Source organism: Chryseobacterium sp. R2ACT005 (assembly GCF_049949215.1).
GTDB lineage: Bacteria > Bacteroidota > Bacteroidia > Flavobacteriales > Weeksellaceae > Chryseobacterium.
In genome coordinates, this window is record NZ_CP188192.1 from 519,045 (window position 1) to 576,715 (window position 57,671).

The following is a 57,671-nucleotide window of genomic DNA, read 5'->3' on the forward strand; positions in this document are numbered from 1 at the left end:
TGATGACCGATATTACAAACCGGAATCATGGCACGGAAAGAAAGAGCTGGATGGCGGAACTTTATTCACGCAGTTTTCTCACTTTATAGATATCATGTATTGGTTATTCGGAGATATTACCAATATTCAGGCGAAATTTGCAGATTTTAATCATGAAACGCTTACTGATTTTGAAGATTCAGGTTTCGTCAGCTTTGATTTTGTAGACGGAGGAATGGGTTCCTTAAATTATTCTACTTCTGTTTGGAATCAAAACCTTGAAAGTTCAATGACAATCATTGCAGAACATGGAGCTGTGAAAATCGGTGGGCAGTATATGGACAAAGTAGAAGTCTGTAATATAAAAGACTATGTAATGCCGGAATTAGCTCCAACAAATCCTGGAAATGATTATGGTGCTTATAAAGGATCTGCTGCCAATCACCATTACATTATTGAAAATGTTGTTGATGTATTGAAAGGGAGAAATACTATTACTACGAATGCTCTGGAAGGGCTTAAAGTGGTGGATATTATTGAGAGAATATATGATAAAAAGTAGGAAATTCTCATTACTTTGGCATAATGATGAATTTCAGAATGAAAAAAGAAAGAACTATACTGTCAAATCCTTGAATTTTGTTCAACCCTGAATAATGAAAAACAGATATGAGAATTTTGATAACGGAAGCAAATTATAAAAACTCTATAGCGCTACAGCGGGAATTACATAGAGAAAATAGGCATCAAGTTTTTGCTATGGATAAAGAATCTGTTTTTTTTGCTAAAAGATTGGGTTATTGTAAAGATTATATTGTTGGGGATTTGGAAGAATCAGTCAAACAGATTAATCCCGAATTTATAATTCCTGTAGGGAGTGAAGCTGTAAAGATATGCTCTGAAAAATATAGAGAATTATGTTTAATACCTACAAAAGAGAGTCTTGAAATAGCATTAAATAAAGATAAAATGCTAATTTTGAACTCTCTTAGCGATGTAAATTACCCTGAATGTAAATTATTTTCAAATCTGGAGGAATTAAGGCTATACAGTAGAGATAAGAATTGTGTTGTTAAATCAAGCAATGAAAGCTTAGCCAAATTTGATCCGTTATATGTAAAATTAGGTTCTGAATCCGAATTTGAAAAAATAGAAAAATACTTGTCAAGGGGAGTAAAACTATTAATGCAGGAGCAGGTATCAGGAGTAGGCAGAGGCTTTTTTTGTATTGCTAAAGAAGGTAAAATCATTAGCTATTACATGCACCAGCGTATTAGAGAAATACCAATTACTGGGGGATCTAGTACAGCTGCCAAGTCTATTTTTTGTGAAAAAATGTTTAATATATCTAAACAAATTATAGAATATTTAAATTGGTCCGGTCCATTAATGATTGAGTATAAATATGATGAGACGAAACAGCAATATTATTTAATAGAGTTAAATCCCAAATTTTGGGGTTCATTAGATTTATCTTATGCAGTAGGACTCAATTTTGGCAAAACCTTGATTGAAGCTTATTCAAATAATGTGGAAGAACAAACTGAGAAAAAATATGAAGTTGAAAAAAAGTTCTTCTGGGTTTTAGACGGAGATCTTTTGGTTTTACTTAAAACAGGAAAACTGCATAAAATAAAAGAATATTTTTATAAGGACTCTTATACGAACTTGTTTGAAAACTTTTTCGTTGATTCAATCAAATTAATATGGACCATAAAGAAAATTTTCTCAAAGTAAATAAAATGAAAAAGGGAATTTTTCATTTTCACAGTACCTATTCCTATGATGGAATAAATACGATTGAAAAAATAGTGAAAACAATAAGAGATAAAAAACTTGATTTTGTTGTTTTAACTGATCATGAGACCATAAAAGGGAGTTTGGAACTTCAAAGAAAAATAAAAGAACAAAATCTGAATGTAGAGATTCCTACTGCTGCGGAATATAAAACTGATCGGGGAGACGTTATAGTATTAAATGTAAAGAATGAAATTACAGACATGACATGGCAGGAGTTTTATAAAAGTGCAAAAGAACAAAATGCCATCTTGATTTTACCTCATCCATATGACGGGCACACCCAAATAGAAGAACTGGCACAAGCTGTTGATGTGATAGAAGTATTTAACGCCAGATCATCAGTCATTAATAACTACAAGTCTTATCTGTTGTCTCTAAAATATAAAAAACCCGTAATCTGGAGCTCTGATTCTCATATTCCTCAAACTCTTTTAAATGTAGTGGTGGGATATGAAAAAAAAGATTTGAAATTTCATGAAGCATTAACGAATGGCGAAATTGCCCCCTTATTTCTTAAAAAAAGTTCAGTATCAGATATTTTTTTATCACAACTTAAAAAAGCGTATGTGAACAAAAATTTTAAATTGTTTATATATATTGTATATAAAACTCTTTTTAAGAGAACTAAAGAAGATTATTTAAATTTATGAAAAGAAAAATAATATCTTTTTTAGGTAGCAATATATTATCTCAATTAATATTACTGATTGCAGTTCCATTAACCGGAAGAATTTATTCTGATTACGAAATTGGAGTACTTTCCTTTATTTTGTCAATTTCAGCCCCATTAGCGTACTTTTATACTTTGTCCTACAACAAAGCAATTATGTTACCAGCAAAGAGCGAAGAATATAGCATGCTATATGCTGTTTCCATTTTTTTAAGTATAACCATCTCATTAATTTCCTTTTTCGTTATACTTATTTCAATGTTATTTTTTGATATAGATTCCTATTTTTTAATTGTACCGTTGGTTGCATTTAGTCAATCTTTATATAGTGCATCAAAAGATATTCTTATTAAAAAAGGCTTGTTGAATATTGTCAGTAAATCAATGATACTAAGCTCTATGTTTGCAGTTATCATCATACTTTCTGGTTATTATATAAAATTGTCATATTGGGTTTTGATATTATCTTATGTGATACCCAACTTTTTGGCTACTATATTTATATTGTTTTATCTCAAAATACAAAGAAGAAATTTTGTATACAGAGAGTTTTATAACATTATAATAAAATATAAGTCGTTTCCATTACATCAAATGCCAGCTTATTTTATCAATACTTTTAATGCAGAGTTACCTAGTTTCTTTATAAAGCATTATTTTGGAGAAGCTATTTTGGGAAATTATTTCATGGCTTCTAAAATTGTGAATAAACCATTAAGTTTAATATCTGAAAGTTTAAATGGATTAATATACAAAGACTTGTCAGAAACCAATAAAGCTAAGCTTAATAAGAAAATGAATACTTATGTTGGATTATTATTTTTAGTTTCCTTATTATTTGCTATAGTATATTTAATTTTTGGTGAATATTTTTTCTCTTTATTTTTTGATATTAATAAATGGAGAAAAGCATTTGATATGAGTAAAATAATAATTTTTACGACTGTTATTTCATCGTCTTTTTCTCATTATTCAAGTGGTGTATTGGTTAAAAGGAAGAATAAAATTTTCCTCGTTTGGGAGATAATTACAACTTTGGTTTTGTTTGTTTCATTTTTTTTAGGAAAGAGCTCTACAATAGATTTCTTTATATGGATTTATGTAGGAGTAATTTTATTTAGATATTTATTACTTTCTTTACTATTTAATAAATCTTGATTTTTTTGTTGTCATGAAAGTAATGTTAAATAAATTTCGAACAGAAAATGCAATATTATATACAATTAAGTTTTTACTGAAAATTGCATTTGGTTATGCGGTTTCTCCAACTTTAGAATCTTTATCTGAAGATTATGTAACTATCCAGGTTGAAGGAATAAAAATTAAATTTAAGCTATGTTCGCAGGAAAAGTTAGTTAATTTGATTGGCGGCAAAGCTCATATGGAGCAGATAGCTTCGTATGATAATCATTATAATATTCCGGTTATTTATGAAAATGTAAGTGAACTGTATGAATATAGTAATGAATATATTCAAATCAATTATGATATTATTACTTTATCTTTTGTTTTATTATCATGCTATGATGAATTGACCTCAGAAGCGCGAGATGAATTTGACAGATTCAGATACAAGGACAGCTTAGTCTATAAATATAATCTGATTAATATACCCGTTGTTGATGAATATGCATTTCTGATCAGGAAAATTCTTAAAAATGAAGTGCAAAATTTTACCCCGTTAGTAAGGTCAACAATACTTGTTCCTACTCATGATATAGATAACCTTTATAGATTTGACGGTTTTTTTACATCGATTAAGACTTTGGCTGGAGAAGCTATTAGAGAAAGAAGACCTTTACAATTATGCAGTTCAATACTGAACATGTTAAAAACTATTGTTTTTAAAAAAGAAGATCAGTACCTTAAAGGAATAGAGCAATTGTATAAAGATTCAAAAAAATACGGTTTAAAATCGGTTTTTTTCTTTATGACCGCGAAGCCGTCTCAATTTGATAAGGGTCAGGCTATAAACCAAAATGTCTTGAATTTGATGTCCAAAATTACAGATGCAGATATGCTGCTGGGTATTCATCCCGGCTTTAATACGTTCAGGGATATTGCTGTTATGAACGATGAAATAGAGAGGCTTAGAAATACATCAGAAAGAGATATTATATTGGCAAGGCAGCATTATCTTAGATTTGACCGTAGAATAACTTTTGAAAATCTTGAGAAATGTGGTATAAAGGTCGATTATACTATGGGATTTGCAGACCATGAAGGATTTAAATGTGGTACAGCACACCAATTTCACCCATACAATTTTGAAAAAGACCAACCTTACAACATTCTTGAGATCCCTCTAATTGCTATGGATGCTACGTTGACGCATTACCAAAAATATTCTATGGATAAAGCTTTTGAGGTATTGGAAAATCTTTTTAAAATAACAAAAAGAGTTGAAGGGGACTTCATCATACTTTGGCATAATGATAGAGTTTTCAGAGATCGAAAGTGGTATAAGATGGTGTATTTAAGATTTATTTCACAATATAATATGAAAAATAGAAACTTACAATAATAACAAAAAAAGATTTCATCCAACATAGCATGATTGATTGTAATAAATGAAAAACTGCCTTAATTTTGATAAAAACCAATTCTAATTGAGAAATATGTCTTTATTTACCGACAAATTTGTATTTTTTAAAGTATTTATTTATTTTATTTTTGTTTTCTCAGGATCTCTGAAGTGGTTACCCATTCCAATAGACTTGACGTTATTATCTCTTTTGGTTTGTACAGCATTAATACTTATTGAAATACGTGAAATTGTTCCGCTCAAAAAACAAGACCGTCCAATTATCACTTTAATTACTGTATTCAGCCTGATTTTTATTGTTTCAAATCTGTATTCAATATCTACTGAGTACGCTCAATCTAAAACCCTTGCTATTATTTTAAATATGTTTACGGTCGTTTATCCGATTGTTGTATTTAAAAAATCAATTTTTTCTGAATTGAAATTATTGATGTATCTTATTGGTGGATTAATGATTGTAGGATTGTTTTATCTGTATTTTAATAATATGTTTATCATATTCCATGATTCTGAATTATTAGTGGATAAAGTTCCTACATATTTAGTTATTGGAATTATGCTGTGTGCATGTTTTATTTTTTCTCTGGAAAGTAAATTAACATGGTATGTTGCAATTTACAGATTATCAATATTATTTTTACTGTTTCAACTTGGAGGAAGGGGACCTATCATTAATCTGGTACTATCCTTAATTGTTTTCTTTACTTTGAATCTTAAAAATTATAAAATAAATTATAAAACAGGGTTTGCAATAGGAGCATTATTTTTTACCATACTTATTTTTGGAGAGAATATTTATACTTTTGCATTTCAAAATGTAGACTTTGAACGATTTAACATATTTAAATCTTATAATGAAGATGCAAGTTTATCCATAAGGGGGAATTTTCTTGAGATTGGGTTGGAATCAATATTAGATCATCCTTTTTCTGGATTAGGAATTGGAAGTTCAGGAATTATACTGGAGGGTGTAGATGTGAGTAACTATCCACACAATTTGTTTGTTGAGGCAATGATGGAATTGGGAATACTAGGAGGGTTATTATACTTATCTGCATATATATTATTCTTTCTTAGAAATTATTCTATTTCCAAAAACAATAAGGATATGCTGATTTTATTTATTATTGTTTTGTTATTTTATCTGGAAGACAATAAAAGTAACTCTTTTGATTCCTGGAGATGCAGTATTATATGGATTATGTTTTTTATATCCGAGAAGAGATACAAAGTTGGAATAGCTAATTAAAAACTTAAAATACTTTAGATAATGTATAATATTAATTTTATAAAACATGATTATACTTATATAAGTTCCTATAAATATTATTTAATTAAAAAAAAAACAAATGTGTGGAATTTTTGGTGTCATATCGAACACCAGTATTAATAAACAGAAGTTTCAAACCCTGGTAAAACATTCCGAACAAAGAGGAGTAGATTCCAGTGGTTTGATTTATTATCAAAATAACCAATATAAAGTAAACAGAGCTGATTACAGCATTGAAAAATTACTGAATAAGGTAAAACCCTATAATAACAATATTGTTTTAGGACATAGCAGATTAATTACCAACGGACTGGGAGATAATCAACCCGTGATCAGAGGTAATATATGTGCGATACATAATGGTATTATAGTTAACGAAGACGAAGTCTGGAGTAAGTTATCAGTAAGCAGACAATTAAAAATTGATTCTGAAGCTATAGTTGCTATAGCAGAAGAATTTCTTAATAATAATGACAATAAAATAGAAGATCTCCCTAAAAAGATATTTTCTTTATGCCAGGGAGTTATTGCCTGTGCTCTTGCTCTGCCTGAAAAAGGAAAACTCCTTTTATTCTCTAATAATGGCAGTTTATACGTAGGATACAATGAGGATAAAACTTATTTTGCATCAGAAAGCTATGGACTTAAAATTATAGGATGCGAAAACATTACCCAGATAAAAGAAGAATCCTTGATTCTGGATATTCCTGTCTCAAAAGAAAACCTTACGGTTATAGATGAAAAAAGCAGAGTAGAAGACTTAATCCCTGAGTTTAAATTTAATACTATTGAAGAAAATCTACTTGAATATAAAAAACTTGACATCAAGAGATGCACCAAATGTATTCTTCCTGAGACCATGCCTTTTATAAAATTCGATGAAGCTGGGGTCTGTAATTATTGTAAAAGCTACAAACCAAGAAATAATCCTAAACCGAAAGAAGAATTGTTTAAGCTGGTTGAGCCCTACAGAAGAAAAGGAAAAGAACTGGATTGTATTGTTCCCTTTTCAGGAGGTAGAGACAGCTGTTATGGACTGCACCTTATTGTAAAAGAGCTGGAAATGAAACCTGTTACCTATACCTATGATTGGGGAATGGTAACGGATCTTGGCCGAAGAAATATCAGCCGTATGTGTGCAGATCTTGGCGTAGAAAACATTATTGTTGCTGCAGACATCTCACTCAAAAGAAAGAATATCAGAATGAATCTGGAAGCATGGCTGAAATCACCCCATTTAGGAATGATGGCAATGCTAACCGCTGGAGATAAACACTTTTTCAGACATGTAGAAGATATTAAAAAGCAAACAGGAATCAATCTTAATCTGTGGGGAGTAAATCCATTAGAAGTAACTCACTTTAAAACAGGATTTTTAGATATTGAACCTGATTTTGAAGAAAAAAGAGTATACAGTCATGGTGCTATGAAACAGCTGAGATACCATTCCAAAAGATTCAGAGCGATGATGGAGAGTCCTGGATATTTTAATAGTTCACTTTGGGATACGTTGTCTGGTGAATACTATCGCAGCTTCACAGAAAAACAGGATTACTATCACATTTTTGATTATTGGAGATGGGATGAGGAGCAGGTAGATAATACTCTTTTAAATGATTATAATTGGGAGAAAGCAATTGATACTACCACTACCTGGAGAATTGGTGATGGTACAGCAGCTTTTTATAATTATGTATATTATACTGTAGCTGGTTTTACAGAGCATGACACGTTCAGAAGTAATCAGATCAGAGAAGGACAAATAACAAGAGAAAGAGCCTTAGAACTCGTGGGAATAGAAAATACTCCCCGTTATCAGAATATCAGATGGTATCTGGATACTTTAGGACTCGATTTTGAAAGAGTAATTAAAATCGTGAATAGAATTCCGAAATTGTATACTGAAAAATAATTTAAATTTTTGTTCGTAAATGAAAAGCTCTACCCTGATTTTTAAAGTTACTTTATTACTTACCTATTTGTTTTATAGTAATTCTTTCTGTTTGGCGCGTACACCAGAAACACAAAATAAGATAATATTTACATCAGATGATCAAATATTTACGGACAAAAACTTGAGTGTAAAAGAAATTTCTAAGCTCTTGGATTTTTATACTGATGTGTTTAGTTCAGAAACTCAGCTGGCCAAGTGGTACAGCTCTGTTTATGATAGTTCTGCACTTTTGTATATTCCTATACAATATGCTTACGATACCCAAAATCAGGAGTTAATCAATAAGCTGCGAAAATTGTTTACTTATAATACTTTACTTATTGTAAAAAAGAATTCTCAGGCAGATGATTTGGCTAAAAGAACCTTTTACTTTACTGTTTCAGAATATTTAAGAAGAAATGGAATAAAAGACAATGCCGAAAACATCAAAATGTATAATTTCATAAAAAGTGAAGTATTATATTATTGGAATAAAAATCCTGCAAACATTTGGGATGCGGAATCAAAGAAATTTTATGGGGTCAAACAGAGGATAGATTATATCTTAAGTGGGAACTTTAATGGTAATTTAAGCTATTACAGAGCAATTACTGATTTTGAGCTCTACGTTATGGGAACAGGCGTAAGTCTTTTACTGATTGAAAAAGAGGCAAAGCAAACCATAACTCCTGATTTAGTTTCCATTAAAGATAGATTCTATCAGGTATTGAAGAAAGAAGTAAGTATTAAAGATAATAAAGCATGGTACTTACAGCCCAATATTTGGCGTGATCATCCGGATTTTCAGGATGTAGCCCTTGAGAAAAGCCAAAGTGTCAATTGGGATGCTTCTCATTTTTCAAGAATGTCTGCTTATTTACATCTGTTGAAACTTAATTTTCAAGATGATAAACCAAAATACAGCTATTTGGAAAAACTAACTACATTACTTTCAAATCAGTTGACCACTAATATTGCACTTTATGATTCCAAAAATAATGTTTACACTTTCAATAATTATATAGATGGCAATAACAGTAGTTTCCGAAGTGATATTAAAGATGGAAAAAAAGGAATACAGGCATCTCAAAATTTTGAACATATTTTTGTCGGATGGTGGAAAATGTTAAATACCAATGAAGTAAACATTATGTATGAAAGAATAGCAAAAAATGTCCCTTATTATTCCGAACAGAGCGCTTATATTACTCATGATAAGGGTTTCTTTCAGGAAATTGTAAATCTGAAATGATTTGTTGCAGCATTGTTGAATTTCAAGTTATGTATAAAGTCCTGTCGGATTCAGTCGGAGAACCAAAGAAATTAAGAAATAAAAACATAATCAATGTTTAACAGGAAAATTGAAAACTTTCCAAAAATCAATTAATGAATAAAAAATACCGATTTCACATCTGCCATCTGACAAGTGTTCATCCAAGAAACGATTCTAGAATATTTCATAAGATGTGTAAAAGTCTGGCATCTAAGGATGTTAAGATGACGTTGGTAGTTGCTGATGGTAAAGGCAATGAGACGGTGGACAATGTAGAAATTATAGATATAGGAGTCCCAGCTGGTAGATTGAAGAGAATTACACAAACTACAGGTGAAATCTTTAATAAAGCTAAAGAACTTAACGCAGATGTTTTTCATCTTCATGATCCTGAATTGCTTTTAATAGCAAGAAAACTGAAAAAATTAAATAAAAAAGTAATCTTTGATTCCCACGAAGATACAGTAAACACGATTTTAGTTTCACCCTATTTAAAATCTCCTGTTTCAAATATTATTTCCACATTATATGAGAATTTTGAACGCTATACCTGTAAAAAGATAGATGGAGTGATTGGTGCTACACCTCATATTGAAAATTATTTTAAAAAGTTTGCCAAACAAACTGAAAATATCAATAACTATCCTATCTTATCTGATAAGAAACTGGAACAAATTTCCTGGGATCAAAAACAGGATGAAGTATGTTATGTAGGATCTATTGATGATACAAGAGGGATTAAAGATCTGATGAATTCATTGGAGCTCACAAAATCACAGGCCAGATTGAATCTGGCAGGTATGTATTCTTCTCTCACTTTGGAAAAAGAGATAAAAGAACATAAAGATTACCACCTTGTCAATGATTTCGGATATGTTAATTCTGAAGAAGTAGAAAATATTTATAACCGGTCCTTAGTAGGAGTGGTTACTTTGCACCCTATCCCAACATTTTTAGTGAGTCTGCCTATAAAAATGTTTGAATACATGGTTGCAGGAATTCCTTTTATAGCCTCAGATTTTCCATATTGGAGAAATTTATTGAAAGGGAGTGAATGTTGTATTTTTGTAGATCCTCAAAAACCTAAAGAAATTGCTGATGCTATTGATTACTTTATGCTTAATAAGCAAAAAGCGAAACAAATGGGTGAAGTGGGAAGAAAATTAGTCTTTGAAAATTTTTCATGGGAAAGCCAGGCTGAAAAATTATTAACGTTTTATCAAAAAGTTTTATCAAACTAATATGTGCGGAATAACAGGAGCAATAGAATTTAAAAGATCACAAAATCTTGATTTTAAAGAAGGAAGTGATTTACATAATTATATACGAAGAAGAGGACCGGATTACTATGGCGTTGAAAAAGCAGAATACGCTGATTGGTCAGTAACTTTGGCCCACTCAAGGCTGGCGATTATAGACCTGTCAGTAGCATCTAATCAACCTATGATTTCTGATGATGAAAGATATAGTCTCACTTATAATGGTGAAATATATAACTATCAGGAAATCAGAGAAGAATTAATATCCAATGGTTTTGTCTTCAGAACAAAAGGAGATACAGAAGTTCTTTTAAGAGCTTGGGAATGCTGGGGGGAAGCTTGTTTGAATAAGCTGAATGGAATGTTCGTTTTCGGTCTATTTGATAAGATAAAAGGAGAGTTCTATCTGGTAAGAGACCGATTTGGAGTTAAGCCGTTAATTTATACTTTTTTCGATGGTCAATTATTATTCTCTTCGTCTATAGCCTCTGTAGCTAAACAAACAAATCAGGATATAGATCTGGAATATTGTTCCAGTGGGATAAGATTCGGTTTTTTTGAAGGATATGAAGACAGGACTCCTTTCAAAAATGTAAAATATCTTTTACCAGGATCATTAATGAAATGTAAGCTGGAAGGAGAACTGAAAACAGAGACTAAAATCTGGTATTCCCTGGAAGAGCAGGTTGCAAAAAAAAGAAAAGAACTAGAGTTATTAAGCTCGGAAGAACTCATTTCCCAAGGAAAAGCCTTGTTGGGAAATTCAACTAAAATACGTTTGAGAAGTGATGTTCCTTTGGCGATTTCTTTGAGTGGAGGTGTAGATTCTTCCTCTATAGCAGCAATCGCTTCAAAAGAAGTAGATCATCTAATGGCTTTCAGCTATGGAGCTCCCGATCACCCGAAATCAGAAGGTCCCGTTATTAATAAGTTTGCAAAAGATAAAAATATTAATGTTGAATATATTCACCATTCTTACACGGAACAAGAGATGGGTAATATCTATGACCAAACCATGGAGGCACAGGAATCTCCATTTCTGGGATTGAGTATTATAGCACAGCATGAAGTATACAAGCAGGTAAAAGCAAGAAACATTAAAGTATTATTAGGCGGTCAGGGAGGTGATGAAATTTTTGCCGGATACAGAAAGTTTTTCATAGTAGCATTGCGAAAGGCAATAGAAAATAAAGAAGTTTTATCAGGCTTACAATATTTTCACTCATTAGCACTGATGTTGGTATTTGAAGCAAAACAAATAAAAACATACTGGAATGAGAAAAACAGATATCTGAAGACAACAGGGAAAGATACATCGTTCCTGGATTGCTTACCGGAAATTTCTTTAAATCTGTTTGAAAATTCATCTTTATCAAACAGACAGATTTCAGATATTCAAAAATATAGTATTCCTTCTCTTTTAAGATATGAAGATAGAAACTCAATGTATTTTTCTATTGAGAGCAGGCTACCCTTTATGGATTATAGGTTGTTGGAATTTGCTTTAGCATTACCTGACTTACTTAAAATTAAAAATGGTTACGGAAAATGGATATTACGTGAAATGATGAAAAAAGACGTACCGGGATATATCCTTAAAAACCGTCTTAAGAGAGGCTTTGATGTCACACAGAATTGGGTGAATGATGGTGTTGGGGAAAGAATAAAATCAAATATTTTAGAAAATAAATCTAAAGCAAAAGATTTTGTATCAGACTTCAGTCGACTTGAAAACAATCTCGCAATTGAGAATCTTAATAACAGTAATATTCTGAATGAAGCCATCATGCTTGATTTCCTAATTGATCCAATTAAAAAACCAACCCTGCACTAATGGAAATGAAAAAAAATATCTGGCTGATTTCCAAATATGCCTCACCTCCACAATACGCAAAAGTTCCATCACGTTTGTTTTATTTGGCAAGAGAATTTAAAAGACAGGGAAATAATACCCTCATGATAACTTCAGATTCTAATCATTTTACCAATTGTCCTGAAACTGACAAGATCTATAATGATGAAAAGGAAGATGGAGTAGCTATAAGATGGATTAAAACAAAAAAATATACTAAAACGGCATCAATGGACAGGATATTGTCCTGGTTTGATTTTGAAAGAAAACTATTCTCTATGAAACTGGCCGGGATGACAAAGCCTGATACGGTTATTATTTCATCACTTTCTATTTTTACGATCATATATGGTTATTATCTGAAAAAAAAGTTTGGTAGTTTTTTAGTTTTTGAAATTCGTGATATCTGGCCTTTAACGATGACAGAAGAAGCGGGTTTTTCCAAATGGCATCCTCTTGTTTTATTGATAGGATTTATAGAAAAGTTTGGATATAAAAACGCTGATCTGGTTGCAGGAACAATGCCAAGGCTGGATTTACACGTAGAAGAATTACTCGGATATAAAAAACCTTTTCATTGTTCACCATTAGGATTTGATCCTGAAAATTATTCCGAAGACTTCCTAACAGAAAAAAAACCTTTTTTAGAAATAGTACCATCGGGTAAAGTCATTATTGGCTATGCGGGAAGTATGGGAGTTACTAATGCATTGGAACCTTTTATTGAAACAATACAGATGATGAAAGAGAACACTGATATTCATTTTGTATTAGTGGGAAGCGGTGATCTCAGAGAGTCCTACAAAGAACAGTTAAAAGATTGTTCTAATGTTACGTTTTTACAAAGAATCCAGCAAAACGAAGTGAAATATTTTCTCCAGGTTTGTGATATTCTATACTTATCCACCAAAGATTCAAAAGTGTGGGACTACGGGCAGTCTATGAACAAAGTAGTAGAATATATGCTCGCGGCGAAACCAATTATTGCTTCTTATACCGGATATCCTTCTATGATTAATGAAGCGGATTGTGGTAAATTTATCAACAGTACATCTACAGAAGATATAAAAAAAGCAATTTTATATTATGCTAATATGAGCTCGGAAGAAAGAATAGCGATTGGAGGGAAAGGCAGAAAATGGATTCTTGAAAACAGGACATATCCGGTATTGGGAAAAAAATATATGGATGCTATTTTATTTCATTCCGTAAAGCAAAAGAAGTAGCTTTGCACTGGTTGAAATAAAAAATAGGCTTTATTTTGAAAATTACTATTAATAATAATTTCATTTATAAACTATTCCTGTTATCTGTTATGGTGGGAAATACTATTGCCATCTCCTTTGCAAAACCTTTGGAGATGAACCCCAGGAATTTTTCTATACCATACCGAATCTTTATCATTATTTTCTCTTTATTTATAATATATAGAGAAAGAAAAAATATTAGTTTTAAAAATATTTCTATTATAAGCCTTGTTGTATTTTGGGGTTTTTATATCATCAAACTTATTTATTCGTTTAATAATTATTCTTTTAATCATGAAGTATTATTATCAAGGAATGAAGATATTTTCAGAATCTTATGTATGGTACTTTTACCCAGCATTGCATTATTATGTATCAACTATAGTAAAATAGATTTTAAAAGTATAGCAAAATATTGTGTTACTATTCTCTGTGGCCTTCTTGTTATAAATTATATATATGGCTATATAAAATTAGACCATATTTTTAGTACGTACTACATAATGTATGGTCATATAGGAGCTTCATTGTTTATCATATCATTATTTTTGCTTTTGTTTTGCAGAGAGGATTATAAATCCTATTTTTTGTTCTTTTGTCTTTTTTTAGGCCTTTTTAATGTGATACAGTCTATGGCGAGAAGTCCAATTGTAGCTATTTCTGTATGTTCTTTATATATGATTATTTTAAAAGGGAATAAAAAATATATTTTATATGCTCTGATTTTGCTGCTGCTGTTTATAGGATTGATTATTTTGCATGAGCAATATGGCAACGGAGAAATTACAAGTTTTAACAGAATGTATAAATGGATAGCACATGGAGATACATCAAGCAGAGGTCCATTGTATAGCAAAGCTATCGAGATATTTAATTCGCATCGTTTATTTGGAGGAAGAATACTATTTGAGGATGGCACTCATCCACATAACATCTTTTTAGAGCTTTTAATGGGCACAGGTATTTTAGGGCTGATTATTTATTTCTTAAAATTTTGGCCCGTTGTAAAAAATGCTGCCTTATTTTGGAATATTCAAAAGGGAAATATATACTATAAACTGATTTTTGCGTTATTTTTGCAATACTTTACCTTGGTACAGACTTCCTGCAATCTTTTCAATATACCGGAATTTTTGTACTTTAGCTCAATGATTATAGGTATTGGTTATACTGCAAAAACACAGGAAGTTTAAAAAAGATATTGATAAAAGCATATGATGATTGATACACCTAATTTCTAAAAATGTACAAAAATTATTTAAAGAGGATTTTCGACTTTGTAGTTTCTCTCATAGGAATTACCCTTCTGCTTCCAATTTTTCTTATTGTGATGGTTGGATTGTTTCTTTCCAATAATGGGAAGCCTTTTTTCTTTCAACAGAGACCTGGCAGAAATGGTAAGGTATTTAAAATTATAAAGTTTAAAACAATGAATGATAAAAAGGATTCTAATGGAAACCTTTTATCAGATGCAGAAAGATTAACAGCTCTGGGAGCATTTGTCCGTAAAACATCTCTGGACGAAATTCCACAATTACTTAATGTTCTTAAAGGAGATATGTCCCTTATCGGACCCAGACCTCTTTTAGTTCAGTATCTGCCACTGTATAATGAAAATCAGGCACGCAGACATGAGGTAAGGCCGGGAATTACCGGATGGGCACAAGTAAATGGTAGAAATGCAATATCATGGAATCAGAAATTTGATTATGATGTATGGTATGTAGAAAATATATCATTCATCTTAGATGTGAAGATTTTCTTTCTGACAGCAAAGAAAGTGTTTGTAAGAGAAGGCATTTCTGCTGATGGACATGTAACCATAGAACCCTTTCGGGGAAATTAATTTAGAGTTATGTATTTATTCGGAGCAAGTGGACACGGAAAGGTAATTGCAGATATTGCAACAGCTAATGATATAAAAATTAAAGCATTCATAGATCAGGATATCACTAAAAAAGAATGCTATGGGCTTCCTGTGTTGAATACTCTGCCGGCGGATCAGGAAAAACTGATTATTTCCATTGGAAATAACGCTATCCGCAAGAAGATTGCACAAGAAATTAAGAATGAGATTGGTATTTTAATACATCCGAAATCTATAAATTCAGATTCCGTAACCATTGAAGAAGGAACTGTAGTAATGGGAGGAGTCGTGATCAATGCAGAAACTACCATCGGGAAACACTGTATCATCAATACCAACGCTTCAGTAGATCATGATTGTGTAATTGAAGACTTTGTTCATATTTCACCCAATGCAGCGCTTGCTGGAGGTGTTGAAATAGGAGAAGGTACCCAGATTGGAATCGGGGCATCAGTAATACAGGGGATCAAAATAGGAAAATGGTGTGTAGTAGGTGCTGGTGCAGTAATTATTAATGATATTCCTGATTATTCAGTTGTGGTAGGAAATCCTGGTAAAATCATCAAAAAAAATATTATATAAACAAGTTACTAATTAATATTATGAATACTAAAATCTGGTTGTCCTCACCTCATATGGGAGGTAACGAACAAAAATATATCAACGAAGCATTTGAAGAAAACTGGGTAGCACCATTGGGGCCTAATGTTGACGGATTTGAAAAAGATCTGGAGCAGTTTTTGGGTGAAAATGCAAAAGTTGCCGTTCTTTCTGCCGGTACTGCAGCATTGCATCTTGCCCTTATTGAATGTGGAGTACAGCATGGTGATGAGGTGATTTGCCAGTCAATGACTTTCTCAGCATCAGCCAATCCTATTGCTTACTGTGGAGGAACTCCTGTTTTTGTAGATAGCGAACCGGATACCTGGAATATATGTCCAAAAGCTTTAAGAGAAGCCATTGAAGACAGAATTCAAAAAGGAACGAAGCCTAAAGCAATTATTGTAGTTCATTTGTATGGTATGCCTGCAAAAATGGACGAAATTACAGCTATTGCCCAGGAATTTCAGATTCCTGTTATAGAAGATGCTGCAGAAGCTCTTGGTTCTACTTACAAAGGACAGGCGTGCGGAACATTCGGACGTTTTGGAGTATTAAGCTTTAACGGGAACAAAATTATTACTACATCAGGAGGCGGAGCTTTGGTTTGCCATACTCAGGAAGATAAAGATAAAACGGTTTTCCTTTCCACTCAGGCAAGAGATAATGCACCTCATTATCAGCATTCACATATTGGTTTCAATTACAGAATGAGCAATATTGTTGCAGGGATAGGAAGAGGACAGATGGAAGTACTTAAAGATAGAGTGGTAGCGCGTAGAGCAATGCATGATTTCTATTTGGATACCTTCAAAAATATTGAAGGAGTGACCGTATTTTCTGAACCTGGAAATGATTTTTATTCAAATCACTGGTTATCTGCCATTATTATTGATCCGCAGGTAGCAGGAAAAGACAGAGAAGGCCTAAGACTTGCATTTTTAGAAGACAATATTGAATCAAGACCACTTTGGAAGCCAATGCACCTACAGCCGGTTTTTGAATCTTCTCCCTATTACGGAGGAAAAATTTCCGAAAATCTTTTTGATAACGGACTGTGTCTTCCGTCAGGGTCCAACTTGTCAGATGATGACAGAGAAAGAATTGCAAACGTAATCCGTAACTATTTCGGAGTTTAATATCATTGAATTTAATGAATCAGTACAAATATTGGAAAGTGGTTTTTGATTTTATCTTAGCGGTAATATTGACCCTCTTTCTTATGCCGGTGCTGATTGTTTTATTTGTGATTGCAAGTATCGATACATCTTCTAATGGAATTTTTTTTCAGACCCGGATAGGACAGTATGGAAAGCCATTTACCATATTTAAATTTAAAACAATTCATGATAAAAAAAGAGTATGCTCCAGAATCGGGCAGACGCTCAGGAAGTTTAAATTTGATGAATTTCCCCAATTGTTTAATATTTTAAAGGGTGATATGAGTTTTGTAGGTCCCAGACCTGATATCGAAGGGTATTACGATAAACTGGCCGGAGCAGATAGAAAAGTTCTGGAATTAAAACCCGGATTAACGTGTGAAGCAAGTATTAAATATAGAGACGAAGAAGACCTTCTGAACAGCCAGAAGAATCCTTTGCTATATAATGATGAAATATTATTTCCAAACAAAGTAAAAATGAATCTTGACTATTTTGAAAATATGTCTTTCAAAAATGATACGAAGATTTTATTTAAAACAATAATAACCATATTGAAATAGAGTTTTTTTACTATTATGAAAATTAAAGAAACCCCGCTTAAAGATTGCTATATCATAGAGCCTACCATATTTGAAGATGAAAGAGGCTACTTCTTTGAAAAATTCAACGAAAAGAAATTTGAAGAATTGACAGGAATGAACGGCCATTTTGTACAGGATAATGTTTCCAGATCATCTTATGGAGTGCTTCGAGGACTCCATCTTCAGAAAGGTGAGTATGCACAGGCAAAACTGGTATCATGCCTTGAGGGCAGTGTGTGGGATGTTGCTGTGGATCTTAGAGAAGATTCTCCTACTTTTGGGCAATGGTTCGGAATAGAGCTTACCGCAGAAAATAAACTACAGCTTTATGTGCCAAGAGGTTTTGGACACGGATTTGCCGTATTAAGTACCCATGCTGTATTTTCCTATAAATGTGATAACTTTTATAACAAAGAATCAGAAGGCAGCGTAAAGTTCAATGATCCGGATCTTGATATTGATTGGAAAGTTGATGAAAAAGACGCCATACTTTCGGAAAAAGATCAGAACTCCCCTGGATTTAAAGACAAAAACTTTTAAAATATATCTCTGAAAACCACTTTTATAAAGTGGTTTTTATTTTTTAATTCTTAACTCTTCAATATTTTGTATCTTTGCAGACTCAAAATCAAAACGATGCGTACAAAATCTGTAGGGAAGAAGAAAATCAATGTAGTCACTCTTGGATGCTCCAAGAATGTATATGATTCTGAAGTATTAATGAGCCAGCTGAAAGCTAATGGCAAAGAAGTGGTTCATGAAGACCGTGGTGACATTGTTGTAATCAATACCTGCGGATTTATTGATAATGCTAAAGAAGAATCTATTAATACTATCCTTGATTATGTCGAGGCTAAAAATAGAGGAGAGGTTGAAAAAGTATTCGTTACAGGATGTTTATCAGAAAGATACAAACCAGATTTGATAAAAGAAATTCCGGATGTAGACCAATATTTCGGAACAAGAGATCTGCCGATGCTCCTAAAACATCTTGGAGCAGATTATAAACACGAACTGGTAGGAGAAAGACTTACAACGACTCCAAAACATTATGCTTACCTTAAAATTTCTGAAGGTTGTGACAGACCATGTTCTTTCTGTGCGATTCCATTGATGAGAGGAGGTCATATGTCAACCCCTATCGAAAAACTGGTTTTAGAAGCTCAGAAACTGGCAAAAAAGGGAACAAAAGAATTAATTCTTATTGCTCAGGATCTTACTTACTATGGTCTTGATCTTTATAAGAAAAGAGCGTTAGGAGATCTTTTAAAAGAATTGGTGAAGGTAGAAGGTGTAGAATGGATTCGTCTTCATTATGCTTTCCCAAGCGGTTTCCCTGAAGATGTTCTCGATATTATCCGTGAAGAACCTAAAGTATGTAATTATATAGATATTCCTCTTCAGCATATCAATTCCGATTTGTTGAAATCCATGAAGAGAGGAACTACCCATGAGAAAACAGATGCTCTTCTAGGAAAGTTCAGAGAAAAAGTTCCGGATATGGCAATCAGAACAACACTTATCGTTGGATATCCTGGTGAAACAGAAGAAAGATTCCAGGAACTTAAAGACTGGGTAAGAGAACAGAAATTTGACAGATTAGGATGCTTTACTTATTCTCATGAGGAAAATACTACGGCTTATGTATTGGAAGATGATATTCCACAGGAAGTAAAGGAGGCAAGAGTAGAAGAAATCATGGAATTGCAGTCTCAGATTTCGTGGGAAAAGAACCAGGAAAAAGTAGGTAAAATATTCAGATGTATTTTTGATCGTAAAGAAGGCAATTATTTTATCGGAAGAACAGAGTATGATTCACCGGATGTGGACAATACGGTTTTGGTTTCTGCTGAAGATACCTATATCTCGATAGGTGAATTTGCAGATGTTAAAATTACTTCGGCCGAAGAGTTTGACTTATACGGAGAATTAGTCTCGTTAAATGCTTATTAATCAGTTTGAAATAAGATTTATAAAATTAAGTTATTAACGAAAATTAACATAGAATTTTCTCGGTGGCTTGTTTTTATTTAATTGATAATCAGTTTGTTAGTGTTTTATGTAATTAAGATTTTTCAAATTTCTATTTTAAAGTATATAAATTTGAAAATTATATCTTAAATTTGCGCAATAAGCAATATTTTTAAATAATATGCTTTCAATAAGTTAATTATTAATATGAAGCTAAAATTGAATAAAAATAATTTTTTTTACTCTTCAGTTTCAATGTAATATTCACAAGTTGGGATGCGTTTTTCCTATTTTTTGAAAATATTGATGAAAAAAAATGTAATTAAAAATCTTTAAAAACTTATGAAAAAAATTTTATTAACAGCAATTATGCTTGTTGGCCTTTCGGCTTTTTCTAAGGCTCAGACTACAGGGCGAGTGGGGATTAACACAACCACGCCTGCCGCAACGCTAGATGTAGTAGCAAATACTACTGACAACGCTAGACCTGACGCTTTATTAGTCCCTCGTATGACAAGAGCACAATTATTAGCTAAAGATGCAGCTTATACTACAGCTCAAAATGGAGCACTTGCTTTCGTTACAACAATTGACGGTACAGCAACTCCTAAAACTACCAACGTTACAGCTGTAGGTTTTTACTACTATGATGGCCAGACTACGAATACCTGGATCACTGTAGGTGGTGGTGGAACCGTTACACCTGTTGCTCCTTCTGTAAGAACTTCAGCTACAGGAGCAGACTTATCTGCAGCAGACTTAAATGGTTATGTATTCCTTACAACCAATGCTGATTTGTCAACAATCCCTGTAAGTGCAGCAACAAAAGGAAAAACTATTACGCTTGTTAAAGTAGGTGGAGGTACCCTTACTGTAAACGGTGCAAGTGCAGCATCATTTAATTCAATGACTACTAATGGTAGAGGTCTTGGATTCGTTTATGATGGAGCTTCTTGGCAATCGTACTCAGCTCAATAATTATTAATTTTACACAGATTTAGTCATGAATAAAAAAATATTATTAGTTCTTGCCTCTTCTTTGGCAATGTTTCAATATACAAATGCACAGGTAAGAACAAATGGTTTCGCCAGTGGAAATATACAAGGACAAGGTGCTTTCCTTGATGCATCAGGAAGTGCCGGAGGTTTTACAGATAGTGCTAATGACGGAAAAGGGATTGTTTTTCCAAGAACAGACTTAACTGTCTTTACATTTGCAACTCCTGTTACTGACGAGGATAACTTTCCAACTGCTTACGATGGTATGATTGTTTTTAATAGTGCTACAGGAACTACTGTTTCTGGTATTGCTACAAGTGTAACTCCGGGATATTATTATTTCTCTAATCCAACTGGTGGAACGGCAAATGGTTTTGCAACTTCAACTGGTAGATGGGTTTCGCTTTCAACTTCACCTAAAGTAACTGTTGGAACAGCAGAAACAACTACAAATACTATTATTAATGTTAGTCCGGGTGTTGATAAGCAGCTTTATGCTATCAAAGGATCTTTCACTGCAAGTGGTACTTCTACAGCAGTTAATATCCCGGCTCCTACAGGAATGACTACAATGTATGGTATTACAATCTATAAAGCAGGTACAAACACTGTTTATGATAGAAGTTTATATTCTTATAATCCGGTTACAACTCCAGGAAATGCTATTACAGGATCTCCTAGTATGTCTGTAGTGTATCCTAACGGTACATACGACTATGTATTGGAATATTTAAAATAAGACATTTATTTAATTACATATAAAACCAATGAGAAATCATTGGTTTTTTACTTTTAAGAGATTTGCGTTCATTTATTTTTTTTGGTTATAAATCATCACTCATTCATTTTTTTGAATGATTAAAGCGGATATTTATTGGATATCGTATCGATCTATAAATTTTAACAAAACAAAACGGTGTTAAAAAATAAGTCAGGCATCTGGTTTTATAGGAGCAGAGGTCCTCTGTCAGAAAGTTTTTCCGGAATCTGGTTCTTAAGACTTTATTTTTTTTAAGATTGATTTTCTGATTTTATTTTAACTTTGTTTATTTTGTAATTTATTGATTTACAGTTGTTTTTAAAAGCATGAAATTTAAATTATGCACAAAGTAGTTAATTATGTTAACTTTTAGACTGTTTTTTTAACACTTTTTAACACTGTAGTCTAAAACCCCTGTTTATAGGGGGTTACAGTGATATTTAACATTTGTTTAATATTTTGTTAACGGTTTTTAACAGATCGAATAGTGTTTTCTAAAGATTCCTGATACTTTTGCTCCGTCAAAACCAATAAAAGTTCAAAATGATGAAAAGATTCATTCTCGTAATCATAATGATGATTTCAACCTTAGGTGTTTATTCTTTTACGAGTAATGCCTTAGATGCGAAAAAAACAAGTTATGCATCGTACTACCACGATAAATTTAACGGTAGAAAAACTGCTAGCGGAGAAATCTTTGATAACTCAAAGTTTACTGCAGCAAACAGAACGCTTCCATTTGGAACAAACGTTAAGGTTACTAACCTTAAAAATGGTAAAGAGGTAATAGTGAGAATTAATGACAGAGGGCCTTACCATTCATCAAGATCTTTAGACATGTCTAAAGCTGCGTTCGATGAGATTGGAGATATCAGTCATGGTACAATTCCGGTCGAATATGAAATTGTCGATTAGTTTTATGATTTAAATTAAAAAAAAGCCAGCTGATTCAGCTGGCTTTTTGTATGCGTAATATCTGTTGATTATACATTCAATTCCAATAAAGCAGGGCAATGGTCAGAATGTACAGCTTCCTTTAAAATAACAGCCCGGGAGAGCTTATCCTTTAAACTGTAAGAAGTGAAGTTATAATCCAGCCTCCATCCCTTGTTTCTGGCTCTGGAATTTTGTCTGTAGCTCCACCATGTATAATTGTCCGGATCATTATTAAAAAATCTGAAACTGTCTATCAGCTCACATTCATTCATGAAATTCGTCATCCATTCCCTTTCCATAGGAAGAAACCCTGAAACATTCTTTAACCCAATTGGATTGTGAATATCAATTGCTTCATGACAAATATTAAAATCACCCGATATAATCAGATTGGGAATTTCTTTCTTTAAATTTTTGATATACTCCAGAAAGTCATGGCAGAATTGCATTTTAAAATCCAGTCTTTCAATATTAGACGCAGAAGGAACGTACACCGAAATAGCGGAATATCCGTCAAAATCTGCACGGATGATTCTCCCTTCATTATCATAGCTTTCAATGCCGCAGCCATACTCTACATGATTAGGTTTGATTTTTGAGGCAATTCCGACCCCGCTGTAGCCTTTTTTTACTGCTGAGTGCCAATAACTGTGATAACCTAATTTTTCAAGGCTTTCGATGTCTATCTGATCGTTTCCGGCCTTGCTCTCCTGAATACAGATGATATCCGGATCAGCAGTTTGTAGCCAGCCCAGGAAATCTTTTGTAAAAGCAGCTCTGATTCCATTGACGTTGTATGTGATTAATCTCATTAGTCTTCTATAAAAAGTTTAAAATTTTCATTGTATTTCGAAGGGATAAACTCCGTGATGTTATAATCCGCTACCTGATGAATATAAAAAGGATCTTCAGAAATAATCTGCTCAATTTCATTTTTAGATTCTGCATTGGCTGTAATGATACCTCCCGTTCTGGGTTCTTTTCTTCCCGAAGCAATAAAGCGTCCGGATTCATAATGCTTATTAAGGAAAATATTGTGCTGGGGAATAAGACGTTCTACATTTTCAATAGAACTCTTGTAGGTAAGCGAAATAATAAACATGATTTATTTTTTACGAAGATATGAACTATAAAAAAGAAGCGGAAAAAATCATTCGATTTTTTCCGCTTTAAACCCAAAATTAAATAAACTATGAAAAAAACTACTTGGGTTCTAAAATGCTGATAGGAATGATACACTCTTCGAGTGAAATTCCCCCATGCTGGTAGGTTTCTTTATAGTAATTAACGAAATGATTGTAATTTTTAGGGTAAGCCAGGAATATATTGTTTTTAGCAAAAATATATTTCGAGCTTAAGTTTCCTTTTGGAAGGAAAAGCTTTTCAGGATTGGTAATTGCCCATACATCGCTGTCGTCATACGTTAAACTTTTACCTGTTTTATATCTGATATTAGTAGAAGTTTCTCTGTCTCCTACCACTTTACTTGGCTTTTTCACGTATACTGTTCCGTGGTCTGTCGTAATGACCAGTTTATAGCCGTTTTCTGCCGCTGTTTTTATAATCTTCAGCAAAGAAGAGTTTTCAAACCAGTTGAAGGTAAGAGAACGGAAGGTTTTATCATCACGGATCAGCTGATCTACGATGTGGTTGTCTGTTTTCGCGTGGGAAAGAATATCAATGAAGTTGTATACGATAACCAGCAGATCATTACTCTTATGCTGGTTGAAATCATCATAGATCTTTCTTTCAAAATCAGCATTCAGTACTTTAAGGTACTTCATAGACTTGGATCCAAGACCAATTCTCTTCATTTGATCTTCCAGGAAATCACGCTCAAATTCATTTTTATTTCCCTCTTCATTATCATTAAACCATTTATCCGGGAAACGTTTTTCAATTTCAGACGGCATTAATCCTGCAAAAAAAGAGTTTCTCGCATACTGTGTAGCAGTAGGAAGGATGCTGTAGTAATAATCTTCCGATATCTTATTATAATATTTTGTAAATAAAGGTTCAATCACTTTCCACTGGTCGTAACGAAGGTTGTCTACCATCAGCAAAAGAACTTTTTCTTTTTCAACTTCAGGTTTTACTTTTTCCTTGAATAGGGTGTGGCTCATAAGAGGTTTGTCAGAATCAACCAGCCAGTCTGCGTAATTTTTTTCAATAAACTTCGCAAACTGAATATTGGCTTCCTCTTTCTGAGACTGCAGAAGGTCAGCAAATTCATTATCTGCAACCTTATCAAATTTGATTTCCCAGCTAAGGATTTTTTTATAATATTCTGCCCATTCCTGATACGTTCTCAGGTATGAAAGCTCCATAGAAAGGTTTCTGAATTCCTGTTGGTACTGCAAAATAGTTTTTTGCTCAACAAGATTGTCTTCCTGAAGGTTTTTCTTTAAGGAAAGTAATATCTGGTTAGGATTTACAGGCTTCAATATATAATCGGCAATCTGAGATCCGATAGCCTCTTCCATAATGTGTTCTTCTTCGCTTTTGGTAACCATCACAATCTTTAAGGAGTTATCTTTTTCCTTAATCATAGGAATGGCTTCCAGTCCGGAGATACCCGGCATATTTTCATCAATTAATGTTAAAGCAAATTTCTCTGAATCCATAAGTTCCAAAGCCTCATTCACATTATTAACAGGGGTTACCTGATAACCCTTCTTTTCTAAAAATACGATATGAGGTTTAAGTAAATCTATTTCATCGTCGATCCATAATATCTTTTCTGACATAATTTATTTTTTACACGGTTATTCTATCAAAATGTTGACCAAATCCTTTTAAAATCTCACAAAATAAAAAGATTATAAGTTAAATATTAGTTAAATGAAAATATCGTCTGATATTTCACATTTTTGTTGTGGTTTTTATATATTCCAAAGCTCTTTCCAGAACGTCATCTTTTTCGTTTTTAAGGCCTTCTACAGTTGGTTTTACAAGAATGTCGGGAGTGATGCCTATTCTTTGTGTTTCCCTTCCGTCAGGATAATAAGCTCCAAGTCCTGTAAACCGGGTATCAAGATCGGCAATTTTAAACATAATCACATCTCCGTTGGCTCCTGCAGTATTGCTTCCGATAATTTTAGCGTTCGGATGCTGCTTGAACATCATTGCGGTGGTCTCTGCCTGGCTTTGGGTATTCTCATCTACTAAAACGATTACATTCCCTTTATAGTATTCAGGATTTTTCCTGCCGATAACATTTTTTCTGCTGTAAAATTTACCGGGATAATAAGGATCAGGAAAAGTAAACTGATAATAAACGGAAGGTTCAGGAAGCAAAAGATAGCTTAAAGGGATGATCGTTTGCTTTGGATAATTTCTAAGATCAAAGATAATAGATGTTGAAGATTTTAAACTGTTGTACATTTCATCCAGATCTTCCTTCTCTATAATCTCCATATTAACATAGCCGATTTTCTTTTCCTTATCTATGAATTTCCATTTTTTTGGAGCTTCATTTTTCTCATGAAGAATATCTTTGGTAAAATACGTTTTGGTTTTGATTTCCAGATTTTGTCCACCTCTCTCAATTTTTACAGAAATAGAATCGTTATTGCTGAAGAGAAGCTTGCTTTTTGCTTTGTTGAATTTACCCCAGGAATTGGAGGCTGGAATATATTTTCCAAGGCTGTTGACTATTTGCGGAATTGTTTTACCTTCAATATCATAAATAACATCTCCTACATGAAGCGGGCTTTTATTCCGGAATTTTGTAGCATTGATTTTTGTAATCACAAGTTTTCCTTCTGCATAAGAATAGTCTGCAGGCACTCTTCGGTTTCCGTATTGATGCCGCTGAATTTCCTTTGATGAAAGATAAGCATGGGAATCATCTGTTTTGGTAACCAGTTCTGCCAATGTTAGATGATAATTTTCATCATTGTCAATCATCAGAAATTTGGGTATCATTTCTGTAAGAACATCGTTCCAGTTCTGATCAGTTTCATATTTATACGGGAAAAAATATTCTACATAATTCCAGTATCTGAATAGTTCCAATAAGCTAATGGTCTTTGAAGTGAATTTTGAACCGTAGGACTTTTCATTTCTGAAATATATTTTCCTTCCACTTTTTCCGAAATAGTGATTATCTCCAAGATTCCGGTTGTTTTCAATATAATGTAGTTTTTGAGACAGGTCTCTGGAGAAAATTTGACGATTATCTATCCAGCTCAGATCAAAGTTTTTAAGAAAATACACCTTATTATTCTTTACTGAGCATTCTTTGCAGGGGGTAACTTCTCCGAGATTTCTGATCCAGTCAGCATAAAAATTATTCAACGCCTCTTTCTCATTAATAGATTCAAGTTCATCAATTTTTTGGAAAAGCTGTTTATCCCAGTTCAGATTTCCTTTTGCTACCTGTGGATGATAATATTTTAAAAATCCCCATATTCTGCAGAGGGATTCCAGTTTTTGCGTTTCAGTTATAATTTGTGCGGAAAAATTTAAACTTAAAAATAATAGAAGGAAAAGAGAATACTTTCTCATTAAGGGTTGTCGTGTTTTCTCTCAAAGGTAGTCCTTTGCAACAACAACTGCAAAAGGTTTTCAAAAAAAACATTGAATTAAAAATAAAAATGAATCGGAGAAATTTTCAATCGTATTATTTGTGAAAAATATGAATGATATCAGTTTTTTAACTTCATGTTTTAATAGTAATTTAACAAATGGCTAAACTTTAAAATGCCTAACTTTGTTTACTAATATTGAAGTTTGAATGCAGAATAAGCTAAAAATCATCAACGATCCTGTTCATGGATTTATCAAAATTCCCCACGAAATTTTATTTGATATCATTGAGCACCCTTACTTTCAGAGATTAAGAAGAATCGGGCAGACCGGTCTTCTGAACCTGATATTTCCGGGAGCTACACATACAAGATTTCATCATGCACTGGGAGCAATGCACCTGATGTTTACGGCATTGGAAACATTAAAGCAGAAAGGGGTGAAAATTTCTGAAGAAGAGGAAAAAGGGGCGATGTTGGCTATTCTGATGCATGATATTGGTCATGGTCCGTTTTCTCATGCGCTGGAAAGTATGCTGATGGATGACTGGCATCATGAAAACCTTTCTTTACTCCTGATGAATGAGCTGAATGAGGAGTTTGATGGCCAGTTATCAATGGCTATCGAAATGTTTCAAGGAAAATATCATAGAAAATTTTTCAACCAATTGATCTCTTCCCAGCTGGATGTGGACCGTTTGGATTATCTGAAGAGAGATAGTTTTTTTACCGGTGTATCGGAAGGAAATATTAATACCCAGAGAATTATTTCCATGATGAATGTCTGTGAAGAAGGTGAGCTGGTGATTGATGCAAAAGGAATTTATTCCATTGAAAATTTTCTGACAGCCAGAATGTTTATGTACTGGCAGGTTTATTACCATAAAACTTCAGCGTTAGCAGAATTTCTTTTGGTTAAAATCCTTGAAAGAGCAAAATATCTGATTTCCCAGGGAACAGAGCTTCCTGCAGCGGATAATCTGAAATATTTTCTATACCGCGAAAAGAGTGCTGCAACGGATGAAGATATAGAGAGATTTACAAGTCTTGATGATAATGATGTGATTCAGGCAATGAAAGAATGGCAAAATGCAGGTGATTTTGTGCTGTCATATTGGTGTAAATGTGTAATTCAGAGAAATTTACCTAAAACAATTATTTCATCACATCCATTTGGTAAGGAAACAATTGATGAAAAAGTAAAAAATACCAATGAATTTTTCAAAATTGATAATGGAAATGAATTGGTTCATGAAATAAAAAGAAAACTTTTACCCTATCATGCGGAAAAACAACCAATCTATTTACTGCATAAAAATGGCAGGAGAACGAGACTTCATGAGTCAGAAGATCAGCTTTTATCAGGGTTAATTGTAAATAAGACGACCCGCTATATCCTTATGTTTCCAAGAGATATCTCCAGGCTAGACTCTTAAATAATATTAAAATTTACGATCTGAAACCAAAAAATGTTTGCAAATTCTAGAATTTCTTATCTTTGCAGAATATGGAATTTACAGCTTCGCAAATTGCAAGTTTTATTGACGGAAAAATAATAGGTGATGAGAATGCACTTATTACAGGGGTTTCACCAATTGAAAACGGGGAATCAGGACATCTTTCTTTTATAGCACAAGATAGATTTTCTCATTTCTTGGATACCTCACGATGCTCTGTTATCATCATTTCGGAAAAACTTCTGGAGAAAAACAGTTATAACCCTACCTTAATCGTTGTAAAAGATGCCTATCTTTCTTTTCAGATCCTGATGAATTTATATCAGGAAATGCAGGGAAGAAAAGAAGGTATAGAAAATGGTTCTTCCATTCACGATACAGCTGTCATAGGAGATAAAGCATATATCGGAGCATTTACTTATGTTTCCGAGAAAGCTAAAATCGGGGAAGGGGCACAGATCTATCCACATGTATATATAGGAAAAGGAGTGAAAATTGGTAAAAACTGCAAGATAGACAGTGGCGCCAGAATTTATGACTACTGTATTATTGGGGATAACTGTGTGATTCATTCCAATACGGTAATTGGAGGTGACGGTTTTGGTTTCCAGCCAACTGCCGAGGGTTTTAAAAAAATACCGCAGCTTGGAAATGTAATTATTGAAGACGATGTTGAGATAGGCTCAAACTGTAGTATTGACAGAGCAACAATAGGCTCTACAATTATAGGAAAAGGAACTAAAATTGATAACCTGATTCAGATTGCCCACAATGTGAAAATAGGTCAGAACAATGTAATTGCAGCACAAGCGGGAATTGCAGGTTCTACTACAATTGGTGACTGGAATCAGATTGGAGGCCAGGTAGGCGTCGTAGGACATATCAAAATAGGAAATCAAGTGAAGATTCAGGCTCAGAGTGGTGTGAATTCCAGCGTTAATGACAGAGAAACATTGTATGGCTCTCCAGCCATCAGTTATAATGACTATTTGAGGAGTTATGTTCATTTCAGGAATCTTCCTGGAATAGTAAATAGAATAAATAATCTTGAGAATACCTCAAAAGATAATACTAATGAGTGATATGCAAAAAACACTTCAGCAAGAGGTAACTCTTTCTGGAATTGGCCTTCATACGGGTAGAGAAGTAAAACTTACCATTAAACCTGCTAAAGAAAATACAGGTTTTGTATTTGTAAGAACAGACTTGGAGGGACATCCTCAGGTAGAAGCAGATGTAAACTATGTTGTAGCAACAGAAAGAGGAACTACCTTAGAAAAACTAGGGGTGAAAATTACCACTTGCGAACACCTTTTGGCAGCTCTTGTAGGTTGTGATATTGATAACGCAGTCTTAGAAATGGATGCCTCTGAACCACCTATTCTTGATGGATCTTCAAAATACTTTGTTGAAGCTATTGAAAGCGTTGGTGTTGCAGAACAGGGCGTGGCGAGAGAATATCTGGTTGTAAAAGAAGTTCTTACCTACAGTGATCCGGCTACTGGTTCGGAAATCACAATCATTCCTTCAGATACTTACGAAGTAACGACAATGGTAGATTTTGGGACTAAAGTATTAGGTACTCAGAATGCTACTCTTAAAAATATTTCAGAATTTAAAGACGAAATCTCATCAGCAAGAACATTCAGCTTCCTGCATGAATTGGAAATGCTTTTAGATCACGGTTTGATCAAAGGTGGAGATATTTCCAATGCGATTGTATATGTAGACAAAGATCTTACTCCTGAAACGACAGAAAAACTAAAGAAAGCCTTTGGAAAAGATAATGTATCTATCAGACCAAACGGTATTCTTGACAATCTTAATTTAAACTATCCTAACGAAGCCGCAAGACACAAATTATTAGATGTAATTGGTGACCTGGCTTTAGCAGGAGTAAAAATAAAAGGTAAAGTTATTGCCAACAAACCGGGACACTTTGTGAATACCCAGTTTGCGAAAAAACTAAACCGCCAGTGGAAATTGCAGAAAAAGAAAAACGTTCCGGATTTTGACCTGACAAAAGAACCAGTATTCGATATCAACGGAATTATGAAGCTTATGCCTCACAGACCCCCGTTCTTATTGATTGATAAAGTTCTTGAACTTTCAGACTCTCACGTAGTAGGGTTGAAAAATGTAACAATGAACGAACCATTCTTCGTTGGACACTTCCCGAAAGAACCTGTAATGCCTGGAGTACTTCAGGTAGAAGCTCTAGCACAGACAGGAGGTATCCTGGTACTGGCCAGCGTTCCGGATCCTGAGAACTATTCTACTTATTTCATCAAAATTGATAAGGTGAAATTCAAGAGAAAAGTAATTCCTGGAGATACGCTTATATTCAAAATTGAATTGATAGAGCCTATCAGAAGAGGAATTGTTCATATGCAGGGGTATGGATACGTAGGGGATACAGTAGCAGTAGAAGCAGAGCTTATGGCTCAAGTTGCAAAAAATAAAGTTGATTAAATGATTCATCAATTAGCAGCCGTAGATAAACGCGCGAAAATCAGCAAAAATGTAATCGTAGAACCATTTACTACAATTGCAGGGGACGTAGAAATTGGAGAAGGAACGTGGATTGGTCCCAATGTTACCATTATGGAAGGTGCGAGAATCGGAAAAGACTGTAAAATCTTTCCCGGAACTGTAATCTCTGCAATCCCTCAGGACTTGAAGTTCGATGGTGAAGATACACAAACAATCATTGGAGATAACACTACTTTAAGAGAATGTGTCACCATAAACAGAGGAACCAAAGCATTAGGATACACCAAAGTAGGAAGTCACTGCCTGATCATGGCAACTTCACACGTTGCTCATGACTGTATTATAGGAGATAATGTGATTATTGCAAATGGTTGTGGTATTGCGGGACATGTGGAAATTGGTGACTTTACCGTAATGGGAGGTTTATCTGCTGTTCAGCAGTTTGGTAAAATCGGGAAACATACTATGATTTCAGGAGGATCTTTAATTAGAAAAGATATTCCACCTTATGTAAAAGTAGCAAGAGATCCAATTTCTTATGCAGGAATCAACTCTGTTGGATTAAGAAGAAGAGGGTTTTCTAATGAGAAAATCTTTGAAATTCAAAAAATCTACAGAGCTATTTTCCAAATGAAGATGAATGTTTCTCAAGCGTTAGCCTATATTGAAAAAGAAATGCTTCCAACGGCTGAAAGAGATGAAATTCTACAGTTTATTCAAAACTCACCTAGAGGTATCGTAAAAGGATATGGTACCGGAAAGGATAGAGATTAATTTATAAATACTATCAGACAATGAAAAGTTTAATCGTACTTATTGCGCTTTCTGCAACTTCTTTTTTGTTTGGTCAGCAAACGGAAAAGTCTGCAACTGGGAAAAAAGAAAAGCCTTTTACCATAGAAAGAAAACTTTCCGGAGAATCTAATGATAGTATTGCCAAGAATAACTTAAATGGTATTCTGAAACAGAAAAGTATCAGAAGTTCAATATTAGGAACAACTGATCAGTATAAATCTGATGTTCAGATGAATGTAAACAGATTAAATAATAATGTGAATGCATTCAATAATAATACATTTAACAGAATGATGCCTCAAGGACAAGGTATCGAAATTAAAAAAAGAAAATAAATATTTATATAATTAATGGCAACAAGTAACGATATCAGAAAAGGTCTTTGCATCGAATTTAGCAACGATATTTTTAAAGTAATCGAGTTTCTTCACGTAAAACCAGGGAAAGGTCCTGCTTTCGTAAGAACAAAACTAAAATCTGTGACAAACGGAAAAGTATTAGACAATACATTCTCTGCTGGTCACAAAATTGATGAAGTAAAAGTAATCACAAGAAAGTTCCAATATCTTTATGATGACGAGAACGGATTCCACTTCATGAATAACGATGATTTTTCTCAGTTATATTTAAATAAAGAAATGATTGAAAACTCAAACTTGATGAAAGCAGGGGAAGAAGTAACAATCATTTTGAAAGAAGCTGATGAAACTCCGCTTTCTGCAGAACTTCCACAGTCAGTATATCTGGATGTTATCGAAGCTGATCCGGGTGTAAAAGGAAACACAGCAACTAACGCTCTTAAAAACGCAATCGTTGAAACAGGAGCAAGAGTAATGGTTCCTTTGTTCATTGAGCCGGGAGACAGAATTAAAGTAAGCACTGAAGACGGTAGCTACTTAGAAAGAGTGAAATAATAAATAAAATTTACATAAATTCGGTTTGCACTAGCAGTCCGAATTTTGTTTTATAAGAAAATCTATTGTTATGAGATTCCATTCTCCGCAAAAGCTTAAAACGATTGCAGATTTAATAAGCTCAGCATTTGTTGGGCCAGAAGACTTTGAAGTATTGGGAACCAATGAAATTCATATGGTAAAGCCAGGTGATATCGTTTTTGTGAACCACCCTAAATATTATGACAAAGCACTAAACTCTGCAGCCACTATTATTTTAATTGATAAAGAAGTAGAGTGCCCGGAAGGCAAAGCGCTTTTGGTTTCTGATGATCCTTTCAGAGACTTTAATAAAATCAATACTCATTTTACCAGAATCTATAATTTCACAGAAGAACTTCACGATGTTGAAATAGGAGAAGGCACAAAAATTCACCATTCTGCAGTAATCGGGAACAATGTGAAAATCGGAAAAAATACCCTTATCTTCCCAAATGTTGTGATAGGAGACCGTACCGAAATCGGGGATAATGTTGTTATCCAGTCCAACACAGTTTTAGGAGGTGAGGCGTTTTATTACAGAAAATTAAATGGAAATTTTGACCGTCTGATTTCTGTAGGAAATGTTATCATCGAAAACAATGTGGAGATCGGAAATGGATGTACCATTGACAGAGGGGTTACGGATTCTACCCTCATTGGAGAAGGTTCTGTTCTGGATAACCAGATTCAGATAGGACATGATACCGTTATCGGGAAAAAATGTCTTATTGCGTCTCAGGTAGGAATTGCTGGATGCTGCATCATTGGAGATGAGGTGACATTATGGGGACAGGTAGGCATTGCTTCCGGTAATAAAATTGAGGCAGGATCTGTAATTTTAGGAAAAACCGGAGTAAACAGAGATCTTGAAAAAGGTACCTATATTGGGATGTTTGCTGAAGATTTCAAAACTTATCTGAAAAAAGAAGTAAAGCTGAGAAATCTCAAATAAACTATTCCAAAGGTTTTATCCAAAATCAAAGAAATTTAAGTAAATTTGTGAGCATTAATAAAATAATAAATAAATTAAAACAACAATAAAATGTCAATTTTAGTAAACAAAGATTCTAAAGTAATTGTACAAGGATTTACAGGGAACGAAGGAACTTTCCACGCTGGTCAGATGATTGAATACGGAACAAATGTAGTAGGTGGTGTTACTCCAGGAAAAGGAGGTAGCGAGCACTTGGGAAAACCGGTATTTAATACAGTGGCTGATGCTGTTGAAAAAGCAGGAGCAAACGTAAGTATTATTTTCGTACCACCGGCATTTGCAGCAGATGCTATCATGGAAGCTGCTGAAGCAGGTATCAAAGTGATTGTATGTATTACTGAAGGTATTCCTGTAGCTGATATGGTAAAAGTAAAATCTTATATTGCTGACAGAGACTGCAGATTAATCGGACCAAACTGCCCTGGAATCATTACTTCTGAAGAAGCTAAAATTGGTATTATGCCAGGTTTCGTTTTCAAAAAAGGTAAAGTAGGTATCGTTTCAAAATCAGGTACCCTTACTTACGAAGCTGCTGACCAGGTAGTAAGAGCAGGTTACGGTATTTCTACTGCTATCGGTATCGGTGGTGACCCAATTATTGGAACAACGACAAGAGAGGCATTAGAATTATTCATCAACGATCCTGAAACTGAAGCTGTTGTAATGATCGGTGAAATCGGTGGAGGTCTTGAAGCTGAAGCTGCAAGATGGTACAAAGCAAGCGGGTCTACTAAACCAGTTGTAGGATTCATCGCTGGACAAACTGCTCCAAAAGGAAGAACTATGGGGCACGCAGGTGCTATCGTAGGAGGTGATGAAGATACAGCTCAGGCTAAAATGGAAATCATGAGAGAAAACGGTATCAACGTTGTAGATTCTCCTGCTGACATTGGTGCTACTGTAGCAAAAATTCTAGGATAATATAAAACCACACCATATGAAAAAACTTTTATTAGCCTCAGCTTTGACGCTGTCCGCATTATCTTTTGCACAGGTGCAATGGAATAATACAAGATTTGGTCTTACTGCAGGTTTAAACTACTCAAGAGTAGCAAATGCCCACAATCCCTCTGGCCCAAGATATACCTTCCAAGGTGGAGCTTTGGCTTTGATCCCCGTAGGGAAGGCAAACCAATTCTTTATCCAACCCGAAGTTCTGTACTATGGTGCAGGAGAAACCGGAAAAGATAAAGATGCTAAAGGAAAAGATGGTTACGATGCAGTATATGCAAATAACTATCTGAGTGTACCACTTTATTTCAAAGGATACTTTTCAGAAGCTGAATCAGAATTCTTTGGATTGATTGGACCTAGATTTAACTTTTTAGTAAGTCAGGACGTAAAGAATCCTCCCATAGGAAGACCTTATTATGATCCGGACGTTACTGATCCTACACAACCAGGAGTAGACGGAAAAGCAAAAAGCTTTAACTGGGGACTTGGACTAGGCGTAGGATATAGCTATAAGAGACAACTTGAAATAGCTTTAAAATATGATTTAGGACTTTCTGATACTTACCCTGGTCTTGTAAAAGAAAAAGGAGGAAGTGATAAGAAAAAATCAGAACAGGTAATTGCACTTACCTTAAGCTATATATTCAAATAGAATATCTCAGAATATAAAAAATCCCGGAAACTTAGTTTCCGGGATTTTTTTATTATAAATTATAAACAGATTGATCTGTAATCTTTACTTTTCAGCCTTTTGGTGATTATCCTTTAATCCACTTCCAAAGCTCTTTTAAAGTAGCTTTATTACCATACATCAAAATACCTACACGATAGATTTTTCCGGCCAGGAAGATCATAAAAACAGTTGTTACCAGTAATAATGCAATAGACAATGCAATCTGCCATGCAGGAACTCCAAATGGGATTCTTGCAATCATCGCAACCGGTGAAGTAAACGGAATGATTGACAGCCAGAAGCCTAATGGCCCATCAGGATTGTTCATCAAAGTAAAACTTCCATACATCCCCAAGGTTAAGGGTAAAATTGCAAATAAAGTAAATTGCTGTGTCTCTGTTTCGTTATCTACTGCAGAACCGATTGCTGCATAAATAGAACTGTAAAAAATATATCCTAGAAGGAAGAAAACGATGAATACAAAAATGATCAGTGGAAAATTAAGTTCCAGCAAACTGTGAGAAATCTGGGTAGCAAGCTGCCCCACATCCAGTTTACTCGCAATCTCATTATTTCCACCCGGGATATTCTTCTGAAGAGGTGAGAAGCCTGTATTCAGAACTAATGCTCCGATGACAGACATTGTGATCCAGATCAGAAACTGAGTCAGTGCAACCATGGTTACCCCCAGAATCTTCCCCATCATCAGTTCAAAAGGTTTTACGGAAGAAATAATGATCTCCACAACACGGTTGTTCTTTTCCTCAAGTACACTTCGCATTACCCTTACCCCATAAATAATGATAAACATAAAGGTAACATACATCAGGATCATGCTCAGCCCGGATTTAACCCCGAAAGCAAGATCAGAATCCTCTTTATTATTATCCGTTACATTAATGGTCTTTAATGTGAAGCTTTTATCAAGATCAATTAACTGAGTCTCCTGAATGCCCAGCTGTTTGATTTTTTCTTTTTTAACAACATTGCTGATGTCAGAAACAATTTGCTGCTTTGTGTCGAATCCTATTTTACTGTTGATTACCAGTCTTGTCTCTTTTTCAAGCGCATCGAAATTCTGATTTTTCAATTCCGGAAGAATCAGAATACCATCCAGGGATTCATTTCTTTTTAAATTGTTGATCTTTGATTTTTCATCTGCGGCAGAAACAAAAACGTAATTTAATTTATCATTAGATTTCAGCTGATTCATAAACAATCCGCTCTTATCAACCACTTCTATAATGCTGTGTGACTCATTAGCCTTAAACATTAATCCTACTACAGCTCCGAAAGCAATAATCATTATGGGGGCAAGCAGCGTTAATATGATGAAGGATTTTTTCTTAACCTGTGTAAGAAATTCTCTCTTGGTAATTAAAAAAATATTATTCATAAATTAGGGATGGTTACTTACAGCATTAATAAACACTTCGTTCATGCTAGGAATTCTTTCATCGAATGATCTCACTTTGCCCACTTGTACTAGATCAAGAAGAACATTGTTCTGACTCTCTTCATTTTTCAGGTCAAAGGAAACAAGATTATTTTCATTCGATAAATTGAAGATGTCATACTTACTCTTAAAATGGTCAAACTGATCGTTGCTGACTTCAGAAAGTGTAACCCCAAAAATATTTTTCTTGAATTTTTCTCTTACGTCAAAAACCCTTCCGTCAATGATTTTTTTAGAATTGTTGATCAAAGCAACATAATCACACATTTCCTCCACACTTTCCATTCTGTGGGTAGAAAGAATGATAGTTGTTCCGTTATTTTTAAGATCAATGATCTGATCTTTGATTAAGTTGGCATTTACGGGATCAAAACCTGAAAAAGGTTCATCAAGAATCAAAAGATGAGGTCTGTGAAGAACGGTTACTACAAACTGGATCTTTTGTGCCATCCCTTTAGAAAGTTCAGAAAGTTTTTTCTTCCACCATTGATCGATGTTCAGTTTTTCAAACCATTTTTTGGCTTCATTCAGAGCATCGTTCTTACTCATTCCTTTCAGTTCCCCGAAATATAGGATCTGATCGCCAACACTCATGTTTTTGTACAATCCTCTTTCTTCGGGCATATAGCCGATGTCTTTAATATGATCCGGGCTCAGTTTTTGTCCGTTGATGAAGATATCTCCGGAATCTGCCTGAGTAATTTGATTAATGATACGGATAAAAGAAGTTTTTCCGGCTCCGTTGGGACCTAAAAGGCCGTAAATACTACCTTTTGGAACATGGATGCTGAAATCATCCAGGGCGACCTTTTTTCCGGCATTGTAGGTCTTTTTAATATGTTCAGCTTTTAGCATTAAAATTATTCTTTTTACAATTAGTATAAAAAGATTCCGAAAGTTACGGAAATATTAAAACAGAATTAATGTAAAAGAAAAAATCCTGATGATTATCAGGATTGTAATTTATTGTTTCACGATTTGAGTAACTTTCTGCGTGTTGTCACTTAAAATATAACGGATCATATACTTTCCGGGTTTCAATTTTTCAATATTAATCTCACCGGAATTCATATTCACTGTATAATTAGCGACCTGCATACCCAAAATAGAATAAAAAGTCACACTTTTGATTCTTAAAGAAGAATCTTTTGCCTTAATGATAAGGAAATCCTTTGCAGGATTTGGATAAGCAAGCAACACCCCATCATCCGCTTTCTGAGTGATGGAACTCGGCTCTCTAAGCTGAGCTTTTAAATTGTTGGAAAATCCAACAAAAGTGCCTACAAATAGAAATAAAAGTAAAAGTTTTTTCATCAAATTTATAATTTCTCGAATATATATAACAAATGTAATAAATTCTATAATTTCATACAATACTTTTTTGTAGAACTTATATTAAATTTGTAGAAACTTATTCAAAAAGTATTCCAAAATGATACATTCAAGAAATAGAAGACTTAGAGTTAATGAATCTATCAGAAGTTTGGTAAGAGAAAATGTGCTTACAACTGATGATTTTGTAATGCCAATCTTCGTAATGGAGGGCGAAAACAAGCAGGAGGCAATCCCGTCTATGCCGGGGATTTTTAGGCGGAGTATAGATTTAACCGTGAAGGAATGTAAGGAATTATTTTCTTTGGGAGTAAAAGCTGTCAATTTGTACATGAAAGTGTCAGAACATCTGAAAGACAATACAGGAAAAGAAGCCTGGAACAATGACGGACTGATGCAGCGTACAATCAAAGCAATTAAAGATGCCGTTCCGGGAATGATCATTATGCCGGATGTAGCGCTGGATCCTTATTCAATTTACGGGCACGACGGAATCATTGAAAACGGAAAAGTGATCAATGATGCTACCAACGATGCACTGGCAAGAATGTCAGTATCCCACGCTGAAGCAGGAGCAGATCTTGTGGCACCAAGTGATATGATGGATGGAAGAGTACAGGTCATTCGTGAGGCATTGGAACAAAGCGGATTTACAGATGTAGGAATTGTGAGCTATGCTGCCAAATATGCAAGTTCTTTCTATGGACCTTTCAGAAGTGCTTTAGACAGCGCTCCGAAAGATGATATGGAAATTCCGAAAGATAAAAAAACATATCAGATGGACTTCCACAATACACGTGAAGCATTGAATGAAGTATTTAAAGATATTGACGAAGGAGCGGATGTTATCATGATCAAACCGGGACTTCCTTATCTGGATATTGTTTCCAAAGTACGTGAAGCCATTGATCTTCCGATCGCAGTATACAATGTAAGCGGGGAATATGCAATGGTAAAAGCGGCAGCACAGAACGGCTGGCTGGATAATGACAAAACGATCATTGAAAGCCTGACTTGTTTCAAAAGAGCAGGAGCAGACATGATCTTTACTTATTTTGCAAAAGAAGCTGCTATCCTTTTGAATAAATAACGGTTAGAAAATCGTGATCCAGACACTAACGTTAATGTTAAGTTAATGGTCCGGATTGAAGACTTTCGAGTACATAAAAAATATACTTTTGAGTAAAGCTAATTTCGAGAAACGAAAATAATTAAAACATCAAAAGAATTTATTTATGAGAAATCTTAAAAAGATTGAAAGAAATCAATTGAAGGAAATCAAAGGAGGAGAAGTGATCATTGATGATCCAAATTGCGGAACATGGTGCAAGGGAATCTGGCATCCATGTACAATTAATCATTTAGCTTGTCCACCTGATTAATCATTTCAATAAAAAATAATAGGCTGTTCAGATAAGAACAGCCTATTTTATTTTCAGACAGGTGAGTGGTTTATTATTTTATAACCAACCTTTTTTCCCATAGACGTAGGTGTCATCAAACTGTTTATCACTCATAAAAAGATACAAAATACCTTCAATAAAAGGAATGACAGAAGCTGCTCCTAAAGTAACAACATTCAGAACCAGCTGAATGATTCCCTCTTTCGTATAGCCAAGATAAAATTTATTTAAAGCCAGCCTACAAGAATTCCCAATAATGCCGCAGGAATTTTCTTTTCCGAATGATAAGGGACGCTGCTTTGCTGGTTTTGTGCATTTTCTGTTTTTGTGTAACCGTAATTTTCCATTTCTTAATGATTGTAATTGATTGAGATGTTTTACGATAAGTAGTTTAAAATGGTTAAAAGTTACAATGATTTGGAAGTGAACAAGTTTATATTTAAATAAACAAGTTGATATTAACATATAAGTGAAGTTTATATTTTTGATATATTTGCCCTATGATTTTACGAGGAGAAAACTTAATCAAGGAATACGGTCCTAAAAAAGTTGTAAAAGGTGTTTCTGTACAGGTTCAACAGGGAGAAATTGTTGGTTTGCTGGGTCCGAACGGAGCAGGAAAAACCACATCGTTTTATATGATCGTAGGGTTGGTTAAGCCCACTTCAGGAAAGATTTTCCTGGATAAACAGGAGATTACTACGGATGCCATGTACCGAAGAGCCCAAAAGGGAATCGGATATCTTGCTCAGGAAGCTTCCGTTTTCAGAAAACTGTCTGTAGAGGAAAATATTATGGGAGTATTGCAGCTGACCAAGCTTTCAAAGCGTGAACAGCAGATCAAATGTGATGAACTGATCGAAGAATTTTCTTTACAGCATGTCCGTAAAAACAGAGGAGATCTTCTTTCCGGAGGAGAGAGACGTAGAACAGAAATCGCACGCTGTTTGGCTACAAGCCCGAATTTTATTCTTTTGGATGAGCCTTTCGCGGGAGTAGACCCTATTGCCGTTGAAGATATCCAGAAGATTGTAAGAAGTCTTGTAGATAAAAATATTGGAATTCTGATTACCGATCACAACGTACAGCAGACGTTGGCCATTACCAACAAAACCTATATTATGTTTGAAGGAAAAATCCTGAAAGAAGGACTTCCGGAAGACCTTGCGAATGACCCGCAGGTAAGAGAGGCATATCTTGGTGAAAACTTCGTGTATCAGAGTATTTTGGATAAACCTAAAAAGAAAAAATATGCTTACAATATCTGGGCAGGAAACTTTGATTCAAAAGCGCAGTTACAGGGATTTGTAGATGAAAACTTCAGACAGTTTGATGATTTGAGACTGATGTATGGTTTTGAAGACATCAGCTTTGCTTCATTAGCAAACTCTGAAATTGAACATATCTTTAATGATGTGGTAGATAAAAATGCCAACAACTCATTTGTTTTTCAGAAAAAAGAAATCAATTCTCAATATTCTCTAGAGCAGGCAGAAGCGGAATCTAAAGAAGCTGGCAGAAAAGAACTGCATTACCTTACAACTTATCTATTTGAAGGATAAAATATAAAGCATTTATTTGCTGAACATGATAATAAAACGTACCTTTTTCTTTTGAAAGCGGTACGTTTTTCATTTAAAAATGATTTCTATGGCGAAACCTTTTAACAGAACAGTCACCTTGTTCGGAATTTATAAACAGCTTTTCCCCTTTATCAGACCTTACCGATTAATGATTTACGGAACCCTGTTTCTTACTTTTCTGGGAGCCCTCGCAGCACAGGTAAACCCTATTGTTTTGAAATATACAGTAGATGAAGTCACCAAGCTAACCCATCTTCCACATCCGATGACAGAGGGTATTCATATTCTTATCATCATTTCAATTATTTTGCTGGGAAAAGAACTGCTGAATATTTTTATCAATTTCGGACAGAAATTTTATGGCGAAAAGATCAGGATCAATGTGAGTTCTGTGTTGGCTCAGTCAGCCATTGATAAAATTTTAACCTATAGAGTTGCTTATTTTAATGATGAAAACCATGAATCTGGAAAATTACAGATCAGAATAGACCGTGGTATAGAAAGCTTAACCAGACTGGTACAGAATTTTTTTATAGATATTCTGCCGCTTTTTTCCAACGCCATTATTGCATTGATCATTATGTATATGCAGAATGTGTACGTAGGACTTGTTTCAACGATCATTGTTCCGATTTATTTTTATATCAGTTCTCTGCAGGCCAAAAAACTTGGAGGAGTGCGCCGCCAGCTTAGAAATCAGAGAGAAAAAAAGACATCCGGACTTCTGAATCTGATCAATTCAATTATGGTCATTAAAAGTTTTGTCCGTGAAAAATTTGAAGGAAAAAAACAATACGATCTTCAGATGGAACTGATGGAAAGCCAGATGATCACAAGAAGAACCAACTTTATTTATGATGGTTTAAAAACGTTTATTGAGCAGTTCGGAGTAGTTTTAATCATTCTTTTAACCGTTTATCTTGTTCTTGATCAGCAAATGACTATCGGTGCGATCATGCTTCATATTATGCTTTTCAATAACGTCTCTGCACCTATCCGCCAGCTGCACAGGATTTATGATGATATGAATGATGCCATGATCTACGCTGAAGGCTACTTTGATATCCTGAACGCAGACAACGAAACCGAATCGAATGGAACCTTTGTGGAAAAAGAAATCAAAGGAACTTTTGAATTGAAAAATGTTGATTTTACTTATCCCAACGGAACAAAAGCCTTACATGATGTTTCCATGAAAATTGAAAACGGAAAAACGACAGCTTTAGTAGGATTGAGCGGTGCGGGAAAATCAACAGTGATTAATCTTTTGTGTAAATTTTATTTTCCGGATTCCGGAGAGATTCTTCTTGACGGAGTAAATCTTAATGAATTTGATAATACTTTTCTGAGAAGTGATCTTGGATTGGTACTTCAGAGAAACCATATCTTTCAGGGAAGTATAGAAGATAATATCCGCTATGGAGATATGAATGCAGGTTTTGAAGAAATTCAGGAAGCTGCAAGGAAAGCTTATCTGCATGAACAGATCATGGATCTTCCGGATCAATACCAGCATGATGCTACTCAGCTTTCTGGAGGACAGCAGCAGAGGATTGCCATTGCCAGGTTGTTTCTTAAAAATCCCCCGATTATCTTTCTGGATGAACCTACGGCAAGTCTTGATGCCATCGCCACCGAACAGATCAAGAATTCTTTGGATGCAATAAAAGAAGGAAGGACAGTGGTTATCATTTCCCATTCCCTGTCGCAGATTCTGGATTCCGATATCATTTACGTGATGAAAAAAGGAAGAGTAGTGGAAAATGGAACTCATGATGAACTTTACAGTAAAGAAGGTACTTACCGTGAGATCTTTGATGCATCAGCCCGCAGTCTGAATCTCGATAAACTGGTGAATACTTTTAAAGAAAATTAAATAAAAAAACTCAGCTTGCCCGCTGAGTTTTTATTTTAATAACAATTGTCTAATGCGCTTTTTCAGGAACCTGATAAGTCCCTACATTTGCTCCGAAAGCAATATTAATTCTGTTGTAGCTGTTGATGGCAATAACGGCCATTGTTAAATCCACTATTTCAGTTTCAGAATAGTAATGACTTACCTTTGAATAAATATCATCATTCACTTCCTTGCCATTTAAAGCTGTTAAAGTTTCAGCCCATAGCAGTCCTGCCTTTTCCTTATCGGTATAAAATGAACACTCTCTCCAGGCACTTACGAGAAATATTCTCTGTTCTGTTTCACCTTTTGCTCTTAATTCTTTAGAATGCATATCCAGGCAAAAAGCACATCCGTTCATTTGTGAAACCCGGAAATACATCAGTTCAAGAAATGAATTGTCCAGTGATGAATTCTGTACCTGAAATCCCATGGTGTGAAGTGCATTTACAGCCTTGTTTCCGATCGCAAATGCGTTGATTCTTTGTGACATAATATTTGTTTTTTGATTAATTATGTGACAAATGTAGAACTGTATTTTCCTGAATTTTTTTACAAATGATAAATAATATGAAGAAAAAGTTAGAAGCTAGAAGCTGGGGGATGGAAGTTTCTTTTGTCCCTTCAATAGCTTCCCTCTTCCAGCATCCCTGCTTCCATTCTTTTAATCTTTCTGTGCTCTTATTCTGCTTAAAGAAACCTGAGTGATTCCGATATAATCTGCCAGATCACCAAGACTGATGCGCTGGATAAGATCAGGTCTTTGCTTCATGAAATTGTAATAGCGTTTTTTTCCGTCATCTTCCAGCATTTCACTGATCCTTCCCATCATATTGACCGGAGCTTTTGAATACAATTTGCTGAAAAGTGTTTCTGCTGTGTGATATTTTTTACACAATCCTTCAATAACATCTCTGTGTATACGGAGGACTTCAGTAGGTTCCAGGGCAACGATCATGTATTTTGACGGCTGTCCGGTAAGAAAACCGCTCAGCTCAGCGAAAAAAGCATTTTCTGCAAAAAAAGTCATGATAAAATCTTTATCACCATTGTCAAAAAATAGTTTTACAAGTCCTTTTTCAATAAAATAAAAATACCGGCAGGTTTCATCAGCTTTTAACAAAAAATCTCCTTTTCTGTAAGTTTTGGATTCCAGATGGGTAACAAGCCCGTCTATCACTACCTGTTCCGGTTTTAAAACTTTTTCAATAGACTGAACAAAATGAGTGTGAAGCATAAAAAAGAAACTGTTTTGTGAAAAATAAAATTAATAAAAAAAGCAGTCCCATTTATAAGACATACCTCGAAAAAGAATTTTAGCTTTGTTACATAATGAATGATCACTATCTTAAAAAACTCGATCGGGTAACCGCTATCCTTACCCAATTACAGTCTAAACCTGTAGTTCGGGCGCAGGATCTGGCTGAAAAGTTCGATGTAAGTATCAGAACCATTTACCGTGATGTAAAAACCCTGGAAAATGCAGGTATTCCTATTGTAGGTGAAGCAGGAAACGGCTATTCTTTGATGGACGGATACAAACTTCCTCCCATTATGTTTACCAAAGAAGAGGTCTTAAGTTTTATAACCGCCGAAAAGCTAATGCAGAAATTTTCCCACCAAAGTTTGGGAAGCCATTATCAGGCAGCCATGGAAAAGGTACGGTCAGTATTACGGAATTCTGATAAAAACCTCATTCAGAATATTGAAAAACAGATTGATGTTTTTAGTTTTCATACCGATTCCGGAGATTCTCTTAAAAATGTGATTCCAATTATTTTAGAAAGCATCGCAGACAAAACCCAATTGAATATAAGGTATCAGACGGTAGATGGTAGGGTAGACAACAGAATAATTGAAACTGTCGGGATGTTCTTTGAGTTTAATTTTTGGTACATCATGGCATTCTGTACTTTAAGAAAAGATTTCAGACAGTTTCGGATAGACAGGATTTTAGAAATTTCAAAAACCTTGAATCCCTTTTTGCAGGAATATGGGCAGGTAAATGATTACCGGAAAAAATCAAACGGAAATAAAGTCAGAGCCAAACTTTTGGTTGACAAAAAGATAATGTCTCATCTGGTGAATTCCAAAAAATATTATGGACTGACAGAAGAAGTGGAAACTGAACAGGGGGTAGAACTCACTTTTGAAACAGAATGGATCAGTGACGGATTTCCCCGCTGGCTCGTTACTTTTGCAGACTATGCCACCGTTCTGGAACCGGAAAGTCTTCGCACCAGATTGAATGAGCTGCTTGTAAAAATGACAGAAAGACACCAATAAAACCTCAACAGAGTAATTGTTGAGGTTTAAAGACTTAATTGAGGCAAATAAATGAAATGGTTAATAAGCCAAGAGCAAAATCGCAAAAAAGCTAAATTTGTTTTTGTTGCAAAAAATGATATAAGTTGTTGAGATGGAGGAAAATCACTAATTAAATGACATTGCAGATGTATTCTCAGGATTTCCGCCTTTTTGCAATTTTACCTCTTTACTTTTATTAAAATTAAAATCTTTCCCAGAAGAAAGGTGGTTCAATTCCCAAAGCTCTAAGATAAACATATCCTTGTCCGCGGTGGTGAACTTCATTGTCTACAAAATAAAGAATGTTCTGATATACAGGGAATTCATATTCTCCAAATAAATTGAAAGTTTCCTGGAAACGCTCTTCAGAAATCATATTAAAATAATGGTTGATTACTTCTGTTTCTTCATCCCACTTCTTTAAAATTTCTTCTTTTGTTTTCGGATTAAAGGCTTCCTCGTTGTATGCTTCCATGCTTCCTTCAACAATTCCTTTTAAAGCAGGTCCGCCAATGCCAATCAGCTCTACTGCCAGTTTTGCAAACGGTCTCATTCCACCTACAGAAAATTCGAATAGTTCTTTTTCAGGAAAAGATTCAATAACTCTTCTCGTTAGATTTCTATGTCCTTGCCAGTCGTTTAATAACTGTTCAGAAGTCATGAATTGTTTAGTGGCTGTTGCTGTAGTTGTCATAATGTTTTGTTTTTGTTTGTTGTTGATACAAAGGTAAGACAGGATTATGACAACAGTTTGTCAGTAGGGTTTTTGATATTGAAAAAATATTTTTTTCTTTGCTAAAATATCCTGACCTACTTTTCCGTTAGAAGGAAGGATATTAATAACAAAAATCGCTATTAGAATTATGAAGAAGTATATTTTGCCTGTTGTCACCGCATTTTTATTAGTATCATGCAATAAGATTGAGGAAAAAATTGACCAGACGGTTCAAAAAACAACAGAAACTGTGCAGCAAAAGGCACAGCTGGCTGTAGAAGAAACAGTGAAGAAAACAATCAATGAATCAATAAATACGATAACCAATTCCGAAGATGTTAAGTTTAATACCGTTTTTCCTGGTACGGGAGCTTCTATAGTTTCTGAAGAAAAAGGGAAAAAAATTAAAATCCCGGGAAGATCTGAAGGTTACATTTTTAAATACAAAGCAGACATTGCCGCATTGCTCCCGTTTTTAGAAGGCCAGCCTACTTCTGATGAAAGCAAATCAGAAAAGACAGCCCGTAAGATTGATGGACAAAACATCATTGATAAAATAAGTCTTTTATCAAAATTTCTTCCTGATAATACCCTTGATACAAGTATTCTGGAAGATATAAAATCCGATAAAAACATTCAATATTATAAATTGAAAAGGTTTCCCAACAGTAGTACAATTATCTACAACCCAAAAAATCAGACCATCATACAATACGTAGAGGTAAATAAATAATTTGGATATGGCCGTTTTAACGGCCATTTTTTATATGCAGTCAATAGGTGAAGCAATCTCAAGCTACGAAAACCACTTATCAGAAAGAATGAAATCATATTTATTCCCGGTGTAAGTTAATCACTTTTTCAGACAGAATTAGGAATTTACTACTGCATTTCTTTTCATATTATTAATAAATTACTGATGTTTGTGAGTTTATCATTGTTTTTATAAATAAATACTATTTGTGTGGTTATGAAGTATTATTCATATAATATGATTTATTTTTGTATTTAATATTAATATTTTCACTAGATTTATTAAATAATTGTCAATTGATATGAAAAAGGAATTGTTTAATAAGAAAATTTGTGCACTGGTATTAAGTGGAGCTGGTGCAATGGGATATGCTCAGGACAGCATAAAACAAAATAAAATAGATGAAGTTGTGGTTACAACGGGTAGAACTAAGCCCAGAACCATCATTACCTCAGCAATTCCTATTGATAATATTTCTGCTGTACAATTAAAATCCACAGGGCAAATTACTTTTGATAAAGCTTTGACGTATGCTGTACCCTCTTTTAATTCATCACAGCAAACTGTTTCTGATGCAACGGCTCACTTTGATCCGGCAGATTTAAGAGGATTAGGACCATCCAGAACATTGGTTTTGGTAAATGGTAAAAGAAAAAATCAAAGTGCTTTAATTTATGTAAATGATACCCCTGGAAAAGGTGAAGTAGGTACAGATCTTAAAAGTATTCCTTCAGCAGCCTTACAAAACGTAGAGGTATTGAGAGATGGCGCATCTGCACAATACGGTTCTGATGCTATTGCAGGAGTAATCAATATTATTCTTAAGAACAGTGTTGGAAAAAGTACAGTCAATCTTTTTTCAGGGATTACTTCGGAAGGAGACGGCTTTAATATCGGAGCAGATTTTAATACAGGAATCAGAGTTGCCAAAAATGGAAGTCTGAATCTTACATTCGGATATTCTTCCCAAAATAAAACTAACCGTGCAGGTACTGTTACAAAAGATGACCTTTTTGGTGTAGATAATGCCTGGACGCAAGCTAATCCTGGTCTGGGAATGATTATAGGGCAGCCGGAAACAAAAGTGGGCAATATGTTTGTCAATTTTGAGTTGCCAACAGGTGAAACAGGCAAATTTTATGCTTTTGGGGGTACAACTTACAGAAGTGGGACCAGTTTTGCTTTGTACAGAACTCCCTATTGGGTAGCTTCAGATTTTGGTTTATTAACTCCACAAGGACAACCTTACAATGGATTTCAACCGCAATTTAAAACAGATGTTTACGATTATAATTTAACCTCCGGGTGGAAAGGCATGTTTGGAAAATGGAATTTTGATGGGAGTGCAACCTTTGGCTCTAATGCCGTAGATTATGCGGTAGCAAATACCATTAATACATCTTTGGGAGCCAATTCACCAACCCGTTTTAGAGCAGGAGGTCATCAGTTTAGTAATATTATAGGAAACATAGATATCAACCGGGATTTTGGTGCGGTTGTTTTAGGAGCCGGCGTTGAAGTACGAAATGAAAACTATCAGGCGAAGGCAGGTGAGGAAGCATCTTATATAGGAAGTGGTGCAGAATCATTTCCAGGACTGCAGCCTCAAAATGAAGTCAATAAAAACCGTCAGAATATTGGAGCTTATATAAATGCTGAATGGGACGTTACAAAAGACTTGTTATTGGGAGGAACTGTGAGATATGAAAATTTCAGTGATTTTGGAAATAATGTTTCCTGGAAAGGAAATGCAAGATATAAACTGTTAGATGATAAATTGGTTTTCCGAGGATCTGTTTCTACAGGATTTCGGGCACCTTCATTACACCAGATTTATTATTCCAATGTTCAAACCAAAATTACAGGGAATACTGTAGCTAATCAGGGTACTTTTAATAATGACTCTCAAATTGTAAGATCTGATCTTGGTGTAGCCAGATTAAATGCTGAAAAAGCTTTTAACATTACCGGGGGATTTGCCGTAAAACCGTTTAAAAACCTTACTATTACAGCAGATTATTATAGAATAAAAATTAAAGACCGGGTACTTTTCTCAGGAGATATTGGTTATAAAACCGGTGCTCCGGGTAGTCCGGATATAACAAACCCTGTGGAAGTAATATTAGACAATAATAAAATAACCTCTTTGAAGTTTTTCACCAATGCGGTAAATACAGTTACTCAAGGGGTAGATTTCGTCGCAAATTATTATACTTCTGCTATAGGCAAAGGAAGATTGGGAGTTATTGCTGCTTTCAATTATAACGAAACTAAAATAGTAGATAATATTGCCGTTCCGCCTATTTTGGCTGAAAATGGTTACTCAGAAAACTTTTTTGATAGAAAAGAACAATCCAGAATTACTTCTGCAAGACCCAAAACAAAAACTATTCTTAGTCTTTCTTATGATATTTCAAAGTTTAACTTTAACCTTAATAATACTTATTTTGGTTCTGTTACATGGCAGCACGCAACTGATCCTGCCAAAGATCAGACATTTTCTGGGAAGGTAGTTACAGACATCGTTCTAACATATAAAATAACGAAAGACCTTAAAGTTTCCGGAATTGTAAATAATTTATTTAATATTTATCCGGATGTTATAGACAGCAAAGGAGATGTAGTAACAGATCTCGGAGGAAGGTTCAAATATCCTTGGGAGGTGAATCAGTTTGGATTTAACGGAACAACTTTCCAGCTAAATGTTAATTATACTTTTTAATCTCTAAATAAAAGAATTAGCATTTGCTTTGTCATGCTTAAAAAAGGCCAAGCAAGCTCAAAAGATATAAAACCCATATGCAAATATTAACTGACATTAATTTCTAATGTCAGTTTTATTTTTTCAGATAGAATAGGAAGTTATTACTACATTTTACTTTTTACATTCTGCAAAAAAAAGTATTTTAGTACTATGAAAATTTATACAAAAACAGGAGATAAAGGTCAGACGGCATTATATGGCGGAACAAGAGTTTCTAAAGCCAGTGCCAGAGTAGACAGTTATGGAAATATAGACGAGCTGAATTCATTCATTGGGATTGCAAAAAGTCATATTGAAGATGAAGAAGTATTGAGACAGCTGAAGAAAATACAGTTTGATCTGTTTACTGTAGGTTCCGAGGCTGCTACACCAGTAGATAAACTGATGCTGGCCAACGGAAAATCACGCCTTCCGATCATTATTTCAGACACAGAAATTGAAGAACTGGAACAATGGATGGATGCTTTTGAAGATAAACTAGAGCCGCTTCAATACTTTATCCTTCCAGGAGGTGGAAAGCCTGCCACTTTTTTACATGCTGCAAGAACCATCTGCAGAAGAGCAGAGCGCTCATTGGTATTTTTGAATGAATCAGAAGAAGTACGTCCTGAATTGATTAAATATTTAAACAGACTTTCAGATTATCTTTTTGTGTTGGCAAGATATGTTTCAAAACTGAACAACGAACTGGAAGAATACTGGAATCCGAATGAGAGATAAAGCACTACTTTTCATCAACGGAGATGCTCCCCAATCTTTCCCTGATCTTGATCATTATGACTTGATTGCTTGTACAGACGGTGCTTTTCACTATTTAAAAAGAATGGGTTTCCCAATGGACAGGTTGGATTTTATATCTGGTGATTTTGATTCCCATTCCGGATCAGATGAAGATATGTATCAGGAAAAATTTATCCTTACATTGGATCAGGATAAAACAGATTTTCACAAAGCTTTAGAAATCATTTTGGAAAAAGGCTTTTCAGAGATTGATGTTTTTGGAGGAAGTGGAGGTGAGCAGGATCATTTTCTTGGAAACCTTACCGTTGCTTATGCATTCAAAGATCAGATGGAAATTAAATTTTATGATGAGTTTTCAGAATATTACTTTATTCCAAATCATTTTAAATTGAAAGGAGCGAAAAATAGAATGATTTCTCTCTATCCATTTCCATCAGTGAATAATATTACAACGAAAGGACTTAACTGGTCTTTGACGAATGAAACTTTAAGCATTACTTCAAGAATAGGAACCCGAAACTTTGCCGTTGAAGATGAGGTTTCCATAGAATATGAATCAGGAGATATCCTGTTATTTGTAGGAATCAGCGAAATAGAATATCCCACGATCTATTAAAAAGATCTTTATCGAGTAGTTATTCTATCAATAGAAATGGGCTTTAGCCCGTTTAGATAAATAAACAAAGTCCATTGGCTTTAGCCAAAACATATTATAAAAAAGGCTATTGAATAAATTAATAAAAATATCAGTTCTCACCATTTCATTATGCAGTATTTTCTCATGCAGAACACAGCATTTTGAAACACCTGAATATGGTAAAAATGAGACTGAAAAAGTGATTCATATAAAGAAGGTAACGAACTTCCGAACGGTAGGAAATATTAAAAATGTAGATGGAAGAACCTTAAAAGAAGGAAAGTTCTACAGAAGTGCCCATCTTCATAAGCTTAAAAAGAAATCTTTTAATGATTTTGAAAAATTGGGAATCAAAGAGATTATTGATCTTAGAAATTCAAAGGAAATTGCCGAGAAACCTGATCAGTTGCCTTCAGGAATCGTTTACAAAAAATATTCAGCGTTTGAAGATGAAGGAGACCAGCTGGCTCAGGCAAGAAAACTGGTTCTGAAAGGGAAGGTGAATGCTTCAGATGCAGATAAGAGAATGATAGATTTCTATCGGGAATATGTTACGGAAAATCCTGAGACCATAAAGAAAATCATCATTGAGATCCTGGAATCTGAAGATCCGGTTTTGTACCACTGCACTGCAGGAAAAGATAGAACAGGAATTACAACAGCACTCATCTTAACGATTCTGAGGTTTGATAAAGAGACTATTTATAATGAATATCTTCTATCCAACAACTACAGGAAAGAGATGGTTGAGAAGAGACTTCGCCTTGCCAATCGCTTACATTTCATCTATCCGAAGATGGATTTGCAGGTGCTTGAAAATCTGAGCTGGGTAGAAAAAAGATACCTTGATGCTGCTTTTGGGGAGATTGATAAAAAGTATGGCTCCATAGATGTCTATATTCAGCAGGTATTAGGGATTTCAGATGCCAAAAGAACAGAATATATTCAAAAGTTTACCTATTGATTATCAGAGATAAATTTTTGCAGGATATGATATTGGGTCTTTATTTAAAATTATAATAATTTTAACACCCGAAAATCAAACTTTTTTAGCAATTTTGCATTTCTTAATTCACTTGTTTAGAAATGAAAATAAAGTACTCGGAACTTATTGATCAGACATTATATTTTCCTACGGAGGAATTTAATGTATCTGAGAACAATTTGTTGTTTCACGACGTTCCATTGATGGATGTAGTTGAACAATTTGGCACTCCGCTAAAGATTAGCTATCTGCCGAGAATTTCTCAAAATATTCAGAAGGCCAAAAGCTGGTTTAAAGAAGCTTTTGAAAAAACCGGATATAAAAAGAATTATACCTACTGCTATTGCACAAAATCCAGTCATTTCAATTTCGTATTGGAAGAAGCCTTGAAGAATGATATTTCGATAGAAACATCTTCTGCTTATGACATGGATATTGTGAAGTCTCTTTACGAAAAAGGGAAAGTAGATAAAAACATTGAAGTAATCTGTAATGGTTTCAAAACTGATGATTATCTGACAAATATTTCAGATATGATCAACAATGGTTTTGAAAATATTACTCCGATTCTTGATAATTACAGAGAATTGGATAAACTTACGGAAAGTATCGATTCTACCTTTAATATTGGAATCAGAATCGCATCAGAGGAAGAACCGAAGTTTGAATTCTATACCTCAAGATTAGGAATCGGATATAAAGATATTATTCCTTATTACAGCCAGAAGATTGCCGAACACCCGAATGCAAGATTGAAAATGCTTCACTTCTTCATCAATACCGGGATCAAAGACACTTCTTACTACTGGAATGAATTGTATAAATGTCTTCGTGTATATGCACGTTTGAAAAAAATCGCTCCGGAAGTAAATTCATTGAATATCGGAGGTGGTTTCCCAATAAAAACTTCTTTGAACTTTGATTATGACTATCAGTATATGGTAGAAGAGATCGTTTCTCAGATTAAAAAATTCTGTGAAGAAGAAGGAGTGGAAGAACCTAATATTTATACTGAATTCGGAAGTTTTACTGTAGGGGAAAGTGGAGCGAATCTTTATAAGATTATTTCTCAGAAGCGTCAGAATGACAGAGAAAAATGGAATATGATTGACTCTTCTTTTATGACCACTCTTCCTGATACTTGGGCGATTTCAAGACACTTTATCATGCTTCCGCTAAACCGTTGGGAAGATTCTTATGAAAGGGTATTTTTAGGAGGGCTTACATGTGACTCAGATGATTATTATAACTCTGAACAGCATACCAACGCAATTTATTTACCGGTTTTCAGTGATACTAAGCCATTGTATATCGGATTCTTCCATACAGGAGCGTATCAGGAAACAATCGGAGGATACGGTGGAGTACACCACTGTCTGATGCCTCAGCCGAGACACGTCCTGATCCAAAAGGATGAAAACGGTGAATTGCACTATGAAATTTTCCGCGAAAAACAGGAACCGGAAGATATATTGAAGATTCTTGGTTATAAATAAAACCTTAATCTGTCATTGCGAGGAACGAATGTGACGAAGCAATCTCATCTTAATAATCTTAATCACTCAATATATCTTAATATTTTAAAATTTAACCATTAAGTTTTTTATTAAGAATTAAGGAAAGTTAAGGATCTTCACTTCGTTCAGATGACAAAACATATACAAAATAAAAGCTCTCAGATTCTGAGAGCTTTTTATTTAGAAATACGTAGAGATTTTATCAAGTTCGAGTTCCTCATAATCAGTAACTACAGTGTCTGCCAATGTATAATTCTGATTTTTAGAATGTGGACTTCTGTAAGCCGCACAGAAAATTTTAGCCCGATGCGCGGCAAGAATTCCGTTGGTGGAATCCTCAATGACCATACAGTTTTCAACAGGTTCGCCTGCCATTTCTGCAGCCAGTAAAAAAACTTCAGGATGAGGTTTTGATTCTTTTAAATCGGCACCGCTGATCTTTCCACTGAAATATTTTTCCAATCCGAATTTTTCAAAAACCATATTGATCGTTACCATGGTAGCCGAAGAAGCCAGAATAAGTTTTATTCCATTTTCATGATAATGTTCAATTAGGTTTCTTACCCCCGGAATTAAATCAAATTCATCATCATTATAAAAATAATCTTTGAAATGAGATCTTTTGATTCCTGCAATGGATTCATAAGTCTGATTTAAATTAAATTCATTGATCAGGGTTTCAGAAACTCTTTTGGTTGATGCTCCGGTAAAAGAGGTATACAATTCTTCAGAAACCGTGATTTCCAATTCATCAAACGTTTTGAAATAAGCTTTTCTATGTAATGGTTCTGTATCTACAATTACTCCATCCATATCGAAAAGAACAGCTTTTAAAGACATATTAAAAGTTTTGTGCAAAAATAACTTTAAAATTTAAACATTGAAAGATTTAAAAATTTAAAAATAGAAAGGAAGGTTAAAAATTCATAACAAACCGTTCATTATTTATAACTCAGGTACTATTTTGTATCTTTGTGGAATCTTTTAATTTTTCAATCATTTAATTTTTTAATTAATAATTATATATGAAAACATACGCAGGAATTCCCGAGGAAAACGCAACGTTAGAGAATTCGAAAGTAATGTTGGTAACTGTTCCTTATGATGGAACTTCAACATGGGGAAAAGGAGCTGATAAAGGTCCTGAATTATTCTTAGATGCTTCTGAAAACATGGAGCTTTATGATATTGAAACCCAAACAGAACCTTATCTTCAGGGAGTATACCTGGCAGGAGAAATTTCTGAAAACTCCAGTCCGGAAGCAATGACAGAAGCTGTTTACCAGAAAACAAAAGAACTTTTGAACAATGAAGGTAAGTTATTTACTCTTTTTGGTGGGGAGCACTCTGTTTCTATCGGTTCTATCCGTGCAGTAGGAGAGAAATATGACAATCTTACAGTTCTTCAGTTTGATGCTCATACAGACTTACGTCCTGAATTCCACGGTTCTACTTCTAACCATGCTTGTGCGGTGTTTGAAGCTAACCAGAAACATAATTTAGTTCAGGTGGGAATCCGTTCTATGGATGCTGAAGAAGCTCAGTATTTACCGGAAGGAAGAGTATTCTTTGCTCACGAAATCGCGAACAACGAAAACTGGATCAATGATGTATTGGAACAAGTATCAGGAAACGTTTATATCACAATTGATTTAGATGCTTTTGATCCTTCTATTGCTCCTTCTACAGGAACTCCTGAACCAGGCGGATTACAATGGTATCCGACACTGGAGTTATTGAGAAAAGTATTTGAAAAATGTAATGTAGTGGCATTTGATATTGTAGAATTAATGGATTCTCCAATGGCTAAGCCAACGGCTTTCCTTGCTGCTAAGCTATATTATAAAATGCTTGCTTATAACGATATTTATAACAACAACTAATATTCCGCAAGAATCGGATTTTTTCTGCCGTATATTCTTTGGAAATTTGTGAGGTAAAATAACAATACGATGTCCACACAAAGTCAGATAGATTATAACAGAATTGCTAAAGCGATAGAATATATCCAGAGCAATTTCAGGCTTCAGCCAAGTTTGGAGGAAGTGGCAGAGAATATTCACTTGAGCCCCGCCCATTTTCAGAAGATCTTTACAGATTGGGCAGGAACAAGTCCGAAAAAGTTTTTGCAGTTCATCAGTCTTGAACATGCCAAAAACCTATTGAAGGAAGAAAGAGCAAGTTTGTTTGATACCGCTTATGAGACAGGGTTTTCCAGTACCAGCAGGCTTCATGACCTGTTTGTAAAGGTAGAAGGTATGTCTCCGGCAGAATATAAAAATGGTGGAAAAAGCCTTAGTATTCATTACAGTTTTTCTGAAAGTCCTTTCGGAAATATAATAGTAGCTTCTACAGAAAAAGGAATCTGCTATATGGCTTTTGAAGACCATAAAGAAACAGCATTCGGGGAGCTGAAACAAAAGTTCCCCAATGCTTCTTTTACTGAGCGGCAAGATGCCCTTCAAAAGAACGCACTGTCCATATTCGATAAAGACTGGACCAAACTCAATACTATAAAATTACATTTAAAAGGAACCGATTTTCAGCTTAAAGTATGGGAGAGCCTGTTGACTATTCCGATGGGAAAACTGTCAACGTATGGCAGCCTGGCTGAAAAAATAGGAAATCCAAAAGCTTCCAGAGCGGTAGGAACTGCTATTGGAAGTAATCCTGTCGCATTTCTTATTCCGTGTCACCGTGTTATTCAGTCTACCGGTAATCTTGGCGGATATCGCTGGGGAAGTGAAAGGAAGCAGTTGATCGTAGGCTGGGAAGGTTCACAGATGTACTCGTAACATATTTTTACCATAAAAGGTACAAAAGACTTTACAAAGGATTAAAGTTCAAATTATTTGTCTTAAAGTTCATAAAATGAAAATTTTATATTTTCAAAAACTTAAGTGTATTTTTATATGCAGGAATTATTCTTAAAAATACTTAAGTATAAAATTCTTTGTGACTTTTGCGGTTGAAAAGGTTAATTTTGGCTAAAGCCAATGGATTTTTTATTTCTGATTAAACGGACTAAAGTCCGTTTCTATTGATGCAAAATCTATAGTGCCATTTGTGAAAAATATTTGAGCTATTTGTGTTTAGCTATAAAAAATCATAAATACATTTAAATTATAAAAACTATGATGAGCCTGTTCGAAGAAATATCAGACTATCCTCTCAATATACTTCCACATGACGGAACCGTTCATTATTACGGAAAGGTTTTTTCTAAAGAACAATCGGATTTTTATTATGATTATCTCCTCAATCAGATTCCATGGGAAAATGATGAGGCAGTGATCTTTGGTAAATTGATTCTGACTAAAAGAAAAGTTGCCTGGTTCGGAGAAAAGCCTTTTGAATATACCTATTCGAAAAGAACAAAATATGCAAAGTTCTGGACTCCGGAATTATTAGAATTAAAAAAGAAATGTGAAGAAGTTTCGGGTGAGACTTACAATTCATGCCTGCTCAATTTATATCATGACGGAAGCGAGGGAATGGCTTACCACAGTGATGGTGAAACAGATCTGAAGAAACATGGTGCCATTGCTTCTCTGACCTTTGGAGCAGAAAGGAAATTTTTATTCAAACATAAAAAGACCAAAGAAAAGACCGAAATATTTCTGGAAAATGGAAGTCTGCTCATTATGAAAGGAACTACTCAGGATAATTGGCTTCACAGGCTTCCACCCACTACAAAAGTGAAAACTCCCAGAGTCAACCTGACCTTCAGAACAATTGAAGAATAAATTATTATATGTTTTTTTATCAATAGTAGCGGGCTTCAGCCCACTTGAACAGAAAGAACATCTTCATCCGGCTTTAGCCAAAACCTAAAAATATACTTCAAGTCTTCAAAAACAAAAAAGCTGTTCAAACGAACAGCTTTTTCAATTTATTTTAAAACTTCAGCCTCAATTGAGCTGTCATCATACACTTTGATAAATGCTTTAGTGTAATCTTCTTTGGTCGCAAAATTTGGATTATCCATAAATTTTTGTGGGTTGATAGCAAAAAGTGGGAACCATGTACTGCTGATCTGAATCTG

General features: G+C 34.4%; 56 protein-coding genes and 1 pseudogene (2 of these 57 cut by a window edge). 44 read left to right on the top strand and 13 right to left on the bottom strand.

All coding sequences use genetic code 11. From position 1 onward, the window contains the following. The 21 genes from ACPF63_RS02455 to ACPF63_RS02555 all read left to right on the top strand — a co-directional run. Positions 1-541 carry the 3' portion of a Gfo/Idh/MocA family protein gene (locus ACPF63_RS02455; RefSeq protein ID WP_426481860.1) on the top strand. 470 nt of this gene lie to the left of the window's left edge, so the window shows 541 of its 1,011 coding nt (coding positions 471-1,011); its start codon lies off the left edge, out of view; it ends in the stop codon at positions 539-541. Positions 542-648: 107 nt separating this feature from the next. Continuing rightward, positions 649-1,716, top strand: a complete 1,068-nt coding sequence (locus ACPF63_RS02460; RefSeq protein WP_426481861.1) for an ATP-grasp domain-containing protein — start codon at positions 649-651, stop codon at positions 1,714-1,716. After that, positions 1,686-2,429: a PHP domain-containing protein gene (locus tag ACPF63_RS02465; RefSeq protein WP_426481862.1), complete on the top strand. Its 744-nt coding sequence runs from the start codon at positions 1,686-1,688 to the stop codon at positions 2,427-2,429. The genes ACPF63_RS02460 and ACPF63_RS02465 overlap by 31 nt, the downstream gene beginning before the upstream one ends. Beyond that, positions 2,426-3,607 carry a lipopolysaccharide biosynthesis protein gene (locus ACPF63_RS02470; RefSeq protein WP_426481863.1) on the top strand — a complete coding sequence of 394 codons (1,182 nt, stop codon included), beginning with the start codon at positions 2,426-2,428 and terminating at the stop codon, positions 3,605-3,607. The genes ACPF63_RS02465 and ACPF63_RS02470 overlap by 4 nt, the downstream gene beginning before the upstream one ends. A gap of 13 nt (positions 3,608-3,620) precedes the next feature. Further along, positions 3,621-4,973, top strand: coding sequence for a polysaccharide deacetylase family protein (locus ACPF63_RS02475; RefSeq protein ID WP_426481864.1), 1,353 nt, complete (start codon positions 3,621-3,623; stop codon positions 4,971-4,973). Positions 4,974-5,067: 94 nt separating this feature from the next. Continuing rightward, complete coding sequence (locus ACPF63_RS02480; protein ID WP_426481865.1) at positions 5,068-6,243, top strand: O-antigen ligase family protein; 1,176 nt, start codon at positions 5,068-5,070, stop codon at positions 6,241-6,243. A 100-nt stretch (positions 6,244-6,343) separates the two neighbouring features. Further along, positions 6,344-8,176, top strand: a complete 1,833-nt coding sequence (locus ACPF63_RS02485; RefSeq protein WP_426481866.1) for a hypothetical protein — start codon at positions 6,344-6,346, stop codon at positions 8,174-8,176. A gap of 163 nt (positions 8,177-8,339) precedes the next feature. Further along, entirely contained in the window at positions 8,340-9,449 is a 1,110-nt protein-coding gene (locus ACPF63_RS02490) for a hypothetical protein (RefSeq protein WP_426481867.1), read from the top strand. A 134-nt stretch (positions 9,450-9,583) separates the two neighbouring features. After that, on the top strand, positions 9,584-10,711 hold the full coding sequence (locus ACPF63_RS02495) for a glycosyltransferase family 4 protein (RefSeq protein WP_077419233.1): 1,128 nt from the start codon (positions 9,584-9,586) through the stop codon (positions 10,709-10,711). A gap of 1 nt (position 10,712) precedes the next feature. Next, positions 10,713-12,563, top strand: coding sequence for an asparagine synthase (glutamine-hydrolyzing) (gene asnB / locus ACPF63_RS02500; RefSeq protein WP_426481868.1), 1,851 nt, complete (start codon positions 10,713-10,715; stop codon positions 12,561-12,563). Between the two features lie 5 nt (positions 12,564-12,568). Beyond that, positions 12,569-13,807, top strand: coding sequence for a glycosyltransferase family 4 protein (locus ACPF63_RS02505; protein WP_426481869.1), 1,239 nt, complete (start codon positions 12,569-12,571; stop codon positions 13,805-13,807). Positions 13,808-13,842: 35 nt separating this feature from the next. Next, the gene (locus ACPF63_RS02510) at positions 13,843-15,021 is read left to right on the top strand and encodes an O-antigen ligase family protein (RefSeq protein WP_426481870.1); all 1,179 of its coding nucleotides are present in this window, start codon (positions 13,843-13,845) and stop codon (positions 15,019-15,021) included. Between the two features lie 50 nt (positions 15,022-15,071). Then, complete coding sequence (locus ACPF63_RS02515; protein WP_180564433.1) at positions 15,072-15,674, top strand: sugar transferase; 603 nt, start codon at positions 15,072-15,074, stop codon at positions 15,672-15,674. A 9-nt stretch (positions 15,675-15,683) separates the two neighbouring features. Continuing rightward, positions 15,684-16,277 carry an acetyltransferase gene (locus ACPF63_RS02520; RefSeq protein WP_426481871.1) on the top strand — a complete coding sequence of 198 codons (594 nt, stop codon included), beginning with the start codon at positions 15,684-15,686 and terminating at the stop codon, positions 16,275-16,277. 20 nt (positions 16,278-16,297) lie between these two features. Next, positions 16,298-17,434, top strand: a complete 1,137-nt coding sequence (locus ACPF63_RS02525; protein ID WP_426481872.1) for an aminotransferase class I/II-fold pyridoxal phosphate-dependent enzyme — start codon at positions 16,298-16,300, stop codon at positions 17,432-17,434. A 14-nt stretch (positions 17,435-17,448) separates the two neighbouring features. Further along, complete coding sequence (locus ACPF63_RS02530) at positions 17,449-18,018, top strand: sugar transferase (RefSeq protein WP_219073157.1); 570 nt, start codon at positions 17,449-17,451, stop codon at positions 18,016-18,018. Between the two features lie 15 nt (positions 18,019-18,033). Further along, positions 18,034-18,579 (top strand): dTDP-4-dehydrorhamnose 3,5-epimerase, encoded by a 546-nt coding sequence (gene rfbC / locus ACPF63_RS02535; protein ID WP_426481873.1) that lies wholly within the window; start codon positions 18,034-18,036, stop codon positions 18,577-18,579. 96 nt (positions 18,580-18,675) lie between these two features. Continuing rightward, a complete protein-coding gene (gene rimO / locus ACPF63_RS02540) occupies positions 18,676-19,992 on the top strand; it encodes a 30S ribosomal protein S12 methylthiotransferase RimO (protein ID WP_426481874.1) in 1,317 nt (438 codons plus the stop codon). A gap of 360 nt (positions 19,993-20,352) precedes the next feature. Beyond that, the gene (locus tag ACPF63_RS02545; protein ID WP_426481875.1) at positions 20,353-20,988 is read left to right on the top strand and encodes a hypothetical protein; all 636 of its coding nucleotides are present in this window, start codon (positions 20,353-20,355) and stop codon (positions 20,986-20,988) included. A 25-nt stretch (positions 20,989-21,013) separates the two neighbouring features. Next, positions 21,014-21,748 (top strand): hypothetical protein, encoded by a 735-nt coding sequence (locus ACPF63_RS02550; protein WP_219073156.1) that lies wholly within the window; start codon positions 21,014-21,016, stop codon positions 21,746-21,748. 564 nt (positions 21,749-22,312) lie between these two features. Further along, positions 22,313-22,684 (top strand): septal ring lytic transglycosylase RlpA family protein, encoded by a 372-nt coding sequence (locus ACPF63_RS02555; RefSeq protein WP_034699143.1) that lies wholly within the window; start codon positions 22,313-22,315, stop codon positions 22,682-22,684. A 68-nt stretch (positions 22,685-22,752) separates the two neighbouring features. Here ACPF63_RS02555 and ACPF63_RS02560 read toward each other — a convergent pair whose 3' ends face one another. The 4 genes from ACPF63_RS02560 to ACPF63_RS02575 form a co-directional block, all read right to left on the bottom strand. Further along, a complete protein-coding gene (locus ACPF63_RS02560) occupies positions 22,753-23,517 on the bottom strand; it encodes an exodeoxyribonuclease III (RefSeq protein WP_426481876.1) in 765 nt (254 codons plus the stop codon). Further along, entirely contained in the window at positions 23,517-23,807 is a 291-nt protein-coding gene (locus ACPF63_RS02565; RefSeq protein WP_426481877.1) for a YciI family protein, read from the bottom strand. The genes ACPF63_RS02560 and ACPF63_RS02565 overlap by 1 nt, the downstream gene beginning before the upstream one ends. 100 nt (positions 23,808-23,907) lie before the next feature. After that, a complete protein-coding gene (locus tag ACPF63_RS02570) occupies positions 23,908-25,452 on the bottom strand; it encodes a bifunctional response regulator/alkaline phosphatase family protein (protein ID WP_077419247.1) in 1,545 nt (514 codons plus the stop codon). Between the two features lie 115 nt (positions 25,453-25,567). Beyond that, on the bottom strand, positions 25,568-27,214 hold the full coding sequence (locus ACPF63_RS02575; protein WP_426481878.1) for a S41 family peptidase: 1,647 nt from the start codon (positions 27,212-27,214) through the stop codon (positions 25,568-25,570). A gap of 229 nt (positions 27,215-27,443) precedes the next feature. On the opposite strand from ACPF63_RS02575, the gene ACPF63_RS02580 reads away from it, so the two are divergent. The 9 genes from ACPF63_RS02580 to ACPF63_RS02620 all read left to right on the top strand — a co-directional run bounded on the left by ACPF63_RS02580 (position 27,444) and on the right by ACPF63_RS02620 (position 35,514). Beyond that, entirely contained in the window at positions 27,444-28,670 is a 1,227-nt protein-coding gene (locus tag ACPF63_RS02580; protein ID WP_426481879.1) for an HD domain-containing protein, read from the top strand. A gap of 71 nt (positions 28,671-28,741) precedes the next feature. Beyond that, the gene (gene lpxD / locus ACPF63_RS02585) at positions 28,742-29,773 is read left to right on the top strand and encodes a UDP-3-O-(3-hydroxymyristoyl)glucosamine N-acyltransferase (protein ID WP_077419250.1); all 1,032 of its coding nucleotides are present in this window, start codon (positions 28,742-28,744) and stop codon (positions 29,771-29,773) included. Next, entirely contained in the window at positions 29,766-31,163 is a 1,398-nt protein-coding gene (locus ACPF63_RS02590; protein ID WP_047386958.1) for a bifunctional UDP-3-O-[3-hydroxymyristoyl] N-acetylglucosamine deacetylase/3-hydroxyacyl-ACP dehydratase, read from the top strand. The genes lpxD and ACPF63_RS02590 overlap by 8 nt, the downstream gene beginning before the upstream one ends. After that, on the top strand, positions 31,164-31,958 hold the full coding sequence (gene lpxA / locus ACPF63_RS02595; RefSeq protein ID WP_047386961.1) for an acyl-ACP--UDP-N-acetylglucosamine O-acyltransferase: 795 nt from the start codon (positions 31,164-31,166) through the stop codon (positions 31,956-31,958). A 20-nt stretch (positions 31,959-31,978) separates the two neighbouring features. Continuing rightward, positions 31,979-32,314, top strand: coding sequence for a hypothetical protein (locus tag ACPF63_RS02600; protein ID WP_228408913.1), 336 nt, complete (start codon positions 31,979-31,981; stop codon positions 32,312-32,314). A gap of 15 nt (positions 32,315-32,329) precedes the next feature. Further along, positions 32,330-32,893 (top strand): elongation factor P, encoded by a 564-nt coding sequence (gene efp / locus ACPF63_RS02605; RefSeq protein WP_077419251.1) that lies wholly within the window; start codon positions 32,330-32,332, stop codon positions 32,891-32,893. A 70-nt stretch (positions 32,894-32,963) separates the two neighbouring features. After that, entirely contained in the window at positions 32,964-33,866 is a 903-nt protein-coding gene (locus ACPF63_RS02610; protein ID WP_426481880.1) for an LpxD N-terminal domain-containing protein, read from the top strand. A gap of 90 nt (positions 33,867-33,956) precedes the next feature. Further along, on the top strand, positions 33,957-34,829 hold the full coding sequence (gene sucD / locus ACPF63_RS02615) for a succinate--CoA ligase subunit alpha (RefSeq protein ID WP_077419253.1): 873 nt from the start codon (positions 33,957-33,959) through the stop codon (positions 34,827-34,829). A 16-nt stretch (positions 34,830-34,845) separates the two neighbouring features. After that, on the top strand, positions 34,846-35,514 hold the full coding sequence (locus ACPF63_RS02620; protein WP_426481881.1) for a porin family protein: 669 nt from the start codon (positions 34,846-34,848) through the stop codon (positions 35,512-35,514). 106 nt (positions 35,515-35,620) lie between these two features. Here ACPF63_RS02620 and ACPF63_RS02625 read toward each other — a convergent pair whose 3' ends face one another. From ACPF63_RS02625 to ACPF63_RS02635, 3 genes are all read right to left on the bottom strand, one after another. After that, the gene (locus ACPF63_RS02625; protein ID WP_426481882.1) at positions 35,621-36,931 is read right to left on the bottom strand and encodes an ABC transporter permease; all 1,311 of its coding nucleotides are present in this window, start codon (positions 36,929-36,931) and stop codon (positions 35,621-35,623) included. Between the two features lie 3 nt (positions 36,932-36,934). Then, on the bottom strand, positions 36,935-37,846 hold the full coding sequence (locus tag ACPF63_RS02630; RefSeq protein WP_077419256.1) for an ABC transporter ATP-binding protein: 912 nt from the start codon (positions 37,844-37,846) through the stop codon (positions 36,935-36,937). A gap of 108 nt (positions 37,847-37,954) precedes the next feature. Then, the gene (locus tag ACPF63_RS02635; protein WP_047378731.1) at positions 37,955-38,305 is read right to left on the bottom strand and encodes a T9SS type A sorting domain-containing protein; all 351 of its coding nucleotides are present in this window, start codon (positions 38,303-38,305) and stop codon (positions 37,955-37,957) included. A gap of 118 nt (positions 38,306-38,423) precedes the next feature. On the opposite strand from ACPF63_RS02635, the gene hemB reads away from it, so the two are divergent. Continuing rightward, positions 38,424-39,413 carry a porphobilinogen synthase gene (hemB, locus tag ACPF63_RS02640; protein WP_426481883.1) on the top strand — a complete coding sequence of 330 codons (990 nt, stop codon included), beginning with the start codon at positions 38,424-38,426 and terminating at the stop codon, positions 39,411-39,413. Positions 39,414-39,558: 145 nt separating this feature from the next. Beyond that, a complete protein-coding gene (locus ACPF63_RS02645) occupies positions 39,559-39,705 on the top strand; it encodes a bacteriocin-like protein (protein WP_156118482.1) in 147 nt (48 codons plus the stop codon). A 78-nt stretch (positions 39,706-39,783) separates the two neighbouring features. On the opposite strand, the gene ACPF63_RS02650 is transcribed toward ACPF63_RS02645, so the two are convergent. Then, positions 39,784-40,191, bottom strand: a complete 408-nt coding sequence (locus tag ACPF63_RS02650; RefSeq protein ID WP_426481884.1) for a TM2 domain-containing protein — start codon at positions 40,189-40,191, stop codon at positions 39,784-39,786. 35 nt (positions 40,192-40,226) lie between these two features. On the opposite strand from ACPF63_RS02650, the pseudogene lptB reads away from it, so the two are divergent. Both lptB and ACPF63_RS02660 read left to right on the top strand, forming a co-directional pair. Continuing rightward, positions 40,227-40,952: pseudogene (gene lptB / locus ACPF63_RS02655) on the top strand (LPS export ABC transporter ATP-binding protein); the annotation flags it as partial. Between the two features lie 505 nt (positions 40,953-41,457). Continuing rightward, positions 41,458-43,185 (top strand): ABC transporter ATP-binding protein, encoded by a 1,728-nt coding sequence (locus ACPF63_RS02660; protein WP_426483195.1) that lies wholly within the window; start codon positions 41,458-41,460, stop codon positions 43,183-43,185. Positions 43,186-43,234: 49 nt separating this feature from the next. On the opposite strand, the gene ACPF63_RS02665 is transcribed toward ACPF63_RS02660, so the two are convergent. After that, complete coding sequence (locus tag ACPF63_RS02665) at positions 43,235-43,699, bottom strand: carboxymuconolactone decarboxylase family protein (RefSeq protein WP_426481885.1); 465 nt, start codon at positions 43,697-43,699, stop codon at positions 43,235-43,237. 171 nt (positions 43,700-43,870) lie between these two features. Next, the gene (locus ACPF63_RS02670) at positions 43,871-44,443 is read right to left on the bottom strand and encodes a Crp/Fnr family transcriptional regulator (RefSeq protein ID WP_426481886.1); all 573 of its coding nucleotides are present in this window, start codon (positions 44,441-44,443) and stop codon (positions 43,871-43,873) included. A gap of 95 nt (positions 44,444-44,538) precedes the next feature. Here ACPF63_RS02670 and ACPF63_RS02675 point away from each other — a divergent pair, with 95 nt between their 5' ends. Beyond that, positions 44,539-45,492, top strand: a complete 954-nt coding sequence (locus tag ACPF63_RS02675) for a helix-turn-helix transcriptional regulator (RefSeq protein ID WP_426481887.1) — start codon at positions 44,539-44,541, stop codon at positions 45,490-45,492. Between the two features lie 223 nt (positions 45,493-45,715). On the opposite strand, the gene ACPF63_RS02680 is transcribed toward ACPF63_RS02675, so the two are convergent. Then, entirely contained in the window at positions 45,716-46,207 is a 492-nt protein-coding gene (locus ACPF63_RS02680) for a DinB family protein (RefSeq protein ID WP_047387000.1), read from the bottom strand. Between the two features lie 169 nt (positions 46,208-46,376). On the opposite strand from ACPF63_RS02680, the gene ACPF63_RS02685 reads away from it, so the two are divergent. From ACPF63_RS02685 to ACPF63_RS02710, 6 genes are all read left to right on the top strand, one after another. Beyond that, positions 46,377-46,961 (top strand): hypothetical protein, encoded by a 585-nt coding sequence (locus ACPF63_RS02685; protein WP_426481888.1) that lies wholly within the window; start codon positions 46,377-46,379, stop codon positions 46,959-46,961. A 322-nt stretch (positions 46,962-47,283) separates the two neighbouring features. Further along, the gene (locus ACPF63_RS02690; protein WP_426481889.1) at positions 47,284-49,704 is read left to right on the top strand and encodes a TonB-dependent receptor plug domain-containing protein; all 2,421 of its coding nucleotides are present in this window, start codon (positions 47,284-47,286) and stop codon (positions 49,702-49,704) included. Between the two features lie 192 nt (positions 49,705-49,896). Further along, positions 49,897-50,466, top strand: coding sequence for a cob(I)yrinic acid a,c-diamide adenosyltransferase (locus ACPF63_RS02695; RefSeq protein WP_426481890.1), 570 nt, complete (start codon positions 49,897-49,899; stop codon positions 50,464-50,466). Continuing rightward, the gene (locus ACPF63_RS02700; RefSeq protein ID WP_426481891.1) at positions 50,456-51,103 is read left to right on the top strand and encodes a thiamine diphosphokinase; all 648 of its coding nucleotides are present in this window, start codon (positions 50,456-50,458) and stop codon (positions 51,101-51,103) included. The genes ACPF63_RS02695 and ACPF63_RS02700 overlap by 11 nt, the downstream gene beginning before the upstream one ends. 109 nt (positions 51,104-51,212) lie before the next feature. Then, positions 51,213-52,088 (top strand): tyrosine-protein phosphatase, encoded by an 876-nt coding sequence (locus tag ACPF63_RS02705; protein WP_426481892.1) that lies wholly within the window; start codon positions 51,213-51,215, stop codon positions 52,086-52,088. 122 nt (positions 52,089-52,210) lie between these two features. Next, complete coding sequence (locus ACPF63_RS02710; RefSeq protein ID WP_077419268.1) at positions 52,211-53,605, top strand: arginine decarboxylase; 1,395 nt, start codon at positions 52,211-52,213, stop codon at positions 53,603-53,605. A gap of 201 nt (positions 53,606-53,806) precedes the next feature. Here ACPF63_RS02710 and ACPF63_RS02715 read toward each other — a convergent pair whose 3' ends face one another. Next, positions 53,807-54,466: an HAD family hydrolase gene (locus ACPF63_RS02715; RefSeq protein ID WP_426481893.1), complete on the bottom strand. Its 660-nt coding sequence runs from the start codon at positions 54,464-54,466 to the stop codon at positions 53,807-53,809. A gap of 185 nt (positions 54,467-54,651) precedes the next feature. Here ACPF63_RS02715 and speB point away from each other — a divergent pair, with 185 nt between their 5' ends. The 3 genes from speB (at position 54,652) to ACPF63_RS02730 (ending at position 57,372) form a co-directional block, all read left to right on the top strand. After that, the gene (speB, locus tag ACPF63_RS02720; RefSeq protein ID WP_426481894.1) at positions 54,652-55,509 is read left to right on the top strand and encodes an agmatinase; all 858 of its coding nucleotides are present in this window, start codon (positions 54,652-54,654) and stop codon (positions 55,507-55,509) included. A gap of 69 nt (positions 55,510-55,578) precedes the next feature. Further along, positions 55,579-56,421, top strand: coding sequence for a bifunctional helix-turn-helix domain-containing protein/methylated-DNA--[protein]-cysteine S-methyltransferase (locus ACPF63_RS02725; protein WP_077419271.1), 843 nt, complete (start codon positions 55,579-55,581; stop codon positions 56,419-56,421). Positions 56,422-56,763: 342 nt separating this feature from the next. After that, on the top strand, positions 56,764-57,372 hold the full coding sequence (locus ACPF63_RS02730) for an alpha-ketoglutarate-dependent dioxygenase AlkB family protein (protein WP_219073252.1): 609 nt from the start codon (positions 56,764-56,766) through the stop codon (positions 57,370-57,372). A 146-nt stretch (positions 57,373-57,518) separates the two neighbouring features. Here ACPF63_RS02730 and ACPF63_RS02735 read toward each other — a convergent pair whose 3' ends face one another. After that, on the bottom strand, positions 57,519-57,671 hold the final stretch of the coding sequence (locus ACPF63_RS02735) for a CocE/NonD family hydrolase (protein WP_426481895.1). It continues 1,707 nt past the right edge of the window; only the last 153 of its 1,860 coding nucleotides appear in the window; its start codon lies beyond the right edge, outside the window; its stop codon occupies positions 57,519-57,521.

Excerpts from the sequence above, each read along its gene's own strand:
- ACPF63_RS02495 (WP_077419233.1), top strand. The coding sequence starts at position 9,584 with ATGAATAAAAAATACCGATTTCACATCTGCCATCTGACAAGTGTTCAT.
- ACPF63_RS02620 (WP_426481881.1), top strand. The coding sequence starts at position 34,846 with ATGAAAAAACTTTTATTAGCCTCAGCTTTGACGCTGTCCGCATTATCT.
- ACPF63_RS02520 (WP_426481871.1), top strand. The coding sequence starts at position 15,684 with ATGTATTTATTCGGAGCAAGTGGACACGGAAAGGTAATTGCAGATATT.
- ACPF63_RS02575 (WP_426481878.1), bottom strand. The coding sequence starts at position 27,214 with ATGAGAAAGTATTCTCTTTTCCTTCTATTATTTTTAAGTTTAAATTTT.
- ACPF63_RS02685 (WP_426481888.1), top strand. The coding sequence starts at position 46,377 with ATGAAGAAGTATATTTTGCCTGTTGTCACCGCATTTTTATTAGTATCA.
- ACPF63_RS02530 (WP_219073157.1), top strand. The coding sequence starts at position 17,449 with ATGAATCAGTACAAATATTGGAAAGTGGTTTTTGATTTTATCTTAGCG.
- ACPF63_RS02715 (WP_426481893.1), bottom strand. The coding sequence starts at position 54,466 with ATGTCTTTAAAAGCTGTTCTTTTCGATATGGATGGAGTAATTGTAGAT.
- ACPF63_RS02555 (WP_034699143.1), top strand. The coding sequence starts at position 22,313 with ATGATGAAAAGATTCATTCTCGTAATCATAATGATGATTTCAACCTTA.
- ACPF63_RS02710 (WP_077419268.1), top strand. The coding sequence starts at position 52,211 with ATGAAAATAAAGTACTCGGAACTTATTGATCAGACATTATATTTTCCT.
- ACPF63_RS02580 (WP_426481879.1), top strand. The coding sequence starts at position 27,444 with ATGCAGAATAAGCTAAAAATCATCAACGATCCTGTTCATGGATTTATC.
- ACPF63_RS02600 (WP_228408913.1), top strand. The coding sequence starts at position 31,979 with ATGAAAAGTTTAATCGTACTTATTGCGCTTTCTGCAACTTCTTTTTTG.
- ACPF63_RS02545 (WP_426481875.1), top strand. The coding sequence starts at position 20,353 with ATGAAAAAAATTTTATTAACAGCAATTATGCTTGTTGGCCTTTCGGCT.
- ACPF63_RS02610 (WP_426481880.1), top strand. The coding sequence starts at position 32,964 with ATGAGATTCCATTCTCCGCAAAAGCTTAAAACGATTGCAGATTTAATA.
- asnB (WP_426481868.1), top strand. The coding sequence starts at position 10,713 with ATGTGCGGAATAACAGGAGCAATAGAATTTAAAAGATCACAAAATCTT.
- ACPF63_RS02465 (WP_426481862.1), top strand. The coding sequence starts at position 1,686 with ATGGACCATAAAGAAAATTTTCTCAAAGTAAATAAAATGAAAAAGGGA.
- ACPF63_RS02660 (WP_426483195.1), top strand. The coding sequence starts at position 41,458 with ATGATTTACGGAACCCTGTTTCTTACTTTTCTGGGAGCCCTCGCAGCA.
- ACPF63_RS02730 (WP_219073252.1), top strand. The coding sequence starts at position 56,764 with ATGAGCCTGTTCGAAGAAATATCAGACTATCCTCTCAATATACTTCCA.
- efp (WP_077419251.1), top strand. The coding sequence starts at position 32,330 with ATGGCAACAAGTAACGATATCAGAAAAGGTCTTTGCATCGAATTTAGC.
- ACPF63_RS02570 (WP_077419247.1), bottom strand. The coding sequence starts at position 25,452 with ATGTCAGAAAAGATATTATGGATCGACGATGAAATAGATTTACTTAAA.
- lpxD (WP_077419250.1), top strand. The coding sequence starts at position 28,742 with ATGGAATTTACAGCTTCGCAAATTGCAAGTTTTATTGACGGAAAAATA.
- ACPF63_RS02675 (WP_426481887.1), top strand. The coding sequence starts at position 44,539 with ATGAATGATCACTATCTTAAAAAACTCGATCGGGTAACCGCTATCCTT.
- ACPF63_RS02470 (WP_426481863.1), top strand. The coding sequence starts at position 2,426 with ATGAAAAGAAAAATAATATCTTTTTTAGGTAGCAATATATTATCTCAA.
- ACPF63_RS02670 (WP_426481886.1), bottom strand. The coding sequence starts at position 44,443 with ATGCTTCACACTCATTTTGTTCAGTCTATTGAAAAAGTTTTAAAACCG.
- hemB (WP_426481883.1), top strand. The coding sequence starts at position 38,424 with ATGATACATTCAAGAAATAGAAGACTTAGAGTTAATGAATCTATCAGA.
- rimO (WP_426481874.1), top strand. The coding sequence starts at position 18,676 with ATGCGTACAAAATCTGTAGGGAAGAAGAAAATCAATGTAGTCACTCTT.
- ACPF63_RS02475 (WP_426481864.1), top strand. The coding sequence starts at position 3,621 with ATGAAAGTAATGTTAAATAAATTTCGAACAGAAAATGCAATATTATAT.
- speB (WP_426481894.1), top strand. The coding sequence starts at position 54,652 with ATGAAAACATACGCAGGAATTCCCGAGGAAAACGCAACGTTAGAGAAT.
- ACPF63_RS02590 (WP_047386958.1), top strand. The coding sequence starts at position 29,766 with ATGAGTGATATGCAAAAAACACTTCAGCAAGAGGTAACTCTTTCTGGA.
- ACPF63_RS02515 (WP_180564433.1), top strand. The coding sequence starts at position 15,072 with ATGTACAAAAATTATTTAAAGAGGATTTTCGACTTTGTAGTTTCTCTC.
- ACPF63_RS02665 (WP_426481885.1), bottom strand. The coding sequence starts at position 43,699 with ATGTCACAAAGAATCAACGCATTTGCGATCGGAAACAAGGCTGTAAAT.
- sucD (WP_077419253.1), top strand. The coding sequence starts at position 33,957 with ATGTCAATTTTAGTAAACAAAGATTCTAAAGTAATTGTACAAGGATTT.
- ACPF63_RS02645 (WP_156118482.1), top strand. The coding sequence starts at position 39,559 with ATGAGAAATCTTAAAAAGATTGAAAGAAATCAATTGAAGGAAATCAAA.
- ACPF63_RS02485 (WP_426481866.1), top strand. The coding sequence starts at position 6,344 with ATGTGTGGAATTTTTGGTGTCATATCGAACACCAGTATTAATAAACAG.
- lpxA (WP_047386961.1), top strand. The coding sequence starts at position 31,164 with ATGATTCATCAATTAGCAGCCGTAGATAAACGCGCGAAAATCAGCAAA.
- ACPF63_RS02505 (WP_426481869.1), top strand. The coding sequence starts at position 12,569 with ATGAAAAAAAATATCTGGCTGATTTCCAAATATGCCTCACCTCCACAA.
- ACPF63_RS02700 (WP_426481891.1), top strand. The coding sequence starts at position 50,456 with ATGAGAGATAAAGCACTACTTTTCATCAACGGAGATGCTCCCCAATCT.
- ACPF63_RS02550 (WP_219073156.1), top strand. The coding sequence starts at position 21,014 with ATGAATAAAAAAATATTATTAGTTCTTGCCTCTTCTTTGGCAATGTTT.
- ACPF63_RS02630 (WP_077419256.1), bottom strand. The coding sequence starts at position 37,846 with ATGCTAAAAGCTGAACATATTAAAAAGACCTACAATGCCGGAAAAAAG.
- ACPF63_RS02560 (WP_426481876.1), bottom strand. The coding sequence starts at position 23,517 with ATGAGATTAATCACATACAACGTCAATGGAATCAGAGCTGCTTTTACA.
- ACPF63_RS02650 (WP_426481884.1), bottom strand. The coding sequence starts at position 40,191 with ATGTTAATATCAACTTGTTTATTTAAATATAAACTTGTTCACTTCCAA.
- ACPF63_RS02565 (WP_426481877.1), bottom strand. The coding sequence starts at position 23,807 with ATGTTTATTATTTCGCTTACCTACAAGAGTTCTATTGAAAATGTAGAA.
- ACPF63_RS02725 (WP_077419271.1), top strand. The coding sequence starts at position 55,579 with ATGTCCACACAAAGTCAGATAGATTATAACAGAATTGCTAAAGCGATA.
- ACPF63_RS02680 (WP_047387000.1), bottom strand. The coding sequence starts at position 46,207 with ATGACAACTACAGCAACAGCCACTAAACAATTCATGACTTCTGAACAG.
- rfbC (WP_426481873.1), top strand. The coding sequence starts at position 18,034 with ATGAAAATTAAAGAAACCCCGCTTAAAGATTGCTATATCATAGAGCCT.
- ACPF63_RS02695 (WP_426481890.1), top strand. The coding sequence starts at position 49,897 with ATGAAAATTTATACAAAAACAGGAGATAAAGGTCAGACGGCATTATAT.
- ACPF63_RS02635 (WP_047378731.1), bottom strand. The coding sequence starts at position 38,305 with ATGAAAAAACTTTTACTTTTATTTCTATTTGTAGGCACTTTTGTTGGA.
- ACPF63_RS02625 (WP_426481882.1), bottom strand. The coding sequence starts at position 36,931 with ATGAATAATATTTTTTTAATTACCAAGAGAGAATTTCTTACACAGGTT.
- ACPF63_RS02460 (WP_426481861.1), top strand. The coding sequence starts at position 649 with ATGAGAATTTTGATAACGGAAGCAAATTATAAAAACTCTATAGCGCTA.
- ACPF63_RS02690 (WP_426481889.1), top strand. The coding sequence starts at position 47,284 with ATGAAAAAGGAATTGTTTAATAAGAAAATTTGTGCACTGGTATTAAGT.
- ACPF63_RS02525 (WP_426481872.1), top strand. The coding sequence starts at position 16,298 with ATGAATACTAAAATCTGGTTGTCCTCACCTCATATGGGAGGTAACGAA.
- ACPF63_RS02480 (WP_426481865.1), top strand. The coding sequence starts at position 5,068 with ATGTCTTTATTTACCGACAAATTTGTATTTTTTAAAGTATTTATTTAT.